Raw genomic sequence first — 56068 nt, forward strand, 5'->3', positions numbered from 1 at the left:
AAGCACCTGCGCGGCACGCGGCACGCGGCACGCGGCACCGGCCCGGCTCCGTGGCCCTTGCGGCCGGCCCGATGTGTTCCGGCGAGCTGTCGGTGCCCGGTGACGGCATCGGGCAGGAAGTCGTGGCCGAAGGCCTCAAGGTCCTCTCCGCCGTCCTCCCGGAGGACGTGAAGCTGGAGACCAAGGAGTACGACTTCGGTGCCAGGCGTTACCACGCCACCGGTGAGACCCTCACCGACGCCGACCTCGACGCGCTGAAGCAGCACGACGCCATCCTGCTGGGCGCCATCGGCGACCCGGGCGTCCCGTCCGGCGTCCTGGAGCGCGGCTTCCTGCTGAAGCTCCGCTTCGCCTTCGACCACCACGTCAACCTGCGCCCGTCGAAGCTGCTTCCGGGTGTCGCCACCCCGCTGGCCGGCGAGCCGCAGATCGACTTCGTCGTGGTCCGCGAGGGCACCGAGGGCCCGTACACCGGCAACGGCGGCACCATCCGCAAGGGCACCGAGCACGAGGTCGCCACCGAGGTCTCCGTCAACACGGCCTTCGGTGTCGAGCGGGTCGTCCGGGACGCCTTCGCCCGCGCCCAGGCCCGCCCGCGCAAGAAGCTCACGCTGGTCCACAAGAACAACGTGCTGACCTTCGCCGGGCACCTGTGGACGAACATCTTCAACCGGGTGGCCGAGGAGTTCCCCGAGGTCACCACGGACTACATTCACGTCGACGCGGCGACGATCTACCTCGTCACCGACCCCGGCCGCTTCGACGTCATCGTCACCGACAACCTCTTCGGCGACATCATCACCGACCTCGCCGCGGCCGTCTCCGGCGGCATCGGCGTCGCGGCGAGCGGGAACATCAACCCCACCCGCGAGTTCCCCTCGATGTTCGAGCCGGTCCACGGTTCCGCGCCCGACATCGCCGGCCAGGGCAAGGCCGACCCCACCGCCACGGTCCTGTCCGTCGCCCTGCTGCTGCGCCACCTCGGCTACGACGCCGAGGCCGCCCGGATCGACGAGGCCGTCACCGCCGACCTCACCGACCGCCAGGGCAAGCCCGCCCGCTCCACCTCGGAGATCGGCGACGCGCTGGCGGTACGAGTAGCCGGCTGACCCTCAAAGCCCGAAAGGCCTGGGGGGACCCCCGGGTCTCCCGAAGGACTTCGAAGCCGCCGGGTCGCACACGCGCCCGGCGGCTTCCCCATGCCTCCCGCCGGGTGCCACCATCTACCCTGGTCCGCATTCACCCCGATTCCTTCCATCCCGGTGCCCGCGTGATAATCGAACGCGGAGCCGCGCCACGAGGGAATGCTCGGACGTCCTATGACAGGGCACTCGTCCTGCTACGGGCATCGGCCGTACGGGTGTGAGCGCGGCCCATCACTACAACTGGTGAAGGACACCTACTCATGACGACGCCCACGATCGAGCTCAAGCCGTCCGCGCACCCGCTGCCCGCCGCGGAGCGGGAGGCGATCCTGGCCAACCCCGGATTCGGCCGCCACTTCACCGACCACATGGTGACGATCAAGTGGACCGAGGGCCGCGGCTGGCACGACGGCCAGCTCGTTCCGTACGCGCCGATCCCCCTCGACCCGGCCACCAACGTCCTGCACTACGCCCAGGAGATCTTCGAGGGACTGAAGGCCTACCGCCGCCCCGACGGCTCGGTGGCCACCTTCCGCCCCGACCAGAACGCCAAGCGCTTCCAGCGTTCCGCCCGCCGCCTCGCCATGCCCGAGCTGCCGGTGGAGACCTTCATCGAGGCCTGTGACCTGCTGGTCCAGCAGGACAAGGAGTGGGTCCCGGCGCACGGCGGCGAGGAGTCCCTCTACCTGCGCCCCTTCATGATCGCCACCGAGGTCGGCCTGGGCGTCAAGCCGGCCAACGAGTACCTCTTCCTGGTCATCGCCTCCCCGGCCGGCGCGTACTTCCCCGGCGGGGTCAGGCCCGTCTCCATCTGGGCTTCCGAGGACCGCGTCCGCGCCGTTCCCGGCGGCATGGGCGACGCCAAGACCGGCGGCAACTACGCGGCCTCCCTGCTCGCCCAGGCCGAGGCCGCCGCCCAGGGCTGCGACCAGGTCTGCTACCTCGACGCGGTCGAGCACAAGTGGGTCGAGGAACTCGGCGGCATGAACCTGTACTTCGTGTACGGGAACAAGATCGTCACCCCGACCCTCACCGGCTCCATCCTCGAAGGCGTCACCCGCGACTCGCTCCTCACCGTCGCCCGGGACCTCGGCTACGAGTCCGAGGAGGCCCGGATCTCCATCGACCAGTGGCAGCGCGACTCCGAGAACGGCACCCTCACCGAGGTCTTCGCCTGCGGCACCGCGGCCGTGATCACCCCGGTCGGCACGGTCAAGCGCACCGGCGCCCAGTGGCAGCAGTCGGGCGGCGAGCTCGGCGAGGTCACCCTCAGGCTCCGTGAGGCCCTCCTCGACATCCAGCGCGGCACGGCCGAGGACAAGCACGGCTGGATGCACCAGCTCGGCTGACACCGCCGCTCACACCCGTCGGGCCGCGCCCGCCGGCCCTCACGCGTCCCCCGGTCCCCGCCTCCCAGTCGGAGCGCGGGGACCGGCCGCGCATCCGACGGATCGTCAAGAACAGGTCGCTGACGGTAGTTTGGTGCATCCGGCCGGATGGGGGTGAGGGCGTGAGCGCGCCTGGCGTGGAGCGGATCGAGATCGTGCGCGCGACCCAGGAGCATGTTCCGAGGATCCTCGAACTGGCGCAGTCCAGGAGCCTGGAGCGCGCCGATCCGGCTGCCGCGAGCCAGGAGGGGTTCTTGGTCTCGGAGTACACCGAGGAGGTGTACCGCGCGCAGGTGGTGCGCGCCGAACACTTCTATGTGGCGGTCAAAGGGGCCGACGTCCTGGCGTTTCTGCTGGCGTACAGCGACGAGCGGATCGAACAGGACGAGTGGCTGAACCACCGGATCAAGACCACCCTCGGCAGTTTCCTGGTGATCAAGCAGGTGTGCGTGGCCCGCGACGCGGCACGTCAGGGGGTCGCGTCGCTGCTGTACCACCATGTGCTGGAGCGGTGGACGTCCAGCCCGGTGATCGCGGCGGTGGTGAGCGAGCCGCCGAACCAGGCGTCGACACGGTTTCACCGAAAGCTGGGGTTCGAGGAGCTGACGCGGCTGAGGCCGCCGGACGGCCGGATGCGGGTGGTGTGGGTGTGGCGGAAGCCGCGCGAGTCGATGCTGCAGGCGCAGTACGCGATCGCCGTGGACCTGTACAAGCACGAGGACAACACCAACTGGAACAAGCTCACCAACTTCCTCTACATCACGGCCGGCCTCGCGGCCACGCTGGCGTTCGTCCTCGGCAAGGACGGGGCGAAGTCCGAAGGAGTGGCCCGGGGCATCGGGGTGATCATCACGGTGGTCGGATTCGCGTCGGCTCTGGCGTTCGCCGTCATGTTGCGCTTCGGGCGGCGGTATCTGCAGGCCCGTAAGAGCGCGGTGGTGGACCTAGAGGAGCACATGGCCTGGCACGGCGGGCAGCGGATCGTGGGACGGCAGGTGGCCGAGCCGGGGGCGGCGTGGCTGCATTCGTCTCCCACGGGGCTGGTGATGGTGTTGCTTCCGGCCTTCGTCTCGCTGTGCTGGCTGGCGATGCTGGCCGTGCTGCTCGTCACCTAGCGGCCCTGTCGTTCAGCGCGGTCCAGGACGTCCGGGCTCAGGATTTGAATGACGTTCCATGTGACTGGTCTCGCGATCGCCACGAACGGCTCCTGTCCTTGCTTCCATGTTTAGAGTGGTGTTCTAATTCGAGGAGGGAAAGAGGAAGCGAAGGAGGTGCCGGGGCGTGCGACTGACTCCCACGGAGCGTGACCGGCTGCTGCTCTTCGGGGCCGCCGAGCTGGCCCGGGCCCGGCGGGCGCGGGGCCTGAGGCTCAACGTGCCGGAGGCCACCGCGCTGATCGCGGACACCGTCTGCGAGGCGGCCCGGGACGGCAGGCGGCTCGCCGAGGCGGTCGAGGCGGCCCGCGCCGTCCTCGGCCCGGCCGACGTGCTGCCCGGCGTCGCCGACATCGTCACCGAAGTGCACGTCGAGGCCGTCTTCGACGACGGCTCACGGCTCGCGGTCGTCACCGACCCCATCGGGGGCGGGGGGCTGGGAGAGGAGGGGCCCGGTGCCCTGCTTCCGGCGCCCGGGCACGCCGATCCGGAGGCGGTCGTACTCCTGACCGTCACCAACACCGCGGCCGTCCCGGTCTCGGTCACCTCGCACTTCCACTTCTTCGAGGCCAATCCGCGCCTCGACTTCGACCGCGCCGCGGCCTACGGTCTGCGGCTCGCCGTGCCCGCCGGGTCGTCCGTGCGGTTCGGGCCGGGGGAGTCGCTGGAGGTCGGTCTCGTGCCGATCGGCGGCGGCCGGGTCGCCATCGGCTTCGCCGGGCTCGTCGACGGACCGCTGGACGCGCCCGGCGCCCGCGAGGAGGCGCTGCGCCGCGCCGCCGCCTGCGGATACCTGGGCGTACGGCAGACAGAGGAGGACGAGCGATGAGCCGTCCCGGAGGGCATCCCGCCGAGGCACGCCGCCTCACCCCGCACGAGTACGCGGCCACCCACGGCCCCCGCGCCGGCGACCGCCTCCGCCTCGGGGACTCGGGGCTGGTGATCCGTGTCGAGGACGACTCCCAGCGCCCCGGCGACGAGTTCCTGGCCGGCTTCGGCAAGACCGCCCGGGACGGACTGCACCTGAAGGCCGCCGCGGTCCGGGAGACCTGTGACGTCGTCGTCAGCAACGTCGTCGTGATCGACGCCGTGCTGGGGATCCGCAAGGTCTCCATCGGCATCCGCGAGGGGCGGATCCGTGCCATCGGGCGGGCCGGGAACCCCGACACCCTCGACGGGGTGGACGTCGTGGTCGGCACCGGCACCTCGATCGTGTCCGGCGAGGGGCTGATCGCCACCGCCGGGGCCGTCGACACGCACGTCCATCTGCTGTCGCCGCGCGTCATGGAGGCCTCGCTGGCCTCCGGCGTGACCACCGTCATCGGCCAGGAGTTCGGTCCGGTGTGGGGCGTCGGCGTCAACTCGCCCTGGGCGCTGCGGCACGCGTTCGGCGCCTTCGACGCCTGGCCGGTCAACATCGGCTTCCTGGCGCGGGGTTCGTCCTCGCACCGGGCCCCGCTGATCGAGGCCCTCGCCGAGGGGGGCGCCTCGGGCTTCAAGGTGCACGAGGACATGGGCGCCCATACACGGGCGCTGGACACGGCGTTGCGGGTCGCCGAGGAGCACGACGTCCAGGTCGCCCTGCACAGCGACGGGCTGAACGAGTGCCTGTCGGTCGAGGACACCCTGCGGGTGCTGGAGGGCCGGACCGTCCACGCCTTCCACATCGAGGGCTGCGGCGGCGGACATGTGCCCAACGTCCTGAAGATGGCCGGTGTCCCCCACGTCATCGGGTCCTCCACCAACCCCACCCTGCCCTTCGGCCGGGACGCGGTCGCCGAGCACTACGGGATGATCGTCTCCGTCCACGACCTGAAGACCGACCTGCCCGGCGACGCCGCCATGGCCCGCGACCGCATCCGCGCCGGAACCATGGGCGCCGAGGACGTGCTGCACGACCTGGGCGTGATCGGCATCACCTCGTCCGACGCGCAGGGCATGGGCCGGGCCGGGGAGACCGTCCGCCGGACCTTCGCCATGGCCGGGAAGATGAAGGCCGAACTCGGCGCCCCGGACGACGGCCACGACAACGAGCGCGTCCTGCGCTACATCGCCAAGCTGACCATCAACCCCGCCATCGCCCACGGCCTCGCCCACGAGGTCGGCTCGATCGAGGTCGGCAAGCTCGCCGACATCGTGCTGTGGGCACCGGAGTACTTCGGGGCCAAGCCGCAGCTGGTGCTGAAGGCCGGCTTCCCGGCGTTCGGCGTCACCGGTGACCCGGGCGCGGCCACCGACACCTGCGAACCCCTGGTCCTGGGACCGCAGTTCGGGGCACACGGCGCCACCCCCGCCGACATCTCCGTCGCGTTCGTGGCCCAGGCCGCCCTCGACCAGGGCCACGACACCATGCCCACCCGGCGCCGCCGGGTGGCCGTCCGCGGCACCCGCGGCATCGGCCCCGCCGACCTGCGGCTCAACTCCCGTACCGGAGCGGTCGACGTCGACGGGCGCACCGGCCTGGTCACCCTCGACGGCGAGCCGCTCCACTCCGAGCCCGCCGACTCCGTCTCTCTCAACCGCCTGTATTTCCTCTGAACGTCACAGCCTGTGAGGATCACCATGTCCGCTGCCGCCGACGGCTTCCGGATGCCCGCCGAATGGACCCCGCACGAGCGCACCTGGATGGCGTGGCCGGGCCCCAACCCCACCTTCGACGACCCCGCCGGCCTCCTCGCCGCACGCACGGCCTGGGCGTCGGTGGCCCGTACGGTCCGCCGCTTCGAACCGGTGACCGTGGTGTGCGGCCCCGGTCAGTCGGCGGACGCGCGGACGCTGCTCGGTCCGGGCGTCGACACCGTCGAGCGCGACCTGGACGACGCCTGGATGCGGGACATCGGCCCCACGTTCCTCACGAACGGCCGTGAACTGGCCGCCGTGGACTGGACGTTCAACGGCTGGGGCGCCCAGCACTGGGCCCGCTGGGAGCACGACGCGAAGATCGCCGCGTATGTGGCGGACCTGGCAGGCGCGCGCACCTACGCCTCGCGCCTGGTCAACGAGGGCGGGGCCGTCCACGTCGACGGCGAGGGGACCGTCCTGCTGACCGAGACCGTGCAGCTCGGCCCCGAGCGCAACCCGGGCTGGACGAAGGAGGAGGCCGAGGCCGAGATCCACGGGATGCTCGGCACCCGCAAGGCGATATGGCTGCCGCGCGGCCTCACCGGGGACTACCCCCCGTACGGCTTCGGCACCCTCGGGCACGTCGACATCGTCGCCGCCTTCGCCCGCCCGGGAGTCGTGGTCGCGCACTCCCAGCCCGACCCGGCACACCCCGACCACGAGGTGACCAAGGAGGTCATCGGCCTGCTGCGGTCCCAGAGCGACGCGCGCGGCCGCGCGCTGGAGGTCGTCGAGGTCCCGGCCCCGACGGTCCTGGAGGCCGACGGCCACTGGACCGACTACTCCTACATCAACCACTACCTCTGCAACGGCGGGGTGGTGCTGTGCGGCTTCGACGACCCGCGTGACGAGACCGCCGCCGGGATCTTCCGCCGCCTGTTCCCGGAGCGGACGGTGACGCTGGTGGACGCCCGTACGATCTTCTCCGGTGGTGGCGGCATCCACTGCATCACGCAGCAGCAGCCGAAGATCTAGGAGCGGACGATGGCCGGTGGGCGCAGACAGGCCCCGCCCCGCGAGGACGTGCTCGCCGCCGCCATGACGATGATCGCCGAACGGGGCCTGGAGAAGCTGACCATGGCCGCGCTCGGCCGGGAGGTCGGCATGAGCAGCGGCCATCTCCTCTACTACTTCCACTCCAAGGACGAACTGCTGCTCCAGACCCTGGAGTGGAGCGAGGACCGGCTGGGCGCCGAACGCGGCCGGCTGCTCACCCGGCGCGGCACCGCCCGCGCACGCCTCGACGCCTACGTCGACCTGTACGTGCCCGACGGCCACCGGGACCCGCACTGGACCCTCTGGCTGGAGGTCTGGAACCGCTCGCAGAACGCCGACGAGGCGGCCCGCGACCGGCAGGCCGCCATCGAGGGCGCCTGGCACCGCGATCTGGTGGCACTGGTCGCGGAGGGCGTCTCGCGCGGCGAGTTCCGGGCCGTCGACCCCGACCGGTTCGCCGCCCGCCTGCGCGCCCTGCTCGACGGCTTCTCCATCCATGTGGCGATCGGGCTGCGCGGCACGGACCGCGCACAGGTCCTCGGCCATGTGCGCGAGTTCCTGGAGGCGGACCTTCTCGCGGACGCGTGACCTTCCGGCCGGCCCGTACGCGATGAGGTTCCCCCTGCGGTCGCGGGGCCGGCTCACCGGCGTGCGGCTCGGCGCCGGCGGCCGCGCGGCCGGGTTCCTCCGGCCGGCGTCTCATGCGGCGCCTCGGCGGCGACCGCATCCTGAGACGGTGCGTGAGCCGGGGGCGGGGCTGTGCCAGACTGCCTCCGTGCTCTCGTTCGCCACGATTATTGGCAGCAGGCGCGCCGGTCCGCAGTGACCACCACGTACGACCAGGTACGGGTGGCCATCGTCGTCCTCGACCCGCGCGCAGACCTCTCGCACCCGCGAGGGGTTTTTTCGTTTTCCGGCCCACCTACAGCCGGACGGCGAGCGCGAGGGACCATGGAGGGACGGTGGAGCCGGTCATTCCGGTACGACCGAGACAAGACATCAGGAGCCTTGAGACCATGACCGAGACGGAAACCCACGAGCTGGACGACTCGTTCCACGTCTTCGACACCACGCTGCGCGACGGAGCCCAGCGCGAGGGCATCAACCTCACCGTCGCGGACAAGCTGGCCATCGCACGGCACCTGGACGACTTCGGCGTGGGCTTCATCGAGGGCGGCTGGCCGGGCGCCAACCCCAGGGACACCGAGTTCTTCGCCCGCGCCCAGCAGGAGATCGACTTCAGGCACGCCCAGCTGGTCGCCTTCGGCGCCACCCGCCGGGCGAACGCCAAGGCGGCGGAGGACCCCCAGGTCAGAGCGCTGCTGGAGTCCGGCGCGCCGGTGATCACCCTGGTGGCCAAGTCCCATGACCGGCATGTCGAGCTGGCCCTGCGCACCACCCTCGACGAGAACCTGGAGATGGTCCGCGACACGGTGTCCTTCCTGAAGGACCAGGGCCGCCGGGTCTTCGTCGACTGCGAGCACTTCTTCGACGGCTACCGCGCCAACCCCGAGTACGCGAAGGCCGTCGTCCGGGCCGCCGCCGAGGCCGGCGCCGACGTCGTCGTGCTCTGCGACACCAACGGCGGCATGCTTCCCGCCCAGGTCAACGCCGTCGTCTCCACCGTCCTCGCGGACACCGGGGCCCGGCTCGGCATCCACGCCCAGGACGACACCGGCTGCGCGGTCGCCAACACCCTGGCCGCGGTCGACGCCGGCGCCACCCACGTCCAGTGCACGGCGAACGGCTACGGCGAGCGGGTCGGCAACGCCAACCTGTTCCCGGTGGTCGCGGCCCTGGAGCTGAAGTACGGCAAGAAGGTGCTGCCGGAGGGCCGGCTCCGCGAGATGACCCGCATCTCGCACGCCATCGCCGAGGTCGTCAACCTGACGCCCTCCACGCATCAGCCGTACGTGGGAGTCTCGGCCTTCGCGCACAAGGCCGGCCTGCACGCCTCCGCGATCAAGGTCGACCCCGACCTCTACCAGCACACCGACCCGGCCCTGGTCGGCAACACCATGCGCATGCTGGTCTCCGACATGGCCGGCCGCGCCTCGGTGGAGCTCAAGGGCAAGGAACTCGGCGTCGACCTCGGCGGCGACCGTGAACTGGTCGGCCGGGTGGTGGAGCGCGTCAAGGAACGCGAGCTCCAGGGCTACACCTACGAGGCTGCCGACGCCTCCTTCGAACTCCTGCTGCGCGCCGAGGTCGAGGGCAGGCCGCGCTCGTACTTCCGTGTCGAGTCCTGGCGGGCCATCGTCGAGGACCGCCCCGACGGCACCCACGCCAACGAGGCCACGGTCAAGCTCTGGGCCAAGAGCGAGCGCATCGTCGCCACGGCCGAGGGCAACGGCCCGGTCAACGCCCTCGACCGCGCCCTGCGCGTGGCCCTCGAAAAGATCTACCCGCAGCTCGCCAAGCTGGACCTGGTCGACTACAAGGTCCGCATCCTGGAGGGCAAGCACGGCACCGAGTCCACCACCCGCGTGCTGATCTCCACCTCCGACGGCAGCGGCGAGTGGTCGACGGTCGGCGTCGCGGAGAACGTCATCGCCGCCTCCTGGCAGGCCCTGGAGGACGCGTACACCTACGGCCTGCTGCGGGCGGGCGTGGAGCCCGCCGAGTAGCCCCCGGTTCAGCAGGAGTCCTCGGCGAGCCTCTCGAACTCGCCGAGGCTCATCACCCGGCTGTCGGCCCAGACCCGGCCGGGTCTCAGGGCGGTGATCTGTTCGGTGGTGAAGTCGGCGATGCCGTTGTACGAGTCACCGGTCACGTAGTGCCCGAAGCTCAGTGTGTAGTGATGCCGGGGCAGCAGGTTCCGTGCCCCACGATGCCGTGCCTGCCACGCCCCGGGTGGCGAGAACAGCGGGAACCGGGCATCCCCGGACCGTTCGCCCTTGGCGTCCCACCCGGTGGTGACCGGCCTCTTTGCCGTGCCCTTGGCCCAGCCGTCGAGTGAGAGCCCCTGGTAGTGGTCGTCGCCGCACGGCCGGATCAGCGCGTACGGGGACCCGTCCGCCCCCGCCTGCACTCCGGCCAGCGGCAGATCGACGGCCCCGCACCCGCTCAGCAGCAACGCACCGGCGACCGTACCCAGCACGGCCGCCGCCCCCGTCGTACGTCTCACCGCGCTCCTACTGCAGTTGCCACTTCTGGTTGGCGGCACCGGTGCAGGACCAGATCTGTGCCCTGGCCCCGTTCGCCGACGAGTTGTCGGTGACGTCCAGGCACTTGTTCGCCGCCGTGTTCACGACATCACCGGTGGACGAGTTGTACGACCACTGTTGCGCACCGGTTCCGTTGCAGTCGTACAACTGCACCTTCGCCCCGTCCGCCGTCGAACCGGACGTCACGTCCAGACACTTGCCGAGCGCCTGGACGGTCCCGTCGGTTCCCACGGTCCACTGCTGGGCGGCGGAGCCGTTGCAGTCGTAGAGCTGGACGGCCGTGCCGTTCGTGCTCGAACCGCCGGCCACGTCCAGGCACTTGCTCGCGAGCCCCACGAACGCGCCGGTCCGGCCGACGCCGCCCGACTGGGTGCCGGACCAGGTGAAGGTCGCCGAGGTCTTGCCGGGGAGCGAGTAAGTGGCGTGCTGCGAGCCCCAGTTGATGGTCACCGTCTGCGCGCTGGACGAGTCGTTGTAGGCGATCAGCGCCTTCGAGCCGTCCGGGTTGCGCCAGGCCACGTTCGGCACGGCGGTGGACGCGGTGGAGGCGATCCGCTGGGCGCCGGGCCGTACGAACTTGGTCAGGTGGCCCATGTCGTAGTACTCGACGGTGTAGTCGACGGTCCCGCTCGCGCCGTCCCCGTTGTGGACGGTGATCAGACCGGTGCAGGTGCCGCAGCCGCCGTTGTGCGGGCCCATGTTCTGGTCCACGGCCAGCGACCACTTGGTCACCGACTTCGCCCAGTTGCGGGTGTAGTCGATGATGTTGGACATGTCCTCCTTCTGCTGGTTGGCGACCCAGGTGCCGCCGGAGTGCTCGGTGCCGAAGGCGTCCAGCGTGGGGTACTGGTCGTGCACGGTGGTCTGCTCGGAGACGTCACCGCCGTAGCCGTGCCAGGCGATCCCGCCGAAGTTGGGGTGGTTGCGGATCGTCGAGTCGTTGACGAGGGCGGCCGCGTAGGAGTCGTACACGTCCCAGTTCCAGTCGTGCGCGAGGACCTTGGTGGACAGGCCGGCCGACTGGAGCTGCGGCAGCAGGTCGTTCTTGAGGAAGTACTGGAGGCCGGAGGCGTTCCAGCTCATCGACGGGTAGCCGGAGCAGCAGGTGGGCTCGTTCTGCGGGGTGACGTAGGAGACGTCGACGCCCTGCGCCTGGTAGGCCTGGAGGTACTTCACGAAGTACGCGGCGTAGGCGGCGTAGTCCTCCGACTTGAGCCAGCCCCCGTTGAGCGAGCCGCTGTCCTTCATCCAGGCCGGCGCCGTCCATGGCGAGGCCATGACAGTCAGGGAGGGGTTCAGCTGGAGCGCCTGCCTGGTGAGCGGCACGACGTCCGCCAGGTCGTGCGCGATGGAGAAGCTGTTCAGGCCGGGGTCGGTCTGCCCGGCGGGTACGTCGTCGTAGGTGTACCCGTACCGCGCCAGGTCCGAGGCGCCCATCGGATTGCGCAGGAACGACAGCCCGATCCCGTTCGTGGGCGAGAACAGCTTCTGCATGGTGGCGTCCCGGGTGGCCTGGGACAGCGCCCCGCTGCTGTTCATCAGCCAGGCCGCGGTGTCCGTGAAGGACGCGCCGCCGCCGGTGAAGGTCTGGTACCGGGTGTTCTCGTCGACCGTGATGTTCGTGCCGCCGCCCCCGGTCCCGGACTGGAAGGCGAACGGCGTCTGCGCCTGCAGCCCGCGGGTGACATGGCGCCCCGCGGAGTCGTCGGTGGTGGTGAGGTAGGCGGTGACCTGCTCACCGGCCGCGTGCGCCGGCGGCACGACGGCGCTGAAGCCGGCCGCGGTGAGCAGACCGGCCAGGAGCAGCCGGAGCGTGCGGGGTGTTCTTCTCGCCGCCACGGTGTTTCCCGGTGGCATGTGGGGGGTGCTTCTCATGGACACATCGCCCTTCCTGACGGGACGTCTTGACGGGGGTGCGAGCCGTTAGTTAACTCACGACGTGATCTAAGCCATGAGTGAACTGTGAGAGCCCCGAGTGAACCAGAGAGTCGAGGGAAGGTCCATGCCAAGAGCCGCCCTGCTCGTCTCCACCGCCCTACTCGCAGCCCTGATCCCGCTGTCGGCCGCCGACGCCGCGGGCGCCGCCGACGACCCGGCCCCCACCCCCGTCGACCGCTTCGAGGGCGAGGTCCCCTTCGCCTCCCAGCCCGCCGAGGGCATCTTCACCTGGGGAAGCGACAGCGACGACCCGCCCGCGCTCCAGTTCGCCGACCGCGCCGACGCCCCCGAGGGTGCCAAGGTCCTCTCCGGGACCTACGACATCAGCGGCTACGGCGGCTTCACCCACGACTTCGCCGCCACCGAGCCCGCCCACGACTGGTCCGCCCACAAGGGCATCCGCTTCTGGTGGGACGGTCAGGACAACGGTAAGAAGATCGCCTTCGAGATCAAGGACGGCGGCGCGAACGGCGAGGCCTCGGAGCTGTGGACGACGTCGTTCACCGACGACTTCTCCGGCTGGAAGCAGGTCGAGATCCCGTTCACCGACTTCGTGTACCGGACCGACTACCAGCCCGTCGGCGGCATCGACCACGTCCTCGGCCTCACCCAGATGTGGGGCTACGCGGTCACCCTCCCCGTAGGGGTCCAGGGCCGGTTCGCCATGGACGACGTGGAGCTGTACGGCAAGGCGGACCAGGCGCTGCGGGCCTCCGTCACCACGGACGCGGCCGTCTACCCGGTCAGGGAGGGCGGTACGGCGACCGTGAAGGTCACCGTCGCCACCACCGGCTCCGCCCCGCTCGACGACCCGGTCACCGTCGCCTACGATACGACGGGCGGGACCGCCGACGCCGGCAAGGACTACGCCCCCGTCTCCGGCACCCTCACCTTCCCCGCGGGCACGGCCTCCGGGGCCACGCGGACCATCAAGGTGCCGACGCTGAGGGACCGGTCCGCCGAACCGGCCGAGACCATCCCGCTGAAGCTCACGGTCACCGGCGCCAAGGCCCCGACCGAGACCCCGCAGGTCGTCGTCGACGCCCACGGACTGCCCTATCTGGACAGCAAGTTGCCCGTGAAGAAGCGCGTCGCCGACCTCCTCTCCCGGATGTCCCTGGAGGAGAAGGCCGGCCAGATGACCCAGGCCGAACGCGGGGCCGTGGGCAGCGGCGGCGACGTCACCGCGTACGACCTCGGCTCGCTGCTCTCCGGCGGCGGTTCGACGCCCACGCCCAACACGGCCGCGGCCTGGGCGCGGATGATCGACGACTTCCAGCTCCGGGCGCAGGCCACCCGGTTCCAGATCCCGCTGATCTACGGCGCCGACGCCGTGCACGGCCACAACAACCTGGCCGGCGCCACGATCATGCCGCACAACATCGGCATCGGCGCCACCCGCGATCCCCGGCTCGCCGAGAAGACCGGCGCGGTGACCGCGTCCGAGGTCCGCGCGACCGGCGTGTCCTGGGACTTCGCACCCTGCCTCTGCGTCACCCGTGACGAACGCTGGGGCCGCTCCTACGAGTCCTTCGGCGAGGACCCGGCGCTGGTGAAGACCATGGAGACCGTCATCCAGGGCCTCCAGGGGCGCGCGGACGGACGCGACCTGAAGGACGGCGACAAGGTCCTGGCCACCGCCAAGCACTTCGTCGGCGACGGCGGCACCGCGTACGGCTCGTCCACGACCGGGACGTACACCATCGACCAGGGCGTCACCACGGTCACCCGGCAGCAGCTGGAGGCGATCCACCTGGCGCCGTACCAGACCGCGGTGGACCGGGGCATCGGCAGCGTCATGCCCTCGTACTCGTCTCTGGAGATCGTCGGGGACGGCCAGGGTCCGGTGAAGATGCACGCCCGCGCCGACATGATCACCGGGGTGCTCAAGGGCCGGATGGGCTTCCAGGGCTTCGTGATCAGCGACTGGAACGCCATCGACCAGCTGCCCGGCGACTACGCGGCGCACGTCAGCACGGCGGTGAACGCGGGCGTCGACATGATGATGGTCCCCTACGGCTACAAGGACTTCAGCTCGACTCTGATCGACGAGGTGAAGGCCGGCCGCGTCACCGAACAGCGCATCGACGACGCGGTGTCCCGCATCCTCACCCAGAAGTTCAAACTGGGCCTCTTCGAGCACCCCTACGCGGACACGTCCGGCGCCTCGAAGATCGGCTCCACCGCGCACCGGGCCGTCGCCCGGCAGGCGGCCGCCGAGTCGCAGGTGCTGCTGAAGAACTCCGGCGGCGTCCTGCCCCTGAAGAAGTCCCAGAAGGTGTACGTGGCCGGGTCCAACGCCGACGACCTCGGCAACCAGACCGGCGGCTGGACCATCACCTGGCAGGGCGCCTCCGGCACCCACACCACCGGCACCACCATCCTCCAGGGCATGAGGAACGCCGGGGGAGACGTCACCTACTCCAAGGACGCCTCGGCGCCGACGAGCGGCTACGACGTGGGAGTGGTCGTGGTCGGCGAGACCCCGTACGCCGAGGGCGTCGGAGACGTCGGCAACGGCAACGACCTGGTGCTCACCCCCGCCGACCGGGCGGCCGTGGACAAGGTGTGCGCGGCCATGAAGTGCGCGGTGCTGGTCGTCTCCGGACGGCCGCAGCTGATCGGCGACCAACTCGGCGAGATCGACGCCCTGGTGGCGTCCTGGCTGCCGGGCACGGAGGGCGACGGGGTGGCCGACGTGCTCTACGGCAGGAAGGCTTTCACCGGTCAGCTCCCGGTCACCTGGCCGAAGTCCGAGGCGCAGCTGCCGATCAACGTGGGCGACGCGTCGTACGACCCGCAGTACCCGTACGGCTGGGGGCTGACCACCCTGACCCGGGCGCCCAAGGGCGGCGAGGCCACCCTGAAGGCGCTCGGCGCGGCGGCGAGGGCGGCGGAACGGGCGGGTTCCGGCCCGGCCGGCCGGAAGGTGGTCACCGAGGCGCGGCTGGTGGTCCAGGCGAAGGCCGGACAGTCGATCACGGCGGCCGTCTCGAAGCCCTTCGCCGACGCGGACCACCTGCTGCTGACCGGCAGGTACGCGGCGGCGGTGGAGAAGCTGACGGAGGCGTACCGGGCAGCGTAGAGGGACATCCCTCTTCGGGGGGCTTCGGGGTACTTTCGAACCATGAAGGCGGTGCGACGGACCACCCGAAGCCTCCCGGCGCTGCTGTTCCTGGCGTGTGCGCTGGCGCTGGTCGCCCTGACCGCGTCCGCCCCGCGGGCCGGCGCGGCGACCAGCGTCTCGGCGATCGCCGACGCCCTGCGCCGGAGCCCCGTGTACGTCGACCCGGCGGCCGCCGCCCAGCTCTCCGCGGCCGACGCCGACAGCCTGGCCCGGCAGATCAAGGACGCGGACAAACCCCTGTTCATCGCGGTCCTGCCGGCCGGCTACCCCACCGGGAACCTGTTCACGAACCTGCGCACCGCCACCGGCATCACCGGCCTCTACGCGATCCGCCTCGGCGACCGCTTCGACGCCCGCGCCGACTCCTCCGTCCTCCCGCGGACGGCCGTGCGGAACCTGGTCACCAGCGTCCAGGGCGAGACCGCCAAGAACCAGCTGACCGACGTCACCGACCGCGCCCTGACCACCATGGGCGGCAAGGCGCCCGCGTCCTGGGGCGGCGGCACGGGCGGCTCAGGGACCTCCGGTACGGCGCTGATCGCGATCGGGGCCGTGGTCGTGGCCGGCGGGGCGGGCGCGTACGCGCTGGTCCGCCGCGGCCGCCGGCGTCACGAGGAGGAGCGGCGGGCCGCCCTGGACCGGCTCCGGGTGGTCGTCGACGAGGACATCACCGCGTTCGGCGAGGAACTGGACCGCCTCGAATTCCACCCGGCCGAGCCGGGCGCCGACGACGCGATGCGCGCGGACTACGAGCGGGCGCTGAACGCCTACGACCAGGCGAAGGCCGCCATGGCCGCGGCCCGCAGACCGGAGGACGTCCGGTCCGTCACCCAGGCGCTGGAGGACGGCCGCTTCTCGCTCGCCCAGCTGGCCGCCCGCCGCGAGGGCCGCCCGCTCCCCGAGCGCCGTCCGCCCTGCTTCTTCGACCCCCGGCACGGCCCCTCGGTCGCGGACGCCGGCTGGACCCCGCCCGGCGGCGCGCCCCGCGAGGTCCCGGTCTGCGCGGCCGACGCCACCCGCCTGGCCGACGGCCGCGACCCGGTGGTCCGCGAGGTCGACACCGAACATGGCCGCCGCCCCTACTGGGACGCGGGCCCGGCCTACGGCCCCTGGGCGGGCGGCTACTTCGGCGCTGGCATCCTCCCCGGCCTCCTGCTCGGCACGGCTCTGGGCGGCTGGATGTCCGCGCCCGCCTACGCGGCCGACTACGGCACCGGGTACGGCGACTTCGGCGGCTTCGACACCGGCGGCTACCAGGGCGGCGACGTCTCGGGCGCGGACTTCGACCCCGGGGACTTCGGCGACTTCGGCGGCGGGGGAGGGGGCGACTTCGGCGGCGGGGGCGGCGACAGCGGGGACTTCGGCGGCGGCTTCTGACCCAGGGGCTGCCCGGCGGGTCCTGCCGCAGACGCGGGGTCCGGCACGCCCTCCCCCAGAGGGGGTACCCCCAGCGGCGTTGTCGTCGGTCGCCGACGTCCCCCAGCCTTCGGCCGGGAGGTGCTCCCACCGCATCGACTCCCTACTCCGCGTCCCCCAGCCGCTCCAGCACGGCGGCGGCGAGCGACAGCACCCCGCGCTCGGTCTCGCTCAGCGCCCCGAGGGCCCCCGCCAGCCAGGCGTCCCGCTGCGCCATGTCGTCCTCCAGCGCCCGCCGCCCCGCCCCGGTCAGGCTCAGCACGGACTGCCGCCGGTCCGACGGGTCCGGCGCCCGTCCGACCAGCCCCTCCGCCTCCAGCTCCGCGAAGACCCGGGTCAGCGACTGCGGCCGCTGCCGCTCGGCGACCGCGACCTCGCCGGGCGTGGACGGCCCGTGCCGGTACAGATGGCCGAGCACCGACAGCTGGTTGGGACTGAGGCTCCCGTCCCCGCGCTCCTGCCGCAGCCGACGGTTGAACCGGAGGACGGCACGGCGGATACGGGCGGCTTCGGTGAGGTGCTCCATGGCAGCAGATCGTACGCGCAAACTTACTACTGCCCGCCGCGAAATAACCGTAATCTCGCCTCTGTGACCGTCAAACTCATACGCAATGCGTACGAAGCAGCTCTCACGATGGCGGCCGTGCTGCTCTCCTGGGGAGCCGCGCTGGCACTGGAGGGGACGGCCGGGCTCCACACCGACGCGCTGGTCCTCGCGGTCGCCCTCACCCTGACCCTCGCCTCGACCCAGCGCACCGCGGACACCCGCCGACGGCTGATCTCACTGGTGCTGCTGCCCGCGACGGCCGCCGTCTCGATCTTCGTCGGCCGCCTGCTCGCCTCCCACTACGCGACGGGCGCGGCCGTCTACACGGCCGGGATGGCGCTGGCCGTCTGGATCCGCCGCTACGGCCCGGCCGCCACCAAGGCCGGCACGCTGATCGCCCTCCCCCTGGTGGCCCTCCTCGTGGTCCCCGGCCCCGCGCTGCCGCCCGAGGCACAGAGCGGGCTGGTGACCTGGGGCTGGTCGGCGCTGATCGGGCTCATGGCGTGCTGCTCGGTGTGGCTGGTCCAGTCCCTGGGCGACCGCTTCGGCCCCTGGCGCGCCTCCCCGACCCCCGACCCGCCCCCACGCCGCTCCCGTCTCCACCCCCGCCCCAGCACCCGCATGGCCCTCCAGATGGCCGCCGGGATCACCGCCGCCTTCGCCGTTGGCCACCTGCTCTTCGACGACCACTGGCCCTGGGTCGTGCTGACCGCCTACGTCGCCGCGAGCGGCAACCGCGGCCGGACCGACGTCCTGCGCAAGGGGATCGAGCGCCTGGCCGGGGCGTGCGTGGGCACGCTCCTGGCGACGGCGGTGGCGGAGGCGGGCGTCACGGGCCACACCTCCGTGGCCCTGATGTTCGCCGTCCTGGCCGTCGCCCTGTGGCTGCGCCCCCTCAACTACGCGTACTGGGCCGCCGGCATGACCACGGCCCTGTCCCTGCTCCTCGGCTACTTCGGCCAGAACGCCGCGTCCCTGCTGCCGACGCGCCTGACGGCCATCGCGGCGGGCGCGATTCTCTCGGTGGCCTCGGCATGGTGGCTGCTGCCGGTCCCGAAACGCCGGGCCGCAGCGCGCCACCATCAGGGCGAAGCCGGACGCGCGGTGGCGTAACGCAGCCCGGCGGCATGCCACCAGGCGGGCGGGGAAGGTCCGCTGACGGCGGAGGAGGGGTGGTCCGGGTGCAGCCCGAGCCGCCACAGGGCGCGGGCTTCGACCGACAGGCTGATCCACCCGCGCCAGTGCCCGTCGGCCTCCCGTCGGCACGCGAGGTCCCAGCGGAGCTCTTCTTCCACGAACGGCATCCAGTCGATGCCGCGTTCACGCAGTCAGGCGCAGAGGGCGACGAAGGGGCGAGGGTGCCCCGGCACGTTCTCGTACGAGGTGACGAGGACCCAGTCGGTCTGCTCAGTCACGGGTGACGCGGTCAAGGAACTCACTCCAGGTGGAGGGGGCGACGGTGAGTATGGGGCCGTCGGGCGTCTTCGAGTCACGGACGTGGATGGCGGCGGGGTGGGCGGCTACCTCTACGCAGTTGCCGCCCTCGCTGCCGCTGTAGCTGGACTTGCGCCAGGAGCAGGCGACTTCGAGGCATTCGCCGCCTTCATTGCTGCTGTAGCTGGACTTGAACCATGCCAGTGCCGCGGTGTTCATGACTCTCCAAGCAGTCCAATCAAGAGGCGCACGCTCTCATCGGGTGAGAGGGCCTGTGACCGCAGCATTCCATACTTGTGGTGATAGTCGCTGACCTCGTCGGGATCCTCGACGAGGAAGCTGGCGCGTTGTACTTCCAGGTAGACAAGACGCTCGTGCTCGGGTGTCTCCAACAATGTCATCGGACCCGCGAGTCCCGCGTGTGGCATCCGGTCCATAGGCATGATCTGCATGCTCATGTGGAGGGGTTCGGTGTACTCCAGGATCTGGCGGATCTGCTCTCGCATTACCTCGGGGCCACCGACCTGTCGGCGCAGGATGCTCTCCTCCATGACGAAGTGTCCAACAGGCGGCCTCTCCCTCTGCCAGATCAACTGGCGCTCCATGCGGGCGTTTACCCACTGCTCGGCAGTCTCAGTTCCGAGCGCGGGATACCGGGAGTCGAAGGCGGCGCGGCAATATTCCCTGGTCTGAAGCAGGCCATGCACCATCTGAGTCTGGTAAGAGAGGATACCGACAGCTTCTTGTTCGTGATCGATGAGCCCCTGCGCGAACTGCACGATCCGCTCCCGGACCGGCATCTTCGCCACCAGCACGGCCAGCACCCCACCCGTCCCCAACAGTTCGTCGAACTGCTCGGCCCGATCCGGCTGAAGCGCCAGCCTCCCCTGCTCGATGGAGCCCACCGTGTCCACGTGGATGCTCGCCATCTCGGCGAACTGCTCCTGTGTGACGCGCGCTTGTTTCCTGCAGTGGGCCAGCACCGCCCCTACTGCCTGCCACGAACCGACCTTCCTGGGCTTCCTCGCCACGTGCATGCGTGTCCCTTTCCCCCGTGCGCGCCCGAACCGCTCGTAGCGGACTCGTAGAAGTCAGACCTACGTCCTCACTCACTGATCCATGATAGTCACTCACGGTGACACTCGCCTCATGAACCCGGAACCCCAACACCCCCACACCCGCGAGGCGTTCTACCGCCGGGACCGCAGATCCGTGGGCGTGGCACGCGACTTCACACGCACGGCCCTGGCCGATTGGCAGGTCGGCCCGCGCGCGGACGACGTACTGCTCTGCGTGAGCGAACTGACCACCAACGCCGTGCTCCACGGCGTACCCCCGGGGCGCGGCTTCCGGCTCCGGCTGGCCCTGCATCCCGACGGAGTCCTCCGCGCAGAGGTCCACGACAGCGGCCCGGGTGAACTCCGCTACGGCGACATGTCGCCGGACTCGGAACAGGGCCGGGGCCTGCTCCTGGTCACGCTGCTCGCGGACAAGTGGGGGGTGGGGGAGCGGGAGCCGGGAAAGTTGGTGTGGTGCGAGTTCGAGGTGAGGGAGTGACTACGACCGAGCGTTGCGCCGGGCCGTGGCGGCCCTTTCGGGGGCCCGTGCCCGCTCGTATGCTTCGGCGCTGGCGGTCCAGGCCGATTGCGCTTCGCGATGCCTGCCCTGTCGTTCATGAAGAAGTGCGGTGTTCCAGCGGACTCTGCCTACGTTGTACCAATCGCCCAGGGTTTCGTACACCGCCTCGCACCGGGAGAACGCATCGGCGGCCGTTTCGAAGTTCTGGAGATCGCTCATGAGTGAGCCGACATTGCTCCAAGCTGTGGCTACACCATGGTGATCGTCCAGTTCGGCGAAGAGATCTGCCGCATTCATGTAGGCATTGGCGGAGGTGTCGAAATCGGGCCCTTCTCTCAGGGCTGCGCCCAAATTGATCCATGCCGTTGCCTCACGCTGTCGATCCCCCAGCCGGGCGTAGATCTGCTGAGCGCTTCCGCACGCATGAGCTGCTTCCTTGAACCGGCGAAGCTCAGTGAGGGTCATGCCGAGGTTGTTCCAGGCCATCGCCTCTCTGTGGCGGTCACCCAGCCGCGCAAACAGTGCCTGACTGTGGCTGTGCATCTGCGTGGCGATGTCGTACTGCTTCCACTCGTGCATGCAACGGCCGAGGTTGGACCAGGCGGCTGCCTGCCCACTCAGGTCGCCCACCGAGTACGCCAGTTGCAGGGCACGCGTGTGCGCGATGGCGGCCTCACGATACTGCCGCAACTCGTGGTGAGCGTTTCCTGAGGAAACCAGGGAGAACATCTCGAGGGTCTGGTCGCGGTCCCGTCGAGCTGCGGCATGCAGGGCAGCGGAGACGGTCGCGCCGTCCGTGAAGTGCCGCTGGAGGTGGAGATACCTGTCGAGGCAGACTCCCAGTGGTGTGGCGATGCGGCTGTGTTCCGTCTGCTCCGCCCACAGCACGGCATTGACAAGGGAAGCATGTTCGAGGTCCAGCCATGCCAATGCCTCGTCCCGGCTTGCGAATAAGTCGGGAGAGTTCTCCACCACTTGGCCGTGGAGGCGTCGGTCGGCGGACACTGCGAGTAAGAACAGGTGGCGCAGCAGGCGGTTCCTGCTCTCCGTGGCTTCCTTACTGAAAGAGGGCTCTCCGGTACTGATCGAAAGGGCGTAGGCACGCAGCAGGTCGTGCATGACCCATCGGTCACCGTCGGCAGAAGAGGTGATCAAAGAGGCGGAGGCCAGATCGTCGAGTGTCCGCAGCAGTTCCTCGGCGTCCATCCCGCTCAAGGCGAGCGCCGTATCGAATCCGAAGTCCGAACTCGGAGCCAAAGCAAGCATGCGGAACAGCCTGCCCTGCTCGGCATGCAAGCGCTGATAGCTGACCTCGAACACCGGGCGCAGCACGAGTGGCGTCTCGTACTGGTCCAGCCCCGGTGCCTCCAGTCTGCCCACTCGGTCGGCTGCTGCCTGGAGTTCGTCGGCCAGCATGGAGATCGGGCGTGGCCTGCTTCGATGAAGCAGAGCTGCGACGATGAGCAGAGCCAGGGGCAGGCATCCGCACAGGGCGGCGAGGCGTCGTACGGCATCGGGTTCGTCGCGGGCCCGGGGGTCGGACGGGTTCCTGGTGCTGAGAGATTGTTCGATCAGGCCTGCCGCTTCATCCTGGGAGAGCGTATTGAGCTGGATCGACCGTGCGGTGAGGGAATCAAGCGAGTCCCTGGACGTCACCAGCACGCGATGCCGTGTACTCCCGGGCAGCAACGGGACCACCTGAGCGGCTGCCGAGACGTTGTCCAGGACGATCAGCACCGGTTCGCATTGGTCGAGCACGGATCGAAACAGGGCGTACCGCTCCTCCGGCACGGCAGGCAGATGCTCGTCTCGAACGCCGAAGGCGCGGAGGAAGGAGAGCACCGCCTCCTCGGGGGCCACCGGAGAGGCGTCGTAGCCACGCATGTTGACGAATAGTGTCCCGCCTGGGAAACGGGCGCGGACCGCATGCGCCGCGTGTACGGCCAACGCGGTCTTGCCCACCCCGCCGAGTCCGCTGACGGCACAGGTCGGCACGGCCCCATGATCGTCGGACGCAGTTGGGTCGAGGGCCTTCAACAGGTCTTCGACGTGCTCGGCGCGCCCGGTGAAGGCGGTCGGCGGTGCGGGCAGCGAAAATGTCGCAGTGGGAGGCGGAGCCGGCAAGTGGTGGTGTTCTTCTTTTCCGACCACATTCGCGTGGAACGTGCTGTTCTGAAAGTCGATGTGATCGTGACTGCCCACAGGACTCCCTGCCCGCGCTCCGCCCAGTCCTTCCAGTACTGCTCATCTTGGCCCATGGCATGTGATGACCGCGACAGAAAGCGAGACGCGGGGCCGCCCGGCCCCGTCCGGGGCCGTGACCGCTGCCTCAGGGGCTCGTTAAGGGAAACGTACTTCCGGGAAACGTACTTCCGGGAAACGTACTTCCCGTAACTTCGCTCTGGAGGCGTCCATGCCCCGGTCTCGCTCCCACCTCCCGAAACCCCCGGACATGTTCGCCCGCGGCTGGGAGTGGAGCGAGCTCACCGCCTTCGCGGGCGACGAAGGGCCGGAGGCCACCATGGCCGTCGTCTCCGGGCGGCGGCGGCAGGGCAAGTCCTTCCTGCTCGACTCGCTCGCCCGAGCGGCCGGGGGCTTCTACTTCTGTGCCTACGAGGCCACGGAGGCCGAGTCGCTGCGCCGCTTCGGTGAGGAACTCGGCCAGTACAGCGGCAGCGTCGCGCCGATGCGGTTCGACCGCTGGGAACAGGCGATCGACGCGCTCCTCGCCCTCGGGAAGGAGCGGCCCCTTCCCGTCGTCATCGACGAGTTCCCGTACCTGGCCAGAGCGACCCCCTCACTGCCCTCGATCGTGCAGGTGGCGTACGGCCCCCGGCGGCCGGAGCGGCTGGAGTCCCGCACCCGCCTCCTGCTCTGCGGAAGCTCTCTGTCCTTCATGGGCAAGCTGCTCAGCGGCACGTCGCCGCTCCGCGGCCGCGCCGGTCTCGAACTCGTCGTGCATCCGCTCGACTTCCGCCAGGCCGCGGCCTTCTGGGGCATCGACGACCACCGGCTCGCGCTCCTCGTCCACAGCGTCGTCGGCGGAACGCCGGCCTATCGCAGGGAGTTCGTACGCGACGACACCCCGGTCGACCTCGCAGACTTCGACGCCTGGGTCTGCCGTACCGCGCTCTCGCCCCGCTCACCGCTCTACCGTGAGGCCCGCTACCTCCTGGCGGACGAGTCCGACCTGCGGGATCGGGCCCTGTATCACTCGGTACTCGCGGCGCTCGCATCCGGCAACGCAACGGCGGGCCGGATCGCCGGCAGTCTGGAGCGTCCCACCAGCGACATCACCCATCCCCTCACCGTGCTCCAGGACTGCGGACTGGTGCGCCGGGAGGCGGACGCGTTCCGCAGGAACCGCAGCGTCTACCGTGTCGGCGAGCCGCTCATCGCCTTCGACCATGCCATCTCCCGGCCCAAACTCCCTCTGCTGGACCGGGGCTTGGCGGAGCAGGTCTGGGAGAGCTCCCGGGCACGGTTCCTCTCCGCCGTGGTGGGGCCGCACTTCGAACAGATCTGTCGGGAATGGGTCACCCACTTCGCGGCTCCGGAGACCTTCGGGGGCATGCCGATCGATGTCTCGTACGGGACCGTCCCGGATCAGGCGGAGCGCACCGGACATGAGATCGACGTGGTCGTACGAGGGGCTGTGGGCCAGGACAGCGGAGTGCTGCTGTCCCTGGGTGAGGCCAAGTGGGACCGAGTGATGGGGCTGGGGCATCTGGAGCGGCTGCGTCACGTCGCCACGCTGCTGGCGGGGCGCGGAGCCGACATGTCCGCCGTCCGGCTCGCCTGCTACAGCGGAGCCGGGTTCACCGACGACCTCCGGGCGGCCGGCGACCGGGGAGAGGTGGTACTGGTCGACCTGGCGCGTCTGTACGAAGGTGAGTGAGCCAGGTGACCTCGAAGGGCCCGGCGACCTGGACGCCGGTGACACCCGGTTCGCGAGGTCGCGTCGAGCGGGCCTCTCTCCGGGGGCCGGACACGGCCGAGCGCCCGGCCTCAGGGGAGTGGGAGGCGGGCGCTCGGTGGGCGTGGTCGGGGTCGGCGGTTCGGCGCCGCGGGATCACGCGTTCTTGATCGCCGAGATGTCGAAGTTCAGCTTGATCTTGTCGGAGACGAGGACGCCGCCGGTCTCCAGCGCCGCGTTCCAGGTGACGCCCCAGTCGGAGCGCTTGATCTCGGCCTTGCCCTCGAAGCCGACGCGCTCGTTGCCGAAGGGGTCCTTGGCGGCGCCGTTGAACTCCAGGTCGATGGTGACCGGCTTGGTGACACCGAGGATCGTGAGGTCGCCGGTGATGCGGTAGTCGTCGCCGCCGAGGGCCTCCGCCTCGGTGGAGCGGAAGGTCATCGTCGGGAACTCGTCGATCTTGAAGAAGTCGGCCGACTTCAGGTGACCGTCACGGTCGGGGCTGCCGGTGGTGATGCTGTCCATCTTGATGTCCAGCGAGGCCGTGGACTTCGACGGGTCCGCGCCGTCCAGGTGCAGGGTGCCCTCGAACTCCTGGAAGCTGCCCTTGACGTTGGTGACCATCGCGTGGCGGGCCACGAAACCGAGCGTGGTGTGCGCGGGGTCGATCGTGTAGTCGCCGGTCAGTGCGGCGGTGGCGGCGGTCGCGCCGGTGGAAGTGCTCTCGTCGTTCTTACGGCCGAAGATGCCCATGACGTGCTCCTTGGGGGACGGGGTCGCGGCTTCGAAGCGGGTGGATGGGGAAGCCGCGGCCTTGATGTTTAATGTTCAACGAACTCAACGGGAGACACCGTAGACCTATTCCATTCAATGTTCAACATCATCCGTGTGTGTCGCGGTCATCGCGCAGCGTAATGTTCCGCTGCCGTTCGTGACGGCGGGACCCGCTGAGGGGCTAGGCTCTGTGTGGGTGAACCGCCGTCCGGAGTCCTGTGTCACTCCGCGGGTGGTATGGACCGGCCGCGGATGTGGGGCGGGTCTCAGTGTCCCCCTTTGTGGTGCCCCTACAACAGCCAAGCCCCCTGAGCAGTCGGAACGGCTGCATGCGGTCCTGGTTCTGTTCAGTGGTTCCAGTAAAACGCGCCGGAGACTGTACGGAGTCGACGTCTCGCATTCCTCGGTGTCCTTCGTAAGGTCGCTACATGACCGTTTTGGAAGAGACGACGGGCGAGCCCACCGGTGAACCGACGGACGCGCGCGGGCGGGTCGCCGAGCTGCACGACATCCGTGCGGTGGCCGTGGCGGGCCCCAGCGAGAAGGCGACCGAGGCGCAGCACGCCAAGGGCAAGCTGACGGCCCGGGAGCGCATCGAGCTGCTCCTGGACCCGGGTTCCTTCCAGGAGGTCGAGCAGCTGCGGCGGCACCGCGCGGTCGGCTTCGGCCTGGAGGCCAAGAAGCCGTACACCGACGGTGTCATCACCGGCTGGGGCACGGTCGACGGCCGTACGGTCTTCGTCTACGCGCACGACTTCCGGATCTTCGGCGGCGCCCTGGGCGAGGCCCACGCCACCAAGATCCACAAGATCATGGACATGGCCATCGCGGCCGGTGCCCCGCTGGTCTCGCTGAACGACGGTGCCGGCGCCCGTATCCAGGAGGGCGTCAGCGCCCTCGCCGGCTACGGCGGCATCTTCCAGCGCAACACCAAGGCGTCCGGTGTCATCCCGCAGATCAGCGTGATGCTCGGCCCGTGCGCGGGCGGCGCCGCCTACAGCCCCGCCCTCACCGACTTCGTCTTCATGGTCCGCGAGACCTCGCAGATGTTCATCACCGGCCCGGACGTCGTCAAGGCGGTCACCGGCGAGGAGATCACCCAGAACGGCCTCGGCGGCGCCGACGTCCACGCGGAGACCTCCGGCGTCTGCCACTTCGCGTACGACGACGAGGAGACCTGCATCGCGGAGGTCCGCTACCTCCTCTCCCTCCTCCCGCAGAACAACCGCGAGAACCCGCCCCGGGCGGAGTCGGCGGACCCGATCGAACGCCGCGGCGACACCCTCCTCGACCTCGTCCCGGCCGACGGCAACCGGCCGTACGACATGGCCAAGGTCATCGAGGAGATCGTCGACGACGGCGAGTACCTGGAGGTCCACGAGCGCTGGGCGCGGAACATCATCTGCGCGCTCGCCCGGATCGACGGCCAGGTGGTGGGCATCATCGCCAACCAGCCGCAGGTGCTGGCGGGCGTCCTGGACATCGAGGCCAGTGAAAAAGCTGCGCGCTTTGTTCAGATGTGTGACGCTTTCAATGTTCCGATCGTCACATTCCTGGACGTACCGGGCTTCCTTCCGGGTGTCGACCAGGAGCACGGCGGGATCATCCGCCACGGTGCGAAGCTCCTCTACGCCTACTGCAACGCCACCGTGCCCCGGATCTCCCTGATCCTGCGCAAGGCGTACGGAGGTGCCTACATCGTGATGGACTCCCAGTCGATCGGTGCCGACCTGACGTACGCCTGGCCGACGAACGAGATCGCGGTCATGGGCGCCGAGGGAGCGGCCAACGTCATCTTCCGCCGCCAGATCGGCGCGGCCGAGGACCCCGAGGCCATGCGGCAGAAGATGGTCAAGGAGTACAAGGCCGAGCTCATGCACCCCTACTACGCGGCCGAGCGCGGCCTGGTCGACGACGTCATCGACCCGGCCGAGACCCGCGAGGTGCTTGCCAGGTCCCTGGCGATGCTGCAGACCAAGCACGCCGACCTGCCGTCCCGTAAGCACGGCAACCCCCCGCAGTAATCCTGCGGAAACCTCTCTCACGGAGACTGACACCCATGAACGTGCCTGACATCCGCGTCGAGAAGGGCAACGCCGACCCGGAGGAAGTCGCCGCCATCACGGCGGTCCTCCTGGCCCGCGCGGCCGCCCGGCCGACCGCCGACACCGAGCAGACCCACCGAGGCCGCGCCAAGGCCGGCTGGCGCCGCCTGGAGCGCGAGAACGGCTTCCGCGCCCCGCACAGCTGGCACTGAGCCCGCAGTAACGACGCTTGCGTACGACGACCGTCGGCCCCGTCACCCTTTCGGGCGGCGGGGCCGACGGCGTGCGCGGCCGTCAGGTCCGGGGCGTCAGCAGGTGCCGCCGCCGTTGTCGCAGGCGATCTGGGCGACCGCCTGGACCAGGGCCTGCTCGGCCTGTTCCAGCCACCACGGTGTCTCGTTCTGAAGGTCCACCGCCTGGCCGAACGCCTCGTCCATCCAGTTGGGCTCCAGACCGTCGTCACTGGCGTTGCAGTCGGAGACCCGCTCGTTGTCGCTCTGGGCGGCGCTGCCGAGCGCCTGGGCGAAGGCGCTCGTCGAGTCGTAGAACGACTGCTCCATCTTGGTGAAGGCGTCGTCCACGCGCTGGTCGGTGGGGGCGGGCGCGGGGTTCACGCCCTGGTTCTGCAGTTCCGTCGCCCAGCGCTGCGCGTTGTTGCTGATCCAGTTCTTCATGAACTCCTTGAACGCCTCCTCGCTCGTGGTCGCCAGCCAGCACTGTTCGGCGGTGTAGCCGCCGATCGGCGCACCTGCGGAAGTCCCGGATCCCCCGGGGCAGTTGGCCACCCCCGTGCCGCCGAGCCCGACGGTGCCGGTACCCGGGTCCACTACGGTGCCGGTGCCGGTGCCGGTGCCGGTGCCGGTGCCCGGCCGGCAGGCGACGGCGTCGGCGACGGAGCTGATCTTCGCGGTGGCGGCACGGTGGCCGGTGAGCTCGGGCAGGGCGCCGGACGTCTTGAGGCCGACGCCCGTCCCGACGATCGCCGTGGCGGTGAGCAGGGCGGCGGTGACGCGCAGGGAGGGGCGCCTGGGCAGGAGGGACGGGCGCCGGGACAGGAAGTCGAACATGGTTTCTCCTTGGGGTGTCAGTACCAGTGGTGGGTCTGCCAGAAGGCCCAGGCGGCGCAGGCGCTGCCGTAGCGGGCGGTGACGTAGGAGCGCATCCAGCGCAGCTGGGTGGTGGGATCCGTGCGCCAGTCACCGCCGTAGCGGGCCATCTTCGAACCGGGCACGGCCTGCGCGAGGCCGTAGGCGCCGGACGTGGGATCGGTGGCGGTGGTACGCCATCCGGACTCGCGGCTGACGATCTCGGCGGCGCAGCCGTACTGGCCGCCGAAGACGGCCACCGCGGCGCGGCGGGCGGAGCCGCCCGGGGGTGCCGGGGCGGCGGCCCGTGCCGCGGTGGTGCGGGCGGCCGGCGTTCCGGCCCGGGCGTGGACGCGGACGTGGACGCTGACGCTGACGTAGGCGTCGACGGCGGACGCGACCGGCAGGGGCGCGTACCGGACCCGGGTGCCGGTGTGGGCGGCCTCGATGACCCGGCCGTCGCCCGCGTACAGCTGGACGTGGCCGAAGGAGTAGGTGAACACCAGGTCTCCGGGCCGGAGTCGGGCACGGCTCGTACGGGAGCCGGTGCGGGCCTGGGCGGCTGCCGTGCGCGGCAGCCGGACACCGGCCGCTTCCCAGGCGGCCTGGACCAGCCCAGAGCAGTCGTAACCGCCGTTCCCGGTACCGCCCCAGCGGTACGGGGTGCCGAGCCGGCCGCGGGCGAACGCCACCGCGACGCTGCCCGCCGGGGCAGGGGCCGGGGTGGTGTGCGCCTTTGGCCGGTGACCGCTGCCGGCGCCCGGTGCGGGGATCGCCAGGCGGCCGCCGGCCCGGATCAGGGTGGAGGTGCCCAGGTGGTTGGCGCGTTGCAGGGCGGCGACCGTGGTGCCGTACCGCTGGGCCAGGCCCCAGAGGGTGTCTCCCGGGCGCAACAGGACGGTACGGGCGGTGCGTCGGGTGGGGGAGTGCCGACTCGCGGCCGGGCGGGGCATGGGTCTGGGGGCGATGCGGGTGGCGGTCGGCGCGTGGGTGCCGGCCGCGCTTCTCGTAGCGGTGGCGTAGGCCGCCCCGGAGGCTCCGGTCAGGGAGAGGAAGAGGACCAGGAGGACGGCGAGGAGAGGGACGCGGGGCAGACGAAGGGCGGTCATGGCGGGGTCTCCCGGAGAGCGGGGGGAAGGGGCGGTGACTCCATCTGACGGCCCGGCGGATTGACGCACCAGCAGCTTTTGTTGACCGATTGGCGTCGAACGGGGCCGGGTGCGGCAGCCCGCGTCCAAGGTCAACTGGTCAACAAACAAACCTGGTTGAGCGGCGCGGGCCGTGCGTGGACTGGAGGCAGCACCCCGAGACGAGGAGAGGGCCCCATGGAGAGTTCGCATCTGCCGCCCGCGTTCCGCAGGGCCGTCACGTACGGCGCCGGAGCCCTGGCGGCGGTACTGACCGGAGCGGCGCTCTGCGCGCTGCCGGCACCCTCAGCCACCCCGCGCACGGCCCGGATCGCCGACACGGCCGCCTCATCGAGCCCGGCCACCGGCTCGGTGACCCCGTCCGCCGCCTCCTCGACCCCGTCCAGCGGCCCGGCGACCCCGTCCAGCGGTTCCGGCACGGCGTCGGCGGCCTGCGGCACGTCACCGGCGCCGACGGCGGGTACACCCTCGGCCAGCCCCCTGACCAGCCCGGACATCGAACCGGCCGCACCTTCCGACGCCGCCTCCGCCACGCCCGCCGACGCCGCCTCCACCACACCCTCCGACGCCGCCTCCGCGACGCCCTCCGACGCCGCCTCCGCCACGACGTCGGCCGCTTCCGCCTTCCACGGCATCTACGCCTTCAGCGGCGGCAACACCTCCGACCTCGCCACCGACCCCGACGTGGCCGGACGGTCGCTCGTCTACTACTGGGCCCAACTGGAGCCGCGGCAGGGCCAGTACTGCTGGAACCTCATCGACCAGGACATGAGGCCGTGGGTGACCGCGGGCAAGAAGGTCGTCCTCCGGGTCTCCGCGGCCGGCTGGGCGAAGTGGGACACCGCCGCGGACTCGGCGCACGGCACCCCGGCCTGGGTCTACGCCCAGGGCGTCAGGTCGGTGACGGAGCAGGACGGCGCGGTCATGCCGGAGTACTGGAGCCAGACCTTCGAAAGCGACCTGGACACGTTTCTGGCCGCCTTCGCCGCCCGCTACGACGGCGACGCCGCCGTCTCCGCCGTGGACATCTCCATCGGCGTCGGCGGAGAGAGCAAGGCCGACAGCGAGAAGAACCCCGGTCTGCTCCCGCTGTGGCAGTCCATCGGCTACACCGACGAACTGTGGTGGGGATACGCCCAGCACACCATCACCACCTATACGAGCCTCTTCCACCGCACCCCGCTGGCGCTGATGCCGGACAAGACGTTCATCGGGGGCACCGACGGATACGACGAGAGCAAGATCGTCAACTATGCGGTGGCCAAGGGCATCTGGCTCCAGGACAACGGCGTCGTCCCCGGCCGTACCCTGTCCGCGCCGTGGGGCCGGACTCCCGTCATCGCAGAGATGCGCGGCGCCACGGGCGACACCGGCGACAACCTGGCCGACGACCTGGAGGCCGCCGTGGCCGAACACCCCGTGTTCATCCTCGTGTTCACCAGCGACATCACCGACGCCGACCGCGCCGTCCTGCATCAGGTCGCCGCGACCGCCGGTACCGGCGGCTGACCGCCCGTGATGGCCGGATCACGGCGGTTACGGCACCGGTCGAGCACTAATATGACCGGGCGGTGGTACCCGTGGGGCTGAGGGGCGGCACGATGGGCAGACGGGAAGCTCCGGTTCCGGACGGTCCCTTGAAGGACTTCGCCGAAGGGCTGCGGGAGCTGCGGGCGCGGACGCCCGGCTCGCCCACCTACCGGGAACTGGCGGCCCGCGCCCGTTACTCGTCCTCCGCCCTGTCGGACGCAGCGTCCGGACGGCGGCTGCCCTCGTGGGAGGTCACCGCGGCCTTCGTGGCCGCCTGCGGCGGTGATGTGCCGCACTGGCAGGAGCGCTGGCGGGAACTGGACACCCGGCTGCGCGGCCAGTCTCCGGCGCTCCGGGCTGAGGCCGGGCCGCCGGACGCCGCTACGGCAGACCACCGGGAAGCCGGACCGGAAACCTCGGCACCCGTCCACGCGGCCGCCCCCGCCGCCGCCCCGCCCGTGGCCCCCCTCTCCGCCTCCGACCCCGCGAAGGCCGGCCCGTACCGGCTGCTGGGGCGGCTGGGGGCCGGTTCGATGGGGGTGGTGTATCTGGGGGCGTCCCGGGCCGGGCGGCCGGTGGCCGTGAAGGTGGTGCGGGCGGACCTGGCCGAGGACCCGCACTTCCGGGAGCGGTTCACCGCGGAGGTGGCGGCGGCCCGCCGGGTGTCGGGGCCGTACACCGCGGCCGTGCTGGAGGCCGACACGGAGGCCGAGCGGCCCTGGCTGGCCACCGAGTACCTGCCCGGTCCGACTGTGGCGGAGGCCGTACAGTCCGCGGGCCCGCTGCCCGCGGCCGTCGTGCTGGGCCTGGCCGCCGGAATCGCCGAGGCCCTGGCCGCCATCCACGGCGCCGGGGTGCTGCACCGCGACCTGACACCGGGCAACGTCGTCCTCGACGACGACGGCCCCAAGGTCGTCGACTTCGGGGTGGCCCGCGCCGCGGACGCCGCCCGGCTGACCCGGACCGGCGTCCGCGTCGGCACGGTGCCGTTCATGGCACCCGAGCAGGCCGACGGCCGGGAGGTCACCGCGGCCTCGGACGTGTTCGCCCTGGGCTGTGTGCTCGCCTACGCGGCCACCGGAGTCCCGCCGTTCGGCGACGGCACCAGCGGTGAGGTGCTGTACCGCATCGCGCACGCCGATCCCGACCCCGCCGCCCTCGACTGCGGTGACGACCGGCTGCAAGAGCTCATCGGGCGCTGCCTGGACAAGGATCCCGGGCGCCGCCCGAAGCCCGAGGAGATCGTCGCGGTGTGCGGGGCGGACCGTCCGGAGGAGCTGGCCTGGCTGCCCACGGCCGCCGCCTCCCGGCTGGCCGCCCGGCGCAAGGAGGTGGATGACACCCTCGCCAGGGCCGCCACCCGCCGAACCGTGGTCCGCGTCCGGCTCACTGCCGTACCGCTCGTCCTCGCCACCGGCATCGCCGTCGCCGTGGCCCTGACCGCCGGCCGCTCCGGGACCTCCACGCTCACCACCCCACCGGAGGCCGGCGGCCCCACGGCCTCGGTCTCGGCCCCGGCCGCCGTGAGCCCGTCCGGCACGCCGTCACCGCGTGCCCGGCACTCGGCCGCTCCCGGCCGCTCGGCCTCCGGGGCCGCCCTCACGGGCCAGGGCGCCGCCGGTACGCGGAAACCGTCGCCCGCACCGAGCGACCCGGGCGGCGGCACCAGCCGGACACCGGCGGTCACCTGGACCGGCTACGCGGGCACCGGCTGCGCCTCCGCGGGCGCGGCACAGACCAGCTTCAACGCCCAGGAGGGAGCCTGGAAGGAGACCGAGGGCGGTGCCTATCTCCACGGCTGCGGCGCCGCCAGGTACATCAACCTCTACGACGACCACGACGACGGCTGGAGCGCCAACGCCGACTGGGTCTTCACCCCCGGCACCAAGGTCGACGCGTGCAGTTTCCGTATCCACGTGGCGAAGGGCACCTGGGCCACGACGGCCCACTACAAGGTCTACGACGTGGACAGCACCCTCGACGGCCAGGCCGACTACACGTACGCCTTCACCTTCGACCAGCACGCCTACGACGCGGGCGGCTGGTACCCCACCCGCACCTACACCTTCCACACCGGCACCATCGACCTGACCCTGACCAACACGGGGCCCACGGGAAGCCGGGGAGTGGTCGCCGACATGGTGACGGCAACCTGCTCCTGACAGACCGAGGGCCCCTTCGAGAAGGGGCCCTCGGTCACGCGCCCCACAGGGGCGCGGAGCTGTGCCGACGCGCGGTGGCCGAACCTAACGCAGCCGAGCCATGAGCGCATGCTCCACCAGTGTGATCAGCGCCGACTTCGCATCGGCCCGGTGCCGCGCGTCCGTCGTGATGATCGGCGTGTCAGGCCCGATCTGCAGCGCCTCGCGGACCTCTTCGGGGTTGTAGGGCTGGTTGCCGTCGAAGCCGTTGAGGGCGATGACGAACGGCAGGCCCGAGTTCTCGAAGTAGTCGACCGCGGGGAAGCAGTCGGCGAGGCGGCGGGTGTCGACCAGGACGATCGCGCCGATGGCGCCGCGTACCAGGTCGTCCCACATGAACCAGAAGCGGTCCTGACCGGGGGTGCCGAACAGGTACAGGATCAGGTCCTGGTCCAGGGTGATGCGGCCGAAGTCCATGGCGACCGTGGTGGTCGTCTTGTCCCCGGTGTGGGTGAGGTCGTCGATGCCGGCAGACGCGGACGTCATCACGGCCTCTGTGCGCAGCGGGTTGATCTCCGAGACAGCGCCGACGAACGTGGTCTTGCCCACGCCGAAGCCGCCCGCCACCACGATCTTCGCGGAGGTGGTGGAGCGGGAAGGACCGCCGCTAGAGCTTGCGAAGTCCACTGAGCACCCTTTCGAGCAGTGTCACGTCTGGCTGGCCACCGGCGTTCTCGTCGCCGCCGGGCTGATGGATGGCGACCAGGCCCGCCTCCGCCAAGTCGGCGACGAGGATCCTGGCCACGCCGAGAGGGATCGTCAGGAGGGCCGAGATCTCGGCCACCGACTTGATCTCCCGGCAGAGGTTGCAGATCCGCTGATGCTCGGGCAACTGGCCCTGCATCTGGTGCGGCTGCGCGGTGGTGTGCACCAGCGCCTCGATGGCGAGCTGGTACCGCGGGCGGGTCCGGCCGCCGGTCATGGCGTACGGGCGCACCAGCGGGTTGTGCGACCCGGAGGCCGGGGCCGGCTCGGGGCGGCGCTGCGGCTGCACCGGCTGGATGCGCGGCGCCGGCGGCTGGTCGTACGGCGACGGGCCGGGGCCCTGTGGCGCGTACGGCTGCCGGTGGCTTGGAGCGGAGGGGAAGTTGTACCGGTTCCCGGAACCGTCGGTCGGGCCCTGCGCAGGCCCGTACGACCAGTTGCCGTGATTAGAACCGCCTGGGGGTGTTGCCACTCTCTCTCCTCCTCCGACCGTGCCGGGCACCCATCCTTGTGGAGCCGCGTCCCGAAACCTTACGGCCCCGGGACGCCAAAACGCACCGTCTGACTATTAGTTGAGAAGGCTTCCCTGGAGTTCCGCACGCAGATCCGGGGTAAGAACTGTGCCCGCGCGGTCGACCAAAAGGGCCATCTCGTACCCAATCAGGCCGATGTCGGCCTCCGGGTGGGCCAGGACCGCCAGCGAGGAACCATCGGAAATGGACATGAGGAACAGGAACCCCCGCTCCATCTCCACAACCGTCTGGTTCACACTGCCGCCCTCGAAAATCCGGGACGCGCCTGCCGTCAGAGACGTCAGACCTGAGGCGACGGCCGCGAGCTGGTCGGCGCGGTCGCGGGGAAAGCCTTCGGACATCGCCAGAAGGAGTCCGTCGGCGGAGACCACCACCGTGTGGGACACCCCCGGGGTGTTGTCCACGAAGTTGGTGATCAACCAGTTCAGGTTCTGTGCCGCCTGGCTCATCGGGCTCACACTAACGCTCCTGGTTGTAGGTGCTGTCAGGACCGAAGCCCTGGCCGTTCGTTTCACTGCCTGCGTTGCGCCCGCGTTGGACGCCTCGACGCAGGTTGCTCAGCCTGCCCCGGACATCCTCCGGGGCGCGGGAGACCTGTGGGCCTCCCTGAGGGGTGCTCGCGGCGGCTCCCTCGACCAGGTTGGCCTTGGGTACCCGCCTCGGCAGGCCGGAGGAGGTGACCCCGCCCGCCTTGGGCTTCCGCAGCGCCGAGGCCTGCTGCCAGCGCTCGTCGTTCTGCGAACGCCAGGAGCTGTCGCCGCCCGGCTCCGGAGCCGGGGCCGCCGGTGCCGCGGCAGGAGCCTGCTGCACGGGACCCGCGCCGTTCGGGCCGCCGGCGGCGGAGCCCCGGCGGGGCAGCCCGGCGTCGGTCAGCCGGTGGCCGGCGGAGGGGGCCGCTCCCGGACGGTCGAAGCCTACGCGGTTCCGCTCGTCCACGTCACCGGCCTGCGCCGACTCGGCTTCCGGAGCGTACTGGGCCGGGTAGCCGTTCTGGTAGCCGTCCTGCTGCGGCCAGTCGTCCTGGTAGGGCTGCTCGCCGTAGGCCGGGAACACCTCGGCGGCGGCCTGCGCGGCCGAGGGCTCCTCCTGGACCGGCTCCTGATAGGCGGGCTCGGGATAGCCGCCGTTCGCGGAGAACGCCTCGGGTGAGAACGCGTCGTTCTGCGGCAGGCCGCCGTTCGGCGCGTAGTACTGCTCGTCGTACGTGCTCTGCGGCTGTTCCTGGTACGCCGGCTGCCCGTCGTAGCCCGTGGGCTGCTCCTGGAAACCCGTACCGTTCGTGCCGTAGCCCTGCTGGCCGCTGTCGAACTCGTCGGCGTACGCCGGGATCTCCGCGGTCTCCTGCGGGGCCTGGGGGAGCTCCGCGCCCTGCGGGGGCTGCGCCTGCGACTCCAGGGCCGCACGGCGCTCCTCGCGCATCAGGGAGCGGCCCACGGGGTCGAGGTCGCGGATGTCGTCGGGGACCTCGATGTAGCGGCTGTCGTCGAAGCCGAGTTCGGCCGCCGTAGGCATCGGCTGGAGCTGCTGCGGCGGCTGGAAGCTCTCACCCTGGAACTGCTGCTCCGGGATGATCTGCGAGACGGTGAACTCCTCGCGGTCCAGCGGCTGTTCGCCGCCACCGCCGTGCGTGATCGCGTCCGGCAGCATGACCAGCGAGGTGGTGCCGGCCTGCTCGCCGGAGGGGCGCAGCTGGACCCGGATGCCGTGCCGGTCGGACAGCCGGCCGACCACGAACAGACCCATGCGCTGGGAGATCGCGGCGTCCACGGTCGGCGGGTTGGCCAGCTTGTGGTTGATGTCCGCGAAGTCCTCGGCGGTGAGGCCGATGCCCTTGTCGTGGATCTCGATCATGACGCGGCCGTCGGGGAGACGGGTCGCGGTGACGCGGACCTTGGTCTGCGGGGAGGAGAACGTGGTGGCGTTCTCCAGGAGCTCGGCGAGCAGGTGCACGAGGTCGGTGACCGCGCGGCCGTGGATCTCGGCCTCCGGGACCCCGGAGAGCTCGATGCGCTCGTACTGCTCCACCTCGGAGGAGGCGGCGCGCAGCACGTCCACCAGCGGGACCGGCTGGTCCCAGCGGCGGCCGGGCTCCTCGCCGGCGAGGACCAGGAGGTTCTCGCCGTTGCGGCGCATACGGGTCGCGAGGTGGTCCAGCTTGAAGAGGTTCTCCAGCTGGTCCGGGTCGGCCTCGTTGTTCTCCAGGTCGGTGATCAGGGTCAGCTGGCCCTCGATCAGCGACTGGTTGCGGCGCGACAGGTTGGTGAAGATCGCGTTGATGTTGCCCCGCAGCAGCGCCTGCTCGGCGGCGAGGCGGACGGCCTCGCGGTGGACCTGGTCGAAGGCGCGGGCGACTTCGCCGATCTCGTCGGTGGTGGTGATCGGGATCGGCGCCACCCGGGTGTCGACCCGGCCGGGGTCGGTGCGGGAGAGCTGGTCGACCAGCATCGGCAGGCGCTGTTCGGCGATGCCGAAGGCGGCGTTGCGCAGCTGGCGCATCGAGCGGGACATCTGGCGGGCCACCATGCCGGCCAGGATGAACGCGGCGAGCAGCGCGACCATGACCGCCGCACCGGTGATGAACGCGTCCGTCTTGGCGTTGTCGGCGATGGTGGAGGCCTCGCTCACCGCCTTGTCGGCCAGGTCCGACTCGATCGTGCGGTAGGCGTTGTACTTGAGGGTGTTGACCGTCCACCAGTTCTCGGCCGTGATGCCCTGGGCGGCCAGCGCCTGCCGGGTGGCGGCGTCGGTGTTCTGGAGCGTCGCCAGCGCCGAGACCATCGTGGTGGTCTTGGACGGCGGAGCCACGTAGTTCGGGTCCTTGGCCTTGGCCTGCTGGACCAGCGCCGCGCCGTCGGTCTTGATCTTCTTTTCGAGGTCGGTCAGCTTCTGCGCGTCGGCCTCGGTGCCACCGCCGATGTACTCCTCGACGGCGATGCCCTCGAGGTAGGCGTACGACGACAGGGCGACCCGCTGGGTGGCCAGGTTGCCGGCGTCCGGGCCGGGCTTGACCAGCAGGTGCATGCCGATCGACCGCTCCAGCGACAGGGCCGCCTTGGTGAGCGAGATGGCGTAGACGGTACGGCCGTAGGAGGTGATGTTTCCGGTGCCCAGACCGAGCTCGTTGGCGAACTCCATCAGCGGGTGGGCGACCGCGACGTAGCCCTCCTCGGTCTGCACGCCGGAGAGCTTGCTGGTGTACGCGGCGGCGCGCAGGGTTGTGAGGGTGGGCTCGGCCTCGCGGAACAGCTTCAGGCGGCGCTCCAGGCCCGGCTTCTTCGGCATGTTCTTCGCGGCGGCGTCGAAGGCGTCGGCGGCCTTGTCCGTCTCGGCACGTGCCTGGGTGACCGTCGCCTTGTCCTTGTTCAGGAGCAGCGGTGCCGCGCTGACGTCACGCTCGTTGTAGAGGGCGTCGCCATAGGTGAGGGCCGCGCGGACCAGGCGGGCGGTGTTCTCCGCGTCCCGGGCGTTCTGCCAGGTGTCGATGGAGCTCTTCACCTGGAAGCCGCCCATGACCAGACCGACGGCCACGGGTATGAGCAGAATCGCGTTCAGCCTGGTCGGCACACGCCAGTTCCGCGGCGAGAAACGGCCGCCGCTCTTCGCGGGCGGGGCCGGTGGTTCCGCGGCTGGCACAGGGGTGGGCGCCGCAGCGCGCGGCGGCGGGGTGAAGTTGCCCCGTGCCGACGGCTCGGGACCGTTCTTGCTTCGCCTCACTCGACCAACAACCTCTCGGCGGCGGGCACCTGTCGTCGTGCCGCAGTCTCTCAGGGCCCGGTGTGTCATAGACCACTACTCAGTACGTCCTGGACCATTGGGCAGTTCAGGCATTCCAGCATGGGGGCCGGTGCACTTCCAAACAGTCCATCGGGGCAGAGTGCGGCGATGTAAGCCCCAGATAAATCGGTCATAAAGAGCGAGCCCCGCCAAAAGGCGGGGCTGTTGTGAGCACAGCGGCATCGCGTGACCGCGACGCGTGGCGATACCACTGGATTCCTCTGCCGAAACGTTATGAACACCGGAGCCGACCGTGTCAAAGGCCACAGTCGGCTCCGGTTTCCGTACGACAACTGTCGTACATGACGACTGGTTTGGGTGCCGCGCCGCCGCTACCGCAGGCGCGCCATGAGGGCATGCTCGACCAGCGTGATCAGCGCGCTCTTCGCGTCGGCACGGTGCCGCGCGTCGGTCGTGATGATCGGCGCGTCCGGACCGATCTGGAGCGCCTCACGCACCTCTTCGGGCGTGTAGGGCTGGTGTCCGTCGAAGCCGTTGAGGGCGATGACGAACGGCAGACCGCTGTTCTCGAAGTAGTCCACCGCCGGAAAACAGTCGGCCAGGCGCCGGGTGTCCACGAGCACCACCGCGCCGATGGCACCCCTGACCAGGTCGTCCCACATGAACCAGAAACGGTCCTGGCCCGGCGTACCGAAGAGGTACAGGATCAGGTCCTGGTCGAGCGTGATACGGCCGAAGTCCATGGCCACCGTGGTGGTGGTCTTGTCCCCGGTGTGGGTCAGGTCGTCGATGCCCGCGGAGGCGGACGTCATCACGGCCTCCGTGCGCAGCGGGTTGATCTCGGAGACCGCCCCTACGAACGTGGTCTTGCCGACGCCGAAGCCGCCCGCCACCACGATCTTCGCGGAGGTGGTGGCCCGGCCTCCGTCAGAGCTTGCGAAGTCCACTGAGCACCCTTTCGAGCAGCGTCACGTCAGGAGCGCCGCCGTTGTTCTCGTCGCCGCCCGGCTGGTGGATGGCGACCAGGCCGGCCTCGGCGAGGTCGGCCACCAGGATCCGGGCCACACCGAGCGGCATGGCGAGCAGCGCCGAGACCTCGGCCACCGACTTCACCTCGCGGCACAGGTGGCAGATGCGCTGGTGCTCCGGGAGCAGCCCCATGAGCGCTGCCGGGTCGGCCGTGGTGCTGATCAGCGCCTCGATGGCGAGCTGGTAGCGCGGCCGGGTCCGGCCGCCGGTCATCGCGTAAGGACGTACCAGCGGCTGGTCGCCCTCGTCCCCGTACGGCTCCGCGTACGGATCATGAGAGGCGGTGGGCGGGGTCATCGTTCCTCCGGGCGGGACAGCAAGTCGGGGGGCTAGCCGTCGGACGTGGCCGGTGGGGGGATTGTGGCGGCCGGACGGTGATTTGGTGAGGCGGGTTGGATCCGGGCGGTCAGTGGAGCAGACTGCCTTGCAGTTCGGCGCGCAGGTCGGGCGTGAGGACCGCGCCCGCGCGGTCGACCAGCAGTGCCATCTCGTAGCCGACGAGGCCGATGTCGCACTCGGGGTGGGCCAGTACGGCGAGGGACGAGCCGTCGGAGACGGACATCAGGAAGAGAAAGCCGCGTTCCATCTCGACGACCGTCTGCGCCACGTTCCCGCCCTCGAAGATCCGGGAGGCCCCGGCCGTCAGCGAGGTGAGCCCGGACGCGACGGCCGCCAGCTGGTCGGCACGGTCGCGTGGGAAGCCTTCGGACATCGCCAGGAGGAGACCGTCGGCGGACACGACGACGGTGTGGGACACCCCCGGGGTGTTGTCCACGAAGTTGGTGATCAACCAGTTGAGGTTCTGTGCCGCCTGGCTCATCTGACTCAACTAACGCTCCTGCTGGTGAGTGGGGCTCGGGAAAGTGCCGGTCTGCGGGCCGGTGCCGGCCTGTCGACCCTGTGCGATACCCCGACGGAGGTTGGTCAGCCGGCCGCGGACGTCATCAGGCGCACGCGAGACCTGCGGACCGGTGTGGTGCTGTTGCTGCTGAGCCGTGCCCGGAACGAGGTTCGCCCGGGGCACCCGGCGCGGCAGACCGGAGGTGGTGACACCGCCCGCCGCCGGCTGCCGTACACGCTCCGCCTGCCGGACGAGGTCGTCGTTCGGGGAGGTGCGCCAGGCAGTCTGGGCGGGACGCTGGGGGGCCGCGGCGGACGCCGGCGGCTGGGGGGGCACCGGCGGAATCGAGGCCGCGCCGTTGCCGTTGCTCTGCGGCTGCTGTACCTGCTCCTGCTGGCCGCCGTGGAACCAGTTGGTCTCCAGCGTGTCGTACAGCGGGGTACGACCGTCACCGGGACCGGTGGCCGGCGGCAATGCCTCCGGCTCCTGGCGGACCGGCGGCCGCTGCGGCGCACCGAAGTCGATGCCGCGGCCGTTGGTCCCCGGACGCTCGAACTGGCCCGCGCTGTGCCGGCCGTTGCCGTTCTGGCCGTTGCCCGGGTAGCCGTTCTGGCGGCCGGGCAGGGAGTGCTGTCCGGTGGAGCCGCCGTCGAAGGACGGCGCGGCGTACTGGCCGGTGGAGCCGTTGTCGTAGGCCTGCGGAGCGGCGAACTGCCCGGTGTTCTGGGAGCCGTTCTGCGGGGCGGGCGGCGTGCCGAAGACATCGGAGCGCATGAACTGGCCGGAGTCCTGCTGGCCGTTGACGTTCGGCTGCGGGAACGAGCCGGTGTCCTGCGGGCCGGTGGTACCCGGCCGCGGGAACGAACCCGTGTCGTACTGGCCGTTGACGTTCGGGCGCGGGAACGAGCCGGTGTCCTGCGGGCCGGTGGTACCCGGCCGCGGGAAGGAGCCGGTGTCGTACTGGCCGTTGACGTTCGGGCGCGGGAACGAGCCGGTGTCCTGCGGGCCGGTGGTGCCCGGCCGCGGGAAGGAGCCGGTGTTCTGCGTGCCGTTCGGCGTGTTGAAGTCGGGCCGCGGGAACTCGCCGGTCGGCGGGGACTGCGGGATCGCCGGCATCTGCGAGGTGGCGCCGAGGTCCTGCCGGTCGTCGATGCGGGGCATCGGCGCGGTGTGGGTCGGGTCCTGCTCGTCGTGGCCGCGCGGGGTGTCCAGCGAGGCACGGGAGAGCGGCGGCTGGGCGCTGTCGTCGCTCCAGCTGGGCCGGCCCGCCGACGGGTTGCCGCCGGGCAGCTCGGCCCGCGGGCCACCGCGCGGCGGCAGCTGGGGCTGACGGCCCTGGTCGGAGGAGTTCGCGGAGCGCTGCGGCGGGACCGGGGCGCGGTTGCCGAAGGCGTCCTGACCGCCGAAGGAGTCCTGCGGGTTGCTGAACGCGTCCTGGTTGCCGAAGGCACCGGCACCCGTGTTCGGGCGGCCCTGCGAGCCGCGGCCGCCGCCCGGCCCACCGGGACGGCCGCCGTTCGGGCCCGCGCCGGGCAGCGCGGCCCGGGGGCCGAGGCCGGCGCCGACCTGGCCGCGGGAACCCGCGCCCCCGCCGAGCGCCGGGGAGGGGGCACCCGCGCCGAGCGAACCGGGAGCGGCCCCCTGGCCGTTGCCGCGACGGGCGGCGGCCGCACCGGCCGAGGCCTGCGCGGCGGCCGGACCGCCGGACGGCGCCGGGGCGCCGGGCTTGCCGGGAGCGGACTTCCTGCCGCCCTGGGCCACGTCGACGGGGAGCATGACCAGCGCGGTCGTACCACCGGAGTCGGACGGACGCAGCTGGATGCGGATGCCGTGCCGCTGGGACAGCCGGCCGACCACGAACAGACCCATGCGGCGGGAGACGGAGACGTCCACGGTGGGCGGCGAGGCGAGCCGCTCGTTGATCGCCGCGAGGTCCTCGGGGGAGAGGCCGATACCGGTGTCGTGGATCTCGATCAGCACGCGGCCGTCGGGCAGCGCGTGACCGGTCACCTTGACCTTGGTCTGCGGCGAGGAGAACGAGGTGGCGTTCTCGAGGAGCTCGGCGAGCAGGTGCACGAGGTCGTTGACCACGCGGCCGGCCACTTCGGTGGTCGGCACCGCGGCCAGTTCGATCCGCTCGTACTGCTCCACCTCGGAGGCGGCGGCGCGGAGCACGTCGACCAGCGGGACCGGGCGGGTCCAGCGGCGGCCGGGCTCCTCACCGGCGAGGACGAGGAGGTTCTCACCGTTACGGCGCATACGCGTCGCGAGGTGGTCGAGCTTGAAGAGGGAGGACAGCTGGTCCGGGTCGGCCTCGCGGGACTCCAGTTCGGAGATGAGCGAGAGCTGACGCTGGATGAGGCCCTGGGAGCGGCGCGAGAGGTTGGTGAACATCGCGTTGACGTTGCCCCGCAGCAGCGCCTGCTCGGCGGCGAGGCGGACCGCCTCGCGGTGCACGTCGTCGAAGGCCGCGGCCACCTGGCCGATCTCGTCCCGGGAGTGCACACCGACCGACTCCACAGACGTGTCGACGTCCTGCGGGTCGGACTCGGACAGCTGCTTGACCAGCTCGGGCAGGCGGTCCTGGGCGACCTTGGTGGCGGTCTCCTGGAGGCGTCGCAGCGAGCGGATCATGGAGCGGGCCACGATGAAGGCGCCGACCAGCGAGACACCGAGGACGAGCAGGATCAGCGCACCGGAGATGATCGCCGACTGCTCGGAGGAGCTGCGCAGCTCGCGCGCCTTCTGCTCCATGTCCTCGAGCAGGGTGTGCTCGATCTTCTGCATCTGGTCGATCTTGGTCGAGCTGTCGTCGACCCAGTCGAGGTACGACCGCCTGCTGAGCTCGTTCAGACCGTTCTGGGCGCCGAGCGCACGCTTGGCGTAGGTGTCCGCGGCCTCGATCGTCGGGTTGTTCCCGTCGATCGGGCTGAGCAGGTCGGCCGCGTTGCCGACGTAGATCTTCCGGAAGATCGTGAGCTCGGAGGTCTCGCTCTCCTGGGCGGACTGGCCGTACAGGCGGTCGTTCTCGGAGAGGTCACCGGCGCTCGTGCCGTTGGCGGGCAGGGCCGCGGCGATGACGGCGCGCTGCACGGACGCGTATTCCTTGGCGGTGGAGAACGCCGCCAGGGCGCGGGTGCGCTGGATCATCTCCGGGTTGCTGGAGGCCTGAGCCATGTCCTGGGAGAGGTCGATCAGCTGGGTGATCAGCCGGTGGTAGGCCTCGACCGTCTGGGTCGAGTTCTCCTTCTGCTGGTAGGCGTCCTTGCGGATCTTCGCCAGGTCGTCCAGCTGGCCGGCCAGACCGACGAGGCTGTCGCGGACGCCCTGGAGCTGACCGCTCTTGCTCGCGGTGTCGATTTCCTCGGAGGCGTTGAGGAAGTTGTCGCGGGCGCGGTCGGTCTTGTCCTCGAAACCCTTGACCGCGACGTTCGTGGGCGACGCGCCGTGCGCCAGCGGACCGGCCGTCTCGTCGCGCTCGTCCTGGAGCGCGGCCGCCAGCTCGGTCGCCTGCTTGGTCATGTCCGTCAGCAGCTTCATGTTGTCGAGCTGCTGGATGTCGTCGAGCGACTGGTTGATGCGCACCGCGCCCAGCGTCGTCGCCGCCACCACGGGGAGCGCGAGCAGCGACACCAGGCGCGTGGAGATACGCCAGTTGCGCAGGGCTATGCGCGAGCCCGGGTTGGACGAGCCCTGCGGGGGCTTGATCGGCGGAGTCGGCGCGGCGGCCGGTTGGGGGCCCGAAGACGCCGATACGGCGGGGCGCCCGGAGCGCTCACCGCCGTCACCGACACCACCGGCCGGAGCCGGGCCCGGATTCTGGGCGTGCTGGGGCGAGGAACCGCGGTCGGTCCCGCCGTGCGCCTCCGGCTCCGCCGGAGCGCTGCCATCCCTCTTGAAACGTCCCTGCACTAGCGTCGCAACCTCTGGACCAGGCGCCCCTCCGGGAACGGAGGGACACGGTGTCGGCGTGGTACGGGGAGCGCCCTGAATGCGCCCCCTGGTGGTGTGAGTGTGACCGGCGCTGGTTCCCCCTGTCTCACCGCCACTCGGCGCTGTTGCGCCCCCTGCGCGCCGGCTCGATCCTGCGGCGGTCCGTGGAATTCCAGCACAGTGCCGGATCTCCAACAAGGGCCGTGGACCGAGCTGTGACCTCCGTGACAGCGTGTGAGTGACGTGTCACGAGATGTGGAAGCCGATCGCGTACATAACGGACGTATGCCTGTCAGTGGGCTACGGGTGGGCCGTGTCCCAGTCGCCATGATCGGGAGCGGAATGACAGCTTCAGTTCGTCAATGTCCGTTTCGCTGCGGTGAGTTGTCGGCCGGAAATGACCGCCTTGTCCCCGACTCCGTGAGCAAACTCACACGCGGATCCAGGCCTCTTGGCGGCTTCGGCCGGGAATTCGATGTTTAGCCTGGCGCTTTACAAGAGGGAATTCTCTGCCAACCCACACACGACGGGGTCCACTGCAACCGTGAAGACGACGATGATGTTCCGCAACATAGCCAACCCCCGCCGCACCACCCTCGCCCACCTCAAGGACGCCGAGGAACTGCAGACCCCCGAGCTGCCCGAGCACTCCCTCGATCTCCCCGCCCAGACCGCCAACCCCCGGCGCACGATCCTCATGGAGATCCCGGCCGGGACCCCCGCCGCGGAGTAGTACGGGACCCGGCCGCCGTTCACTCACCCACCCGGTGACCGGGTTATTCCGCGGCGGCCACCCCTCACCGCGTTAGCCTGGAGCGTCAGACTCCAGCCGGCTCAGTGAGGGGCGCCAGGATCCCGTGCGCATCGCCAGGTTCTCCATCGACGGCAACGTCGCCTTCGGCGCTGTCGAGGGCGACAAGCAGGACGAACTCGTCCTCGACATCATCAAGGGCATTCCGTTCGCGGACTTCGAGCTCTCCGGTACGAAGGTCCCGGTGAGCAAGGTCCGGCTGCTCCCGCCGGTGCTCCCCAACAAGGTCGTCGCCTACGGCCGCAACTACGCGGAGCACGCGAAGGAGCTGGGCAACGAGGTCCCGGACGTCCCCTTCGCCTTCTTCAAGCCGTCCACCTCGGTGATCGGCCCCGGCGACGACATCCAGTACCCGTCCTTCTCCCAGGACCTCCACCACGAGGCCGAACTGGCCGTGGTCATCGGCCGCATGTGCCGCGAGGTCCCGCGGGAGCGCGTCGCGGACGTGATCTTGGGCTACACCTGCGCGAACGACGTCACCGCCCGCGACGTCCAGAAGCGCGAGAAGCAGTGGGCGCGGGCCAAGGGCTTCGACACCGCCTGCCCGCTCGGCCCCTGGGTGGAGACGGACCTGGACCTCGCGACCGCGTCCGACCTGACCATCCAGCTCACGGTCAACGGCGAACAGCGCCAGCTCGGCCGTACGAGCGAGATGATCCACTCCATCGCGGACCTGGTCGTCAACATCACCGAGGCCATGACGCTGCTCCCCGGCGACGTCATCCTCACCGGCACCCCGGCAGGGGTCGGCCCCCTCCACGTCGGCGACGAGGTCGCCGTCACCATCGAAGGCATCGGCACTCTCACCAACAAGGTTGTCAAGCGTGGCTAGCGCACCCTCCCCCAGGCCCTCGACTTCGCTCGCGCTGGGGGTACCCCCACGCGTACGTTTCTGTCCCTCACCCACCGGCAACCCCCACGTGGGCCTGGTCCGCACCGCCCTGTTCAACTGGGCGTTCGCCCGGCACCACCAGGGCACCCTGGTCTTCCGCATCGAGGACACCGACGCGGCCCGCGACTCCGAGGAGTCGTACCAGCAGCTGCTCGACGCGATGCGCTGGCTGGGCTTCGACTGGGACGAGGGCCCCGAGGTCGGCGGCCCGCACGCGCCGTACCGCCAGTCGCAGCGCATGGACATCTACGCCGACGTCGCCGCCAAGCTCCTCGACGCCGGCCACGCCTACCACTGCTACTGCTCCCAGGAGGAGCTGGACAGCCGCCGCGAGGCCGCCCGCGCCGCCGGCAGGCCGTCCGGCTACGACGGCCACTGCCGCGACCTCACCGAGGAGCAGGTGGCGCAGTTCAAGGCCCAGGGGCGTACGCCGATCGTCCGGTTCCGGATGCCCGACGAGACGATCACCTTCACCGACCTGGTCCGCGGCGAGCTGACCTTCACCCCGGAGAACGTCCCGGACTACGGCATCGTCCGCGCGAACGGCGCCCCGCTGTACACGCTGGTCAACCCGGTCGACGACGCCCTGATGGAGATCACCCACGTCCTGCGCGGCGAGGACCTGCTCTCCTCCACCCCGCGCCAGATCGCCCTCTACAAGGCGCTGATCGAGCTCGGCGTCGCGCAGCAGATCCCGGCCTTCGGGCACCTCCCCTACGTCATGGGCGAGGGCAACAAGAAGCTGTCGAAGCGCGACCCGCAGTCCTCGCTCAACCTCTACCGCGAGCGGGGCTTCCTGCCCGAGGGGCTGCTCAACTACCTCTCCCTGCTGGGCTGGTCGCTCTCCGCCGACCAGGACATCTTCACGATCCGGGAGATGGTCGCGGCCTTCGAGATCTCCGACGTGAACCCCAACCCGGCCCGCTTCGACCTGAAGAAGTGCGAGGCGATCAACGCCGACCACATCCGCATGCTGGAGGTGAAGGACTTCACGGAGCGCTGCGCACCCTGGCTGAAGGCCCCCTTCGCCCCCTGGGCCCCGGAGGACTTCGACGAGGCGAAGTGGCAGGCGATCGCCCCGCACGCGCAGACCCGTCTCAAGGTCCTCTCGGAGATCACCGAGAACGTCGACTTCCTGTTCCTGGCGGAGCCGGTCGAGGACGAGGCGTCCTGGACCAAGGCGATGAAGGAGGGCAGCGACGCCCTTCTGGCCACGGCCCGCGAGCGGCTGGAGTCGGCCGACTGGACCTCTCCCGAGTCCCTGAAGGAGGCCGTCCTGGCCGCCGGCGAGGCCCACGGCCTCAAGCTCGGCAAGGCCCAGGCCCCGGTCCGGGTCGCCGTCACCGGCCGCACGGTCGGCCTGCCGCTCTTCGAGTCCCTGGAGATCCTGGGCAAGGAGAAGACCCTGGCGAGGATCGACGCGGCGCTGGCGAAGCTGGCCGCGTAACACGCGGGCACAGGTGAGGGGCGGCATCCGGAGTTCCGGATGCCGCCCCTCACGCGTTCACGTCAGACGGCGTCGGCCTGGTCGACCAGGTACGCGAACTCGTCGAAGGTCTCCAGGACCACGACGACCATGACGGCGCCCGCCACCATGTACTCCAGCATCAGGCCGGGGCCCGCATAGGCCCTTCTCAGGTGTTCGGCGGGCCCGAGCGGCGCGGTCGCGGTCCTCCGGAACGGGTCACGGGCCAGTATCCGCAGGGCCTTGTCCAGCTGTGCCCGCCGCTCCTCGGGCAGGTCGTCGTACATCGCACGCGCTTCGACGGTGAACTGGACGCGGTACTTGATCACCCCCTCGGTGTGCCAGCCCGCGCTACCGTCGGAACCATGAGCATTCGCGCCGTGGTCTGGGACGTCGACGACACCCTTTTCGACTACACGACCGCCGACCGTGAGGGCATGCGGGCGCATCTGGCGGCGGAGGGGCTGCTGGCGGGCTGGGGGAGCGCGGAGGCGGCGCTGGTGCGGTGGCGGGAGATCACCGACCAGCAGTGGGCGCGGTTCTCGGCGGGCGAGGTCTCCTTCGAGGACCAGCGCCGCGACCGGGTCCGGGTGTTCCTGGAGGCGAGGCTGACCGACGCCGAGGCCGACGACTGGTTCCGCCGGTACCGGACGCACTACGAGGCCGTCTGGACCCTCTTCCCGGACGTCCTGCCCGCCCTGGACGCCCTGGCGGCCGGCTACCGGCACGCCGTGCTGTCCAACTCCAGCCTGCACGTCCAGGACCACAAGCTGCGCACGCTCGGCGTGCACGACCGCTTCGAGGCCGTCCTGTGCGCCGCCGAACTGGGCGTCTCCAAGCCCGCGGCCGCCGCCTTCCTCGCCGCCTGCGAGGCGCTGGAACTCGCCCCGCACCAGGTGGCGTACGTCGGCGACCACCCGGAGATCGACGGGCGGGGGGCCGCCGACGCCGGGCTGCTGTCGGTGTGGCTCGACCGCCGCGGACCCGCCGCCGGCCCGGCCACCAGGACCGACGCACCCGTCGGCGCGCACCGGATCGCCTCCCTCGCCGAACTGCCCGCGATCCTCCGCGCCGATACCCGTTTTGGAGCCCCGTCCACCTTCAGGTAATGTTCTTCCTGCGCCGCCGGGGAGCGGGCCGTAAGGCCGGAACCGGAGGCGCGAAGCTAGAACAAAATCCCCTCAGGGGCTTGCGTTCCAGTGGCCTATGGTGTAATTGGCAGCACGACTGATTCTGGTTCAGTTAGTCTTGGTTCGAGTCCAGGTAGGCCAGCTCGCAGAGCTCATCTGCAAAGCCCCCGTTGTGTAGCGGCCTAGCACGCTGCCCTCTCAAGGCAGTAGCGCCGGTTCGAATCCGGTCGGGGGTACGGAGACCATCCATGGATGGTCGCTAGGGCCCCCGTTGTGTAGCGGCCTAGCACGCCGCCCTCTCAAGGCGGTAGCGCCGGTTCGAATCCGGTCGGGGGTACGAACTGGTCTAAACCATCATTGGTCTATGGTGTAATTGGCAGCACGACTGATTCTGGTTCAGTTAGTCTTGGTTCGAGTCCAGGTAGACCAGCTCGGATCTGCGGAAACGTATGATCCACGCCCCCGTTGTGTAGCGGCCTAGCACGCCGCCCTCTCAAGGCGGTAGCGCCGGTTCGAATCCGGTCGGGGGTACATCCAGAAGGCCCTCCGCTTCGGCGGGGGGCCTTTGCCATGGCATGCGGCGCGCTACTCGAAGCCGTAGCGCCGGGCCGACTCCTCCTCCTGGGCCAGCCGGTGCAGCGCCTGGAGCATCGGCTCCACCAGCACCGCGCTGGCCACCGCGGCCTCCGCCTTCTCCGCCTCCGACGGACGCGTGTCCAGGAAGTCCAGGTCGGCGACGGCCGCCTGGTACATCAACTTCGCGCGCGCTACGAGGAGTTCGGCGTCCCAGTCGTAGCCGAGCCGGCGGAACGCGGCCAGGGCGACCACCAACTGGCGGTAGGCGGGCGAGATCGTCGTCAGCTGCCTGGCGTTCTCCCAGCCGAGGGCGTCCAGCAGGGTGTCGGCCTCCCGGTGCGCGGCCCGCACGTACGCGTCGTCCTCGTCGGGCTCCGGCAGCTGCGGCAGTGCCCACAGGGCGGCGCCCACCCGGATCGTGCGGCCCAGCGAGTCGTCGTCGACGTGCCTGAGCACCTCGCGGACCGTCGCCACGGGGATCCGCCCCACCTGGATCATCGCCCGCACCAGCCGCAGCCGCCGCAGGTGCTCCTCGTCGTACTCCGCGGTCGTGGTGTTGACCTGGCGGCCCGGCGGCAGCAGCCCCTCGCGCAGGTAGTACTTGATCGTCGCCGCGGACACCCCGCTGCGCTCGCTCAACTGGGCAAGCCGCATGTCTTGCGTGCCTCCTTGGTAAGTGCCACTATCCAAGCATCGACAAGAGGATAGTGCCGCTATCCGACAAGGTTCCGGGGGTGGGGTTCCTCATGTTCACCAAACCGATTCCGGGTCGTACGACCGCTGCCCGCGAGGGCGACGCGGTGGTCCTGCTCATCGGCATGCGCATCAACCACTTCTGGGCGGTCCACCAGTGGCTCCCGGTCATGCTGTCGATGTTCCGCATGCTCCGTGAGCTCGCGCGAGACCCCGGCCGGGGGTTGCAGGGCCGCATCCTGCTGACGGCTTCGCCACGGACGTACTACGTCGTCCAGTACTGGGAGTCGAAGGAGAAGCTGTACGCGTACGCGAGTTCGCCGGAACTGCTCCACCACAGGATGTGGAGCATCGTGAACCGCAAGGAGCGCGCGGGAAAGCTGCGGGGCCATGTGGGCCTGTGGCACGAGACGTACGTGGCGCCCGAGGGCGCGTACGAGTCGATCTACTTCGACATGCCGGAGTTCGGCCTGGGCGCGGCGAACGGGGCGGTCCCCGTGGAACGCCGGGGGCGCTACGCGAAGGACCGGTTCGCTCATCGCTCCGGGAGCGCAACCCCCTAGGGGCGCGGGCAACTGCGCGACAGGCCGCGACGCCGTCGCGGACGGCCGACGGCCTGTGGTGGCACATCCACACCGTGGGAACTCCGGTCACCGGGCGGGTGCGGCCGGCATGTGGCTGATCGCGCCCGCGCGGCGGAGCCGCATATCGCATACAGCCCCGCGCCCCCGGGCGGGGACAGTCCCCTTGCGGAGAGAAGTCTCACCCCCTGAGAAAGGGCCTGCCGCGGCGTTGAGGCCGGCCCCTTCCGGTAGGGAGCGTCAGCCGGTGCGGCGCAGCGCCTCGGAGAGGCGGGCCGCCGCGTCGATCACGGCCTGCGCATGCATACGCCCGGGGTGGCGGGTCAGTCGCTCGATCGGGCCGGAGACGGAGACGGCCGCCACCACCCGGTTGGAAGGCCCCCGCACCGGCGCCGACACCGACGCGACGCCCGGCTCGCGCTCGCCGATGGACTGGGCCCAGCCGCGGCGGCGGACACCCGAGAGGGCCGTCGCCGTGAAGCGGGCGCCCTGGAGGCCGCGGTGCAGCCGCTCCGGCTCCTCCCAGGCCATCAGGATCTGCGCCGAGGAACCGGCCTTCATCGTGAGCGTCGAACCGACCGGGACCGTGTCCCGAAGACCGGACAGGCGCTCCGCGGCGGCGACGCAGATACGCATGTCGCCCTGGCGGCGATACAGCTGCGCGCTCTCCCCGGTGATGTCACGGAGGTGCGTGAGCACCGGCCCCGCCGTCGCGAGCAGGCGGTCCTCGCCGGCCGCCGCGGCCAGTTCCGCGAGTCGCGGGCCGAGAATGAAACGGCCCTGCATGTCGCGTGCCACCATGCGGTGGTGTTCCAGGGCCACGGCCAGCCGATGGGCCGTGGGCCGTGCCAGTCCGGTGGCCCCGACCAGACCCGCGAGGGTGGCCGGACCGGACTCCAGAGCGCTCAGGACAAGGGCCGCCTTGTCCAGAACGCCGACGCCGCTACTGTTGTCCATGCAACGATACTCACGTCTCACTCTGTGAAACGCAAGTTCAATTTTCCGTGGAACGCGCCACCCTGGAACCACACAGCGGCCCGCAGACCAACGGGCCCGGCGGCGGACGCCCGGAACCACGATTTCAGGGGCCCGGTACCCGGGCAGCCGCTTCCTCAAGATCTCTAGTTGGGCCGGTGCACGTCTGCCGGCCGGAGGGAAAGCGATGGGTAGGACACTCGCGGAGAAGGTCTGGGACGACCACGTCGTCCGGCGCGCCGAGGGCGAGCCCGACCTCCTCTTCATCGATCTGCACCTGCTGCACGAGGTGACCAGCCCGCAGGCCTTCGACGGACTGCGCCAGAACGGCCGCCCGGTGCGCCGCCTCGACCTCACCATCGCGACCGAGGACCACAACACCCCGACCCTCGACATCGACAAGCCCATCGCGGACCCGGTCTCCCGTGCCCAGCTGGAGACGCTGCGCAAGAACTGCGCCGAGTTCGGGGTGCGCCTGCACCCGCTGGGCGACGTCGAGCAGGGTGTCGTGCACGTCGTCGGCCCGCAGCTGGGCCTGACGCAGCCGGGCACGACGGTGGTCTGCGGTGACTCGCACACCTCCACGCACGGCGCCTTCGGCGCGCTGGCGTTCGGCATCGGCACCTCCCAGGTGGAGCACGTGCTGGCCACCCAGACGCTGCCGCTGGCCCGCCCGAAGACCATGGCCATCACGGTCGACGGCGAGCTGCCCGAGGGCGTCACCGCCAAGGACCTGATCCTGGCGATCATCGCCAAGATCGGTACTGGCGGCGGCCAGGGCTACATCCTGGAGTACCGCGGCTCCGCCATCGAGAAGCTCTCGATGGAGGCCCGCATGACCATCTGCAACATGTCGATCGAGGCCGGCGCCCGCGCGGGCATGATCGCCCCCGACGAGACCACCTTCGCGTACCTGAAGGGCCGCGCCCACGCCCCCGAGGGCGAGGACTGGGACGCGGCGGTGGCGTACTGGAAGACCCTGCGCACCGACGACGACGCGGTCTTCGACGCCGAGGTGCACATCGACGCCGCCGCCCTCTCCCCGTTCGTCACCTGGGGCACCAACCCCGGCCAGGGTGCGCCGCTTTCGGCGGACGTCCCCGACCCGGCCTCGTACGAAGACGCTTCGGAGCGCTTCGCCGCCGAAAAGGCCCTGGAGTACATGGGGTTGGAGGCCGGGCAGCCGCTGCGCTCCATCAAGGTGGACACCGTCTTCGTAGGCTCCTGCACCAACGGCCGGATCGAGGACCTGCGCGCCGCCGCGGACATTCTCAAGGACCGCAAAGTCGCCGACGGCGTACGGATGCTGGTCGTCCCCGGCTCCGCGCGGGTCGGTCTCCAGGCCGTCTCGGAGGGCCTGGACGTGGTCTTCAAGGACGCCGGCGCCGAATGGCGGCACGCGGGCTGCTCGATGTGCCTCGGCATGAACCCCGACCAGCTGGCCCCGGGCGAGCGCTCCGCGTCCACGTCCAACCGCAACTTCGAGGGCCGGCAGGGCAAGGGCGGCCGGACCCACCTGGTATCGCCGCAGGTCGCGGCCGCGACCGCCGTCCTGGGCCACCTGGCCTCCCCGGCCGACCTGTCCGACGCTCGCACGCCCGCTGGAGTCTGATCAGCCATGGAAGCATTCACCACGCACACCGGCCGGGCCGTCCCGCTGCGCCGCTCCAACGTCGACACCGACCAGATCATCCCTGCTCACTGGCTCAAGAAGGTGACCCGGGACGGCTTCGAGGACGGTCTGTTCGAGGCCTGGCGCAAGGACGAGAACTTCATCCTCAACCGCCCCGAGCGGCAGGGCGCCACCGTCCTGGTCGCCGGCCCGGACTTCGGCACCGGCTCCTCCCGTGAGCACGCCGTCTGGGCGCTGCAGAACTACGGCTTCAAGGCCGTGATCTCCTCCCGCTTCGCCGACATCTTCCGGGGCAACTCGCTGAAGAACGGCCTGCTCACGGTGGTCCTGGACCAGAAGATCGTGGAGGCGCTGCAGGAGCTCTCCGAGAACGACCCGCAGGCCGAGATCACCGTCGACCTGGAGAACCGCGAGGTGCGCGCCGAGGGCGTCATCGCCTCCTTCGAGCTGGACGAGAACTCGCGCTGGCGGCTGCTGAACGGCCTGGACGACATCTCCATCACCCTCCGGAACGAGGCCGACATCGCCGCGTACGAGGCCAAGCGGCCGTCGTACAAGCCGAGGACGCTCCAGGTCTGAACCGGGCGCGCTTCGGGCGTGAACCGCCACATCTGAATACGGCTGGTTTCAGCCACCGCGACACCCCGTCTGTACCCCCGATCGCCACGATTGGGGGTACAGCCATGTCTGCACCCGAACGGGCGCTCGCGTTGTCGCAGGTCTTGCCAACTTCCCACGTTAGGGCGGATGTTGTCGGGGTACGTGAGTGCTGTGTCCGTGGCTTCCGCAAGTGCCCGGAAGGCCATTTGAGGCGGCAGTTGCACCCTGCGCAGGCGACAACTCGCCCCAGATGGCACAATCTGTGCATGGAACACGACGGCCAACTCCAGCTCTATGCGGCGGTCGCGGGCCAACTCAAGGAAGCGCACACAAAAGTGCGCGCACTGCAAGTCCCGGAGGGCGTACGGATGGCGCTGACCCGGAAGCTGCTGGTCATTACGGCCGCGGCCAAACACGACGTCGCCGACGCGGCGAGGCGGCTCGAACGGTTCAACGCGGACCTCGACGCGGGGCGAATCCCCGAAGAGGACCGCTGACCGGACCGTACGAGCAGTCCGAGTCCGTTGCGGCACGAGGGTGATAAGCCCGTTTCGTGTTTGATTTGCGGTATATATCTGCCTAACGTGCGAAAAAGCTTGAACACATTCGTTCTGGCGATGTCTCCGAAGGGGAAGACGTGAACAAGGCGCAGCTCGTAGAAGCGATTGCTGACAAGATGGGCGGCCGCCAACAGGCCGCCGATGCTGTCGACCATGTCCTGGACGCCATCGTCCGCGCGGTCGTCGCAGGTGAGCGGGTCTCGGTCACCGGCTTCGGGTCCTTCGAGAAGGTGGACCGTCCCGCCCGCTACGCCCGCAACCCCCAGACGGGCGAGCGGGTTCGGGTCAAGAAGACCTCCGTGCCGCGCTTCCGTGCCGGCCAGGGCTTCAAGGACCTGGTGAGCGGTTCCAAGAAGCTCCCGCGGGGCGGCGAGGTCGCGGTCAAGAAGGCGCCCAAGGGCAGCCTGACCGGTGCCGCTTCGGCGACGGTCAAGAAGGCGGCGGCGAAGAAGACCACCGCCAAGAAGACCACGGCCGCCGCGAAGAAGACGACGGCGGCGAAGAAGACGACGGCGAAGAAGACCACGGCCGCCGCGAAGAAGACCACGGCCAAGCAGGCGGCCGCGAAGAAGACCACGGCGACGGCGAAGAAGACGGCCGCGAAGAAGGCGCCGGCCAAGAAGGTCACCGCGAAGAAGGCCCCGGCCAAGAAGTCGACGGCACGGAAGGCCACCGCCAAGAAGACCGTGGCTCGCTGAGGGTTCGCTCAGCAGGGCGGTCGGGATACTCACGCGACGGGCCGGATTCCCTCGGGGAGTCCGGCCCGCGGTGTGTTCGAGGGACGGAGCCGCGTTGCCTTTCGAGCGCGGACCGGTGGGGGCCGGCCGCGGCCACGCGGCGGAGCCGCACATCGCATACGGCCCCGCGCCCCGGACGGGACGCCCGCCGCTCAGAACGTTTGAAGAGTCACCAGGGTGACGCGGAGGTCGTCTCCGCTTCCCTCGGTCTCGATCCGTACCCTCTGGCCCGGCCTGAGCAGGCGCAGGCCGCCCGCCTCGAAGGCCGCCCCGTCGAACGCCACCGGCGTCCCGTCGTCGAGCAGTACCTGACCGCTGCGGGTCTCAGGGTCGTACGTGTATGCGGTCGCCTGCATGAGCGCAGCCTACTGGTCCGGGATCAGCAGGCGGGCCGCCACCGTGGCGGTGCGGGGGCCCACGCCCAGGGCCAGGGCCGCTCGCAGGTCGGCGCCGGTGTCCACGTCCTGGCGTACCGAGTCCACGCCCACCAGGGCGAGTTCCGCGGCGCCCGAGGCGGCGTGACGGGCGCGGGAATCCAGGCCGAATGCGGGCGCCAATTCATGGCCGGGGACGGCCGCCAGCAGAGTGGTGCCGATTGCCGCCGTGTCCGGCAGAAAAGCGCGCGGGAATTCCGCGGCCGCATCAAGGACCCGGGCCAATTCCAGTGGGCGGAGGGCCGGGAGATCGGCGTTCAGGGCCGCCACCGGGCTTTCCGGACGCGATGCCCGGACGGCCGCCGCCCCGTGCCGCAGCGCCGCGTTCAGGCCGCTTCCCGGCGTGTCCGGGACAATGCGCGCGCCCAGCGCCGCCAACTCGCGCCCGGCCAGTGCGTCGTCCGTGACGACTGCCACATCCTTCACCGACTGGCAGGCCAGGGCCGCCGCCACCGTGTCCTGGGCGAAGGCGAGGGCCAGTGACGGACGCACCCCGTCCGCCGCGGTGTCCGCGAGCCTGCTCTTCGCCCGAGCCAGCGGCTTGAGCGGGATGACCAAGGTCCACTGCACAGTCGTACCGTCCCTCCCTTGTTGCCTCATTGTCACCCTGGCTCACGGGGCGGCCGCGACACCGGGGCGTACGGTGTTCTCGACAGTCCGGCGGGCCGGGGCCACACTTCTTCCCGATCCCAGGCCGGGAGGAAGTCCTAGAGGAAGGTGTCCGCGTGCCCCGCCGGAGAATCGGCTTCTGGTACCGCTTCGCTGCGGTGCTCTGCAAACCTCCGCTGGTGGTTCTGATCAAGCGGGACTGGCGCGGAATGGAGAACATTCCGGCCGAGGGCGGTTTTATCACCGCGGTGAACCACAATTCCCACATCGACCCCTTCGCCTACGCCCACTATCAGTACAACACCGGCCGTGTTCCGCGTTTCCTCGCGAAGAGCGGCCTTTTCAAGAAGGGATTCGTCGGCGCCGCCATGCGGGGCACCGGCCA

The 56068-nt window shown here is 70.5% G+C and carries 50 protein-coding genes and 5 tRNA genes (1 of these 55 cut by a window edge); 32 read left to right on the plus strand and 23 right to left on the minus strand.

Translation table 11 applies throughout. The annotated features are described in order from the left end of the window. Window positions 1-71 precede the first annotated feature (71 nt). The 8 genes from AB0P24_RS24330 (at window position 72) to cimA (ending at window position 9932) form a co-directional block, all read left to right on the plus strand. Window positions 72-1109 (plus strand): 3-isopropylmalate dehydrogenase, encoded by a 1038-nt coding sequence (locus tag AB0P24_RS24330; protein WP_365797529.1) that lies wholly within the window; start codon window positions 72-74, stop codon window positions 1107-1109. Window positions 1110-1405: 296 nt separating this feature from the next. Further along, window positions 1406-2494 carry a branched-chain amino acid aminotransferase gene (locus AB0P24_RS24335; protein WP_181803413.1) on the plus strand — a complete coding sequence of 363 codons (1089 nt, stop codon included), beginning with the start codon at window positions 1406-1408 and terminating at the stop codon, window positions 2492-2494. 161 nt (window positions 2495-2655) lie between these two features. Next, window positions 2656-3648: a GNAT family N-acetyltransferase gene (locus AB0P24_RS24340; RefSeq protein WP_365797330.1), complete on the plus strand. Its 993-nt coding sequence runs from the start codon at window positions 2656-2658 to the stop codon at window positions 3646-3648. A gap of 166 nt (window positions 3649-3814) precedes the next feature. Next, the gene (gene ureA, locus AB0P24_RS24345) at window positions 3815-4516 is read left to right on the plus strand and encodes an urease subunit gamma (protein WP_365797332.1); all 702 of its coding nucleotides are present in this window, start codon (window positions 3815-3817) and stop codon (window positions 4514-4516) included. Next, window positions 4513-6225, plus strand: a complete 1713-nt coding sequence (locus AB0P24_RS24350; RefSeq protein WP_365797334.1) for an urease subunit alpha — start codon at window positions 4513-4515, stop codon at window positions 6223-6225. Before ureA ends, AB0P24_RS24350 begins: the two co-directional genes overlap by 4 nt. A gap of 24 nt (window positions 6226-6249) precedes the next feature. Further along, entirely contained in the window at window positions 6250-7284 is a 1035-nt protein-coding gene (locus AB0P24_RS24355) for an agmatine deiminase family protein (protein ID WP_365797336.1), read from the plus strand. A 9-nt stretch (window positions 7285-7293) separates the two neighbouring features. Continuing rightward, window positions 7294-7893, plus strand: coding sequence for a TetR/AcrR family transcriptional regulator (locus tag AB0P24_RS24360; protein ID WP_365797338.1), 600 nt, complete (start codon window positions 7294-7296; stop codon window positions 7891-7893). A gap of 428 nt (window positions 7894-8321) precedes the next feature. Further along, on the plus strand, window positions 8322-9932 hold the full coding sequence (gene cimA / locus AB0P24_RS24365) for a citramalate synthase (protein WP_365797340.1): 1611 nt from the start codon (window positions 8322-8324) through the stop codon (window positions 9930-9932). 8 nt (window positions 9933-9940) lie between these two features. Here the strand turns inward: cimA and AB0P24_RS24370 are convergent, their stop codons facing one another. After that, entirely contained in the window at window positions 9941-10432 is a 492-nt protein-coding gene (locus AB0P24_RS24370; RefSeq protein ID WP_365797342.1) for a hypothetical protein, read from the minus strand. Window positions 10433-10439: 7 nt separating this feature from the next. After that, entirely contained in the window at window positions 10440-12347 is a 1908-nt protein-coding gene (locus AB0P24_RS24375) for a ricin-type beta-trefoil lectin domain protein (protein WP_365797344.1), read from the minus strand. Between the two features lie 127 nt (window positions 12348-12474). Here AB0P24_RS24375 and AB0P24_RS24380 point away from each other — a divergent pair, with 127 nt between their 5' ends. Next, on the plus strand, window positions 12475-15495 hold the full coding sequence (locus AB0P24_RS24380; RefSeq protein WP_365797346.1) for a glycoside hydrolase family 3 N-terminal domain-containing protein: 3021 nt from the start codon (window positions 12475-12477) through the stop codon (window positions 15493-15495). Between the two features lie 42 nt (window positions 15496-15537). After that, the gene (locus tag AB0P24_RS24385; RefSeq protein WP_365797348.1) at window positions 15538-16914 is read left to right on the plus strand and encodes a hypothetical protein; all 1377 of its coding nucleotides are present in this window, start codon (window positions 15538-15540) and stop codon (window positions 16912-16914) included. Between the two features lie 142 nt (window positions 16915-17056). On the opposite strand, the gene AB0P24_RS24390 is transcribed toward AB0P24_RS24385, so the two are convergent. Then, on the minus strand, window positions 17057-17479 hold the full coding sequence (locus tag AB0P24_RS24390; RefSeq protein ID WP_365797350.1) for a MarR family transcriptional regulator: 423 nt from the start codon (window positions 17477-17479) through the stop codon (window positions 17057-17059). 63 nt (window positions 17480-17542) lie between these two features. On the opposite strand from AB0P24_RS24390, the gene AB0P24_RS24395 reads away from it, so the two are divergent. Beyond that, the gene (locus AB0P24_RS24395) at window positions 17543-18613 is read left to right on the plus strand and encodes an FUSC family protein (protein ID WP_365797352.1); all 1071 of its coding nucleotides are present in this window, start codon (window positions 17543-17545) and stop codon (window positions 18611-18613) included. On the opposite strand, the gene AB0P24_RS24400 is transcribed toward AB0P24_RS24395, so the two are convergent. The 3 genes from AB0P24_RS24400 to AB0P24_RS24410 form a co-directional block, all read right to left on the minus strand. Continuing rightward, complete coding sequence (locus AB0P24_RS24400; protein WP_365797354.1) at window positions 18583-18804, minus strand: hypothetical protein; 222 nt, start codon at window positions 18802-18804, stop codon at window positions 18583-18585. The genes AB0P24_RS24395 and AB0P24_RS24400 overlap by 31 nt on opposite strands. A gap of 103 nt (window positions 18805-18907) precedes the next feature. Continuing rightward, window positions 18908-19153, minus strand: a complete 246-nt coding sequence (locus tag AB0P24_RS24405; protein WP_365797356.1) for a DUF397 domain-containing protein — start codon at window positions 19151-19153, stop codon at window positions 18908-18910. Beyond that, window positions 19150-19971, minus strand: a complete 822-nt coding sequence (locus tag AB0P24_RS24410; RefSeq protein WP_365797357.1) for a helix-turn-helix transcriptional regulator — start codon at window positions 19969-19971, stop codon at window positions 19150-19152. The genes AB0P24_RS24405 and AB0P24_RS24410 overlap by 4 nt, the downstream gene beginning before the upstream one ends. A gap of 112 nt (window positions 19972-20083) precedes the next feature. Here AB0P24_RS24410 and AB0P24_RS24415 point away from each other — a divergent pair, with 112 nt between their 5' ends. Further along, window positions 20084-20491 (plus strand): ATP-binding protein, encoded by a 408-nt coding sequence (locus AB0P24_RS24415; protein WP_365797359.1) that lies wholly within the window; start codon window positions 20084-20086, stop codon window positions 20489-20491. Here AB0P24_RS24415 and AB0P24_RS24420 read toward each other — a convergent pair whose 3' ends face one another. Then, complete coding sequence (locus AB0P24_RS24420) at window positions 20492-22714, minus strand: tetratricopeptide repeat protein (protein ID WP_365797361.1); 2223 nt, start codon at window positions 22712-22714, stop codon at window positions 20492-20494. A 211-nt stretch (window positions 22715-22925) separates the two neighbouring features. Here AB0P24_RS24420 and AB0P24_RS24425 point away from each other — a divergent pair, with 211 nt between their 5' ends. Beyond that, window positions 22926-24410, plus strand: coding sequence for an ATP-binding protein (locus tag AB0P24_RS24425; protein ID WP_365797363.1), 1485 nt, complete (start codon window positions 22926-22928; stop codon window positions 24408-24410). A 174-nt stretch (window positions 24411-24584) separates the two neighbouring features. Here the strand turns inward: AB0P24_RS24425 and AB0P24_RS24430 are convergent, their stop codons facing one another. Further along, window positions 24585-25181, minus strand: a complete 597-nt coding sequence (locus tag AB0P24_RS24430) for a YceI family protein (RefSeq protein ID WP_365797365.1) — start codon at window positions 25179-25181, stop codon at window positions 24585-24587. Between the two features lie 449 nt (window positions 25182-25630). Between AB0P24_RS24430 and AB0P24_RS24435 the strand changes: the two genes are divergently transcribed. Both AB0P24_RS24435 and AB0P24_RS24440 read left to right on the plus strand, forming a co-directional pair. Further along, entirely contained in the window at window positions 25631-27226 is a 1596-nt protein-coding gene (locus AB0P24_RS24435) for an acyl-CoA carboxylase subunit beta (protein WP_365797367.1), read from the plus strand. Window positions 27227-27261: 35 nt separating this feature from the next. Then, on the plus strand, window positions 27262-27459 hold the full coding sequence (locus AB0P24_RS24440; protein ID WP_089098553.1) for an acyl-CoA carboxylase subunit epsilon: 198 nt from the start codon (window positions 27262-27264) through the stop codon (window positions 27457-27459). A gap of 96 nt (window positions 27460-27555) precedes the next feature. On the opposite strand, the gene AB0P24_RS24445 is transcribed toward AB0P24_RS24440, so the two are convergent. Both AB0P24_RS24445 and AB0P24_RS24450 read right to left on the minus strand, forming a co-directional pair. Then, window positions 27556-28314: a hypothetical protein gene (locus AB0P24_RS24445; RefSeq protein ID WP_365797369.1), complete on the minus strand. Its 759-nt coding sequence runs from the start codon at window positions 28312-28314 to the stop codon at window positions 27556-27558. Between the two features lie 17 nt (window positions 28315-28331). Continuing rightward, the gene (locus tag AB0P24_RS24450; protein ID WP_365797371.1) at window positions 28332-29441 is read right to left on the minus strand and encodes an NlpC/P60 family protein; all 1110 of its coding nucleotides are present in this window, start codon (window positions 29439-29441) and stop codon (window positions 28332-28334) included. Window positions 29442-29657: 216 nt separating this feature from the next. On the opposite strand from AB0P24_RS24450, the gene AB0P24_RS24455 reads away from it, so the two are divergent. Then, window positions 29658-30989 (plus strand): hypothetical protein, encoded by a 1332-nt coding sequence (locus tag AB0P24_RS24455; RefSeq protein WP_365797373.1) that lies wholly within the window; start codon window positions 29658-29660, stop codon window positions 30987-30989. A gap of 92 nt (window positions 30990-31081) precedes the next feature. Then, complete coding sequence (locus tag AB0P24_RS24460; protein ID WP_365797375.1) at window positions 31082-33172, plus strand: protein kinase; 2091 nt, start codon at window positions 31082-31084, stop codon at window positions 33170-33172. A gap of 84 nt (window positions 33173-33256) precedes the next feature. Here AB0P24_RS24460 and AB0P24_RS24465 read toward each other — a convergent pair whose 3' ends face one another. From AB0P24_RS24465 to AB0P24_RS24500, 8 genes are all read right to left on the minus strand, one after another. Beyond that, window positions 33257-33838: an ATP/GTP-binding protein gene (locus AB0P24_RS24465; protein ID WP_046729246.1), complete on the minus strand. Its 582-nt coding sequence runs from the start codon at window positions 33836-33838 to the stop codon at window positions 33257-33259. Beyond that, window positions 33819-34388 carry a DUF742 domain-containing protein gene (locus tag AB0P24_RS24470; RefSeq protein WP_365797377.1) on the minus strand — a complete coding sequence of 190 codons (570 nt, stop codon included), beginning with the start codon at window positions 34386-34388 and terminating at the stop codon, window positions 33819-33821. The genes AB0P24_RS24465 and AB0P24_RS24470 overlap by 20 nt, the downstream gene beginning before the upstream one ends. Window positions 34389-34484: 96 nt before the next feature. Continuing rightward, window positions 34485-34898 carry a roadblock/LC7 domain-containing protein gene (locus tag AB0P24_RS24475; RefSeq protein ID WP_030948713.1) on the minus strand — a complete coding sequence of 138 codons (414 nt, stop codon included), beginning with the start codon at window positions 34896-34898 and terminating at the stop codon, window positions 34485-34487. Between the two features lie 10 nt (window positions 34899-34908). Then, the gene (locus AB0P24_RS24480; protein ID WP_365797379.1) at window positions 34909-38163 is read right to left on the minus strand and encodes a nitrate- and nitrite sensing domain-containing protein; all 3255 of its coding nucleotides are present in this window, start codon (window positions 38161-38163) and stop codon (window positions 34909-34911) included. Between the two features lie 392 nt (window positions 38164-38555). Further along, window positions 38556-39131, minus strand: coding sequence for an ATP/GTP-binding protein (locus AB0P24_RS24485; protein WP_046729249.1), 576 nt, complete (start codon window positions 39129-39131; stop codon window positions 38556-38558). Then, complete coding sequence (locus AB0P24_RS24490; RefSeq protein ID WP_019058642.1) at window positions 39112-39510, minus strand: DUF742 domain-containing protein; 399 nt, start codon at window positions 39508-39510, stop codon at window positions 39112-39114. Before AB0P24_RS24490 ends, AB0P24_RS24485 begins: the two co-directional genes overlap by 20 nt. Before the next feature lie 109 nt (window positions 39511-39619). Next, window positions 39620-40033, minus strand: coding sequence for a roadblock/LC7 domain-containing protein (locus tag AB0P24_RS24495; RefSeq protein WP_003973453.1), 414 nt, complete (start codon window positions 40031-40033; stop codon window positions 39620-39622). A gap of 9 nt (window positions 40034-40042) precedes the next feature. Continuing rightward, on the minus strand, window positions 40043-43966 hold the full coding sequence (locus tag AB0P24_RS24500; RefSeq protein WP_365797382.1) for a nitrate- and nitrite sensing domain-containing protein: 3924 nt from the start codon (window positions 43964-43966) through the stop codon (window positions 40043-40045). A 565-nt stretch (window positions 43967-44531) separates the two neighbouring features. Between AB0P24_RS24500 and AB0P24_RS24505 the strand changes: the two genes are divergently transcribed. From AB0P24_RS24505 to gltX, 3 genes are all read left to right on the plus strand, one after another. Continuing rightward, entirely contained in the window at window positions 44532-44720 is a 189-nt protein-coding gene (locus AB0P24_RS24505; protein WP_234536278.1) for a hypothetical protein, read from the plus strand. Between the two features lie 124 nt (window positions 44721-44844). Then, window positions 44845-45630: a fumarylacetoacetate hydrolase family protein gene (locus AB0P24_RS24510; RefSeq protein WP_365797384.1), complete on the plus strand. Its 786-nt coding sequence runs from the start codon at window positions 44845-44847 to the stop codon at window positions 45628-45630. Further along, window positions 45623-47137 (plus strand): glutamate--tRNA ligase, encoded by a 1515-nt coding sequence (gene gltX / locus AB0P24_RS24515; RefSeq protein WP_365797386.1) that lies wholly within the window; start codon window positions 45623-45625, stop codon window positions 47135-47137. The genes AB0P24_RS24510 and gltX overlap by 8 nt, the downstream gene beginning before the upstream one ends. A 62-nt stretch (window positions 47138-47199) precedes the next feature. Here the strand turns inward: gltX and AB0P24_RS24520 are convergent, their stop codons facing one another. After that, the gene (locus AB0P24_RS24520; RefSeq protein WP_365797388.1) at window positions 47200-47484 is read right to left on the minus strand and encodes a hypothetical protein; all 285 of its coding nucleotides are present in this window, start codon (window positions 47482-47484) and stop codon (window positions 47200-47202) included. Between the two features lie 36 nt (window positions 47485-47520). Between AB0P24_RS24520 and AB0P24_RS24525 the strand changes: the two genes are divergently transcribed. The 6 genes from AB0P24_RS24525 (at window position 47521) to AB0P24_RS24550 (ending at window position 48816) form a co-directional block, all read left to right on the plus strand. Further along, a complete protein-coding gene (locus AB0P24_RS24525; RefSeq protein WP_365797390.1) occupies window positions 47521-48264 on the plus strand; it encodes an HAD family hydrolase in 744 nt (247 codons plus the stop codon). A 91-nt stretch (window positions 48265-48355) separates the two neighbouring features. After that, window positions 48356-48427 (plus strand) — tRNA-Gln (locus tag AB0P24_RS24530). A 21-nt stretch (window positions 48428-48448) separates the two neighbouring features. Next, a tRNA-Glu gene (locus AB0P24_RS24535) sits at window positions 48449-48521 on the plus strand. 28 nt (window positions 48522-48549) lie between these two features. Continuing rightward, window positions 48550-48622 (plus strand) — tRNA-Glu (locus AB0P24_RS24540). 21 nt (window positions 48623-48643) lie between these two features. Continuing rightward, a tRNA-Gln gene (locus tag AB0P24_RS24545) sits at window positions 48644-48715 on the plus strand. Window positions 48716-48743: 28 nt separating this feature from the next. Further along, a tRNA-Glu gene (locus tag AB0P24_RS24550) sits at window positions 48744-48816 on the plus strand. A 54-nt stretch (window positions 48817-48870) separates the two neighbouring features. Here the strand turns inward: AB0P24_RS24550 and AB0P24_RS24555 are convergent. Then, on the minus strand, window positions 48871-49515 hold the full coding sequence (locus AB0P24_RS24555; protein WP_365797392.1) for a MerR family transcriptional regulator: 645 nt from the start codon (window positions 49513-49515) through the stop codon (window positions 48871-48873). 92 nt (window positions 49516-49607) lie between these two features. Between AB0P24_RS24555 and AB0P24_RS24560 the strand changes: the two genes are divergently transcribed. Beyond that, window positions 49608-50117 carry a DUF4188 domain-containing protein gene (locus tag AB0P24_RS24560; RefSeq protein WP_365797394.1) on the plus strand — a complete coding sequence of 170 codons (510 nt, stop codon included), beginning with the start codon at window positions 49608-49610 and terminating at the stop codon, window positions 50115-50117. A 258-nt stretch (window positions 50118-50375) separates the two neighbouring features. Here the strand turns inward: AB0P24_RS24560 and ndgR are convergent, their stop codons facing one another. Further along, entirely contained in the window at window positions 50376-51092 is a 717-nt protein-coding gene (ndgR, locus tag AB0P24_RS24565; RefSeq protein ID WP_089098541.1) for an IclR family transcriptional regulator NdgR, read from the minus strand. A gap of 205 nt (window positions 51093-51297) precedes the next feature. On the opposite strand from ndgR, the gene leuC reads away from it, so the two are divergent. The 4 genes from leuC (at window position 51298) to AB0P24_RS24585 (ending at window position 54601) form a co-directional block, all read left to right on the plus strand. Next, window positions 51298-52722 carry a 3-isopropylmalate dehydratase large subunit gene (gene leuC, locus AB0P24_RS24570; RefSeq protein ID WP_365797396.1) on the plus strand — a complete coding sequence of 475 codons (1425 nt, stop codon included), beginning with the start codon at window positions 51298-51300 and terminating at the stop codon, window positions 52720-52722. A gap of 6 nt (window positions 52723-52728) precedes the next feature. Continuing rightward, on the plus strand, window positions 52729-53322 hold the full coding sequence (gene leuD, locus AB0P24_RS24575; RefSeq protein ID WP_365797398.1) for a 3-isopropylmalate dehydratase small subunit: 594 nt from the start codon (window positions 52729-52731) through the stop codon (window positions 53320-53322). Between the two features lie 287 nt (window positions 53323-53609). Further along, the gene (locus AB0P24_RS24580; RefSeq protein WP_181802287.1) at window positions 53610-53840 is read left to right on the plus strand and encodes a hypothetical protein; all 231 of its coding nucleotides are present in this window, start codon (window positions 53610-53612) and stop codon (window positions 53838-53840) included. Window positions 53841-53980: 140 nt separating this feature from the next. Then, the gene (locus AB0P24_RS24585; protein WP_365797400.1) at window positions 53981-54601 is read left to right on the plus strand and encodes an HU family DNA-binding protein; all 621 of its coding nucleotides are present in this window, start codon (window positions 53981-53983) and stop codon (window positions 54599-54601) included. 191 nt (window positions 54602-54792) lie between these two features. Here AB0P24_RS24585 and AB0P24_RS24590 read toward each other — a convergent pair whose 3' ends face one another. Continuing rightward, entirely contained in the window at window positions 54793-54996 is a 204-nt protein-coding gene (locus AB0P24_RS24590) for a hypothetical protein (protein WP_365797402.1), read from the minus strand. A gap of 9 nt (window positions 54997-55005) precedes the next feature. Then, window positions 55006-55644 (minus strand): 2-phospho-L-lactate guanylyltransferase, encoded by a 639-nt coding sequence (gene cofC, locus AB0P24_RS24595; RefSeq protein WP_365797404.1) that lies wholly within the window; start codon window positions 55642-55644, stop codon window positions 55006-55008. A 155-nt stretch (window positions 55645-55799) separates the two neighbouring features. Between cofC and AB0P24_RS24600 the strand changes: the two genes are divergently transcribed. After that, on the plus strand, window positions 55800-56068 hold the beginning of the coding sequence (locus tag AB0P24_RS24600; RefSeq protein ID WP_365797406.1) for a 1-acyl-sn-glycerol-3-phosphate acyltransferase. It continues 496 nt past the right edge of the window; 269 of the gene's 765 nt are visible here — the first part of the coding sequence; its start codon is at window positions 55800-55802; its stop codon lies off the right edge, out of view.

It is taken from the genome of Streptomyces sp. NPDC086519, from assembly GCF_040686075.1.
GTDB lineage: Bacteria > Actinomycetota > Actinomycetes > Streptomycetales > Streptomycetaceae > Streptomyces > Streptomyces shenzhenensis.

Excerpts from the sequence above, each read along its gene's own strand:
- AB0P24_RS24330 (WP_365797529.1), top strand. The coding sequence starts at position 72 with ATGTGTTCCGGCGAGCTGTCGGTGCCCGGTGACGGCATCGGGCAGGAA.
- AB0P24_RS24335 (WP_181803413.1), top strand. The coding sequence starts at position 1,406 with ATGACGACGCCCACGATCGAGCTCAAGCCGTCCGCGCACCCGCTGCCC.
- AB0P24_RS24350 (WP_365797334.1), top strand. The coding sequence starts at position 4,513 with ATGAGCCGTCCCGGAGGGCATCCCGCCGAGGCACGCCGCCTCACCCCG.
- AB0P24_RS24355 (WP_365797336.1), top strand. The coding sequence starts at position 6,250 with ATGTCCGCTGCCGCCGACGGCTTCCGGATGCCCGCCGAATGGACCCCG.
- AB0P24_RS24360 (WP_365797338.1), top strand. The coding sequence starts at position 7,294 with ATGGCCGGTGGGCGCAGACAGGCCCCGCCCCGCGAGGACGTGCTCGCC.
- cimA (WP_365797340.1), top strand. The coding sequence starts at position 8,322 with ATGACCGAGACGGAAACCCACGAGCTGGACGACTCGTTCCACGTCTTC.
- AB0P24_RS24375 (WP_365797344.1), bottom strand. The coding sequence starts at position 12,347 with ATGAGAAGCACCCCCCACATGCCACCGGGAAACACCGTGGCGGCGAGA.
- AB0P24_RS24380 (WP_365797346.1), top strand. The coding sequence starts at position 12,475 with ATGCCAAGAGCCGCCCTGCTCGTCTCCACCGCCCTACTCGCAGCCCTG.
- AB0P24_RS24385 (WP_365797348.1), top strand. The coding sequence starts at position 15,538 with ATGAAGGCGGTGCGACGGACCACCCGAAGCCTCCCGGCGCTGCTGTTC.
- AB0P24_RS24390 (WP_365797350.1), bottom strand. The coding sequence starts at position 17,479 with ATGGAGCACCTCACCGAAGCCGCCCGTATCCGCCGTGCCGTCCTCCGG.
- AB0P24_RS24400 (WP_365797354.1), bottom strand. The coding sequence starts at position 18,804 with ATGCCGTTCGTGGAAGAAGAGCTCCGCTGGGACCTCGCGTGCCGACGG.
- AB0P24_RS24405 (WP_365797356.1), bottom strand. The coding sequence starts at position 19,153 with ATGAACACCGCGGCACTGGCATGGTTCAAGTCCAGCTACAGCAGCAAT.
- AB0P24_RS24410 (WP_365797357.1), bottom strand. The coding sequence starts at position 19,971 with ATGCACGTGGCGAGGAAGCCCAGGAAGGTCGGTTCGTGGCAGGCAGTA.
- AB0P24_RS24415 (WP_365797359.1), top strand. The coding sequence starts at position 20,084 with ATGAACCCGGAACCCCAACACCCCCACACCCGCGAGGCGTTCTACCGC.
- AB0P24_RS24425 (WP_365797363.1), top strand. The coding sequence starts at position 22,926 with ATGCCCCGGTCTCGCTCCCACCTCCCGAAACCCCCGGACATGTTCGCC.
- AB0P24_RS24430 (WP_365797365.1), bottom strand. The coding sequence starts at position 25,181 with ATGGGCATCTTCGGCCGTAAGAACGACGAGAGCACTTCCACCGGCGCG.
- AB0P24_RS24435 (WP_365797367.1), top strand. The coding sequence starts at position 25,631 with ATGACCGTTTTGGAAGAGACGACGGGCGAGCCCACCGGTGAACCGACG.
- AB0P24_RS24440 (WP_089098553.1), top strand. The coding sequence starts at position 27,262 with ATGAACGTGCCTGACATCCGCGTCGAGAAGGGCAACGCCGACCCGGAG.
- AB0P24_RS24445 (WP_365797369.1), bottom strand. The coding sequence starts at position 28,314 with ATGTTCGACTTCCTGTCCCGGCGCCCGTCCCTCCTGCCCAGGCGCCCC.
- AB0P24_RS24450 (WP_365797371.1), bottom strand. The coding sequence starts at position 29,441 with ATGACCGCCCTTCGTCTGCCCCGCGTCCCTCTCCTCGCCGTCCTCCTG.
- AB0P24_RS24455 (WP_365797373.1), top strand. The coding sequence starts at position 29,658 with ATGGAGAGTTCGCATCTGCCGCCCGCGTTCCGCAGGGCCGTCACGTAC.
- AB0P24_RS24460 (WP_365797375.1), top strand. The coding sequence starts at position 31,082 with ATGGGCAGACGGGAAGCTCCGGTTCCGGACGGTCCCTTGAAGGACTTC.
- AB0P24_RS24475 (WP_030948713.1), bottom strand. The coding sequence starts at position 34,898 with ATGAGCCAGGCGGCACAGAACCTGAACTGGTTGATCACCAACTTCGTG.
- AB0P24_RS24490 (WP_019058642.1), bottom strand. The coding sequence starts at position 39,510 with ATGACCCCGCCCACCGCCTCTCATGATCCGTACGCGGAGCCGTACGGG.
- AB0P24_RS24495 (WP_003973453.1), bottom strand. The coding sequence starts at position 40,033 with ATGAGCCAGGCGGCACAGAACCTCAACTGGTTGATCACCAACTTCGTG.
- AB0P24_RS24525 (WP_365797390.1), top strand. The coding sequence starts at position 47,521 with ATGAGCATTCGCGCCGTGGTCTGGGACGTCGACGACACCCTTTTCGAC.
- AB0P24_RS24555 (WP_365797392.1), bottom strand. The coding sequence starts at position 49,515 with ATGCGGCTTGCCCAGTTGAGCGAGCGCAGCGGGGTGTCCGCGGCGACG.
- AB0P24_RS24560 (WP_365797394.1), top strand. The coding sequence starts at position 49,608 with ATGTTCACCAAACCGATTCCGGGTCGTACGACCGCTGCCCGCGAGGGC.
- ndgR (WP_089098541.1), bottom strand. The coding sequence starts at position 51,092 with ATGGACAACAGTAGCGGCGTCGGCGTTCTGGACAAGGCGGCCCTTGTC.
- leuC (WP_365797396.1), top strand. The coding sequence starts at position 51,298 with ATGGGTAGGACACTCGCGGAGAAGGTCTGGGACGACCACGTCGTCCGG.
- leuD (WP_365797398.1), top strand. The coding sequence starts at position 52,729 with ATGGAAGCATTCACCACGCACACCGGCCGGGCCGTCCCGCTGCGCCGC.
- AB0P24_RS24580 (WP_181802287.1), top strand. The coding sequence starts at position 53,610 with ATGGAACACGACGGCCAACTCCAGCTCTATGCGGCGGTCGCGGGCCAA.
- AB0P24_RS24590 (WP_365797402.1), bottom strand. The coding sequence starts at position 54,996 with ATGCAGGCGACCGCATACACGTACGACCCTGAGACCCGCAGCGGTCAG.